Raw genomic sequence first — 57,671 nt, 5'->3', positions numbered from 1 at the left:
TCGTAGGTGTCGACCCGGGCCAGGCCGAGCGCGCCGCTCCAGAAATCGGCGGCGGCGTCGATCTCGCCGGTCTGACAATCGATGATGAAGCCGGCCAGGCGGCTGCGGTGGGCCATGTCGTCGCTCCGTTGTCTCAGGTCGAGCGACAGACTGCCGCGTCGACGGCGAATGCGGAAGTGTCGGGGTGTCGAAGCGGTCGCAGTTCGTTCGCGTCATGCGTTGACGCCGCGTCTGCTTTCGCGGCGAACGTGTTTCGTAGCCGAGCTGTCGCGGCAAGGCTCAGCGCGCCGGATATTCGCGCTCGTGGCCGTCGCCGTCGACGGCCTGCGCGGCGGCCTTGCGGTACAGCGCGTACTCGCCGCGGTTCATGGCGAAATTCTGCAACGCGAACACCGCCGAATTGCGCGTCTCGGCGTCGGTCTGCGGATCGGCGGCCAGGGCGAGCAGGCTGTCCTTGAGCCGGTCCGAGCGCGTGCTGGAGGCGTTGATGCCGGCGATGGCGGCCTGGCGCACCGACAGATCGGGATCGAGCATCGCGCGTTGCAGGATCTCTTCGTTGCCGGCGTGCTTGTTCCACTGCACCGATTGCACCACCGCGCTCGCGCGCACCGCCGGATCGGGGTGTTGGCGCAGTTCGGCCAGGCGGTCGAGCAGGGGCGCGGCGTCTTCGCTGGCGACCACGGTCGGCGCGAGCATGTCGACCAGTTGCTTGAGCATGGCCGGGTCGCGCTCGGCCTGCAGCTGGCGCGACAGCAATTCGCGCACCTGCGGCTGGTCGAGCGGGAACGCCTTGAGCAGGTCCAGGCCGTTGCGGCGCGACTCGGGATCGCCGCTGTCGGCCAGTTGCCGCGCCGTCCGCAATACGTCGTCGTTGGCCACGGCCTGCAGCACCGCGAGCAGGGCGCCGCGCTTGTCGAGTTCGGTTTCGAAGCTGTAGCCGCGCAGCAGCTCGCGCAGATAGGCCGGGTCGCGGCGCGCGCGCTGGATCATGCGGTCGGAATCGTTGGGCTGCGTGCCGGCCGCGCCGAAGCCGCTGAAGGAATCGACGCCGCCGTTCGCGCGCGCCTGCGCCGCATGCACGTGGCTGCGCGCCGCGATCGGCGCGGAAGGCGTCGATGTCGGGTCCGATGGCGCGGCGATCGTCGCGCGCGTGATCAGGCTGCCGACGACGCCACCGAACAGCGAAGCGGCGAGCAGGGCGAGGCCGAGTGGGATGGGTTTCATGGGTCGTGGTCCGGTGATGCGGTGGCGTTGCAGGCGTGTGGTGGGCGAACGCAGCGGCGGCATCGGCGCCGCCGCCGCGTTCGCGATGGCGCGATCAGCAATCCGGCGCGACCCGGCCGTCGGAGCCGGTGTAGGTGTAGGCATCCGGGATGTACTGGTTGCTGCCGGCCGGTGCGATGTTGTTCCAGATGTTGCTGGTGCCGTAGGTGCCGCTGACCGATTCGCCGGTCTTCTGGCAACGGATGCTGACGCTGTCGCCGTTGGCGCGCGAGCCGACGATCGAATAGCTCGTGCCCGGCCCGGAGCGCACGTTGAGCGGCGAGCCCGCGGTCCTGACCGTGCCGGCTACGCCGCCGGGCGCGGTGCCGCAGCTGTTGCGGCTCTTGTAGGCGACTTCGTACTGGTCGTAGACGATGGTCGAGCCGTTCCAGACGATTTTCTGGTCGTCGTTGTTGAGCCGCTGTTCGTAGTGCAGGTGCGCGGAGATGCTGTTGCCCGGACGCGTGGTCTTGCCCAGGGTGCCGATCTTCTGGCCCTGGTTGACGGTCGCGCCGTTGGCGATGGCGATGCTGTCCAGGTGCGCGTACCAGGTGGTCCAGCCGCCGCCGTGGTCGATCACCACCAGCTTGCCGTAACCGGTGCCCGGATGCGGGTTGTAGGTCGTCGCCTTGCCGCCGGCCGAGGCGACCACGGGCGAGCCCAGGTCGCCGTCGCTGAGCGGGCGCGGCTTGTGGTTGAGGTCGACGGCGTAACGCAGGCCGTGGCCGGGATAGGTGTCGCCGTACCAGGTCTGGTTGCAGGCGAACGGCATCTGGAAATTCGGTTTGGCCGCGCTGGCGTTGCCGGCGAGCAGGCCGAGCGCGGCGGCGGCGAAACCGGCGAGCAGGCTGCGCGGGGTCGGTGTGCGGCGCGCGCTGATGGGACGATGCATGTCGGAAACCTCTTGAGCGATGGATGGGGTGACTCGGAGAGGCCCCGGGTACGTGGGTGCCGAGGCGGTGGGTACGGGTGTGCCTGTGTTTCGCAATCGCGTGTTGCCTGTTGCATGTCGTCGCGGTGTGCGGATCGGCGCGCTGATCGCTACGCGTCTTGTCGATGCCGCGGCCGCGCTTGCCGATCAGCAGTCGGGCGCGACCCGGCCGTCGGAACCGGTCTTGGTGTAGGCGTCGGGGATGTAGCGGTTGCTGCCGCTGGCGCCGATGTTGTTCCACAGCGTGCTGGTGCCGTAGGTGCCGCTGATCGATTCGCCGTTCTTCTGGCAACGGATGTTGACGCTGCTGCCGTTGGCCACGGTGTCGACGACGCTGAAGTTAGTGCCCGCGCCGGAACGCACGTTCAAGGCCGCGCCGCTGGTGCCGACCACGCCGGTGGCGCCGCCGCTGCTGGCGCCGCAGCTGTTCTTGCTCTTGTAGTTCTTCTTTTCGAAGTAGCGCAGCGCGACGCCGTCCCACTTGGCCTTCTGCACGCTGCCGTTGTAGACCTGTTCGTAATGCAGGTGCGGTGCGAGCTCGTACTTGGCGCTGGTGTTGCCGACCAGGCCGATCTTCTGGCCCTGCTTGACCTTGGCGCCGACCGACACCGCGCGCGATTGCAGATGCGCGTGCAGGGTCTTCCAGCCGCCGCCGTGGTCGATGACGACGTAATTGCCGTAACCGGTGGTGGTCGAATAGGTCGACACGGTGACCTCGCCCGCGGCCGAGGCGACCACGGTCGAACCGGCGGTGGAGCCGCCGCCGGCCGGACGGTTCATGTCGACTGAATTGGCCGGGCTGTGGCCGTTCCAGGTGTTGGCGACCCAGGTGTCGCCGCAGGCGAACGGCATCTGGAAATTCGGCGCGGCCTGGGCGCCGGTCGCGGCCAGGCCGAGAACGGCGAACGACGCCAGCGCGAGCGCGCGGCGCAATGGATGAGTCATGGTGATTCCTCGCTAGATGGATGAAGGCGATCGCTGCGCGCGCGGCCGGCCGGGTAGGGCGGACGCGTCGCGGGCGATCGCCTTGCGACGCTAGCGGTATTAATCACTGGTTTGTTATGGGAATTTTTTATTCCTAGACCGGCGACAAGCGGCCACCGTGAACGCAGTCGCGGTTGCGGATCGGCGGGTTTGACAGGTTGGCGACAGCAAGGCTAGGCGGCCGTCGCGAGGCGGGCGCCGGTCGCAAAGACCGGCGCCGCGCGGGTCGATCAGTTGGCGCGGGCCAGGTCGTCGATCATGGCCTTGAGGAAGCGCGCGGCTTCGCCGCCGGTGCAGGCGCGGTGGTCGAAGGTCAGCGACAGCGGAATGACCTTGTGCGATTCGAACCCGCCCATCACCGGGGTCATCTGGTGACGGCCCTTGCCGGCGGCGACGATCGCGACCGTCGGCGGCACCACCACCGGGGTGGCGTAGCGGCCGGCGAACATGCCGAAGTTCGATAGCGAGATCGTGTAGCCGGTCAGCTCCGAGGCCGGGATGCTGCGGTCTTCGACCTGCACGCGCAGGCGGTTGATCGCTTCGCGCACGCCGCGGGTGTCGAGCACGTCGGCGTTGCGCAGCGCTGGCACGAACAGGCCGTCGTCGGTGTCCACGGCGATGCCGATGTCGACGTGCGGGTGCAGGGTGCGGGTGAGCTTGTCGCCGTCGAACCAGGCATTGAGCGCCGGCACCGCCTTGCACGCGGTGACGATCGCGCGGACCAGGCGGCCGGTGATGTCGTTGCCCGGCGCCCAGGCGTGGATGTCGGCGTCGTCGGCCAGGGTGGTCGGCACGACCTTGCTGTGCGCGTCGGCCATCACCCGCGCCATGTTGCGGCGCACGCCCTTGAGCTGCTCAGGTTGGCCGGTCGCGGCCACGCCCGGCGGCTGGGTGCGCATCGGTCGGCCGGCCTGCGACAGGGTGCTGCGCGAGGCGGCCGGCGCTTCGGCGACCGGTGCGCGCGCAGCGGCCGGTGCGGCCACCGCGGCGGGCGGCGCCGAACCGACCTTGGCCGAACCGTCGGCGGCGGCGCGCTTGACGTCGTCGTTGCTGACCACGCCGTCGGCGCCGGTGGCGCGCACGCGGCTCAGGTCGACGCCGAGCTTGCGCGCGAGCGCGCGCACCGCCGGCATCGCCTTGACCCCGCCGACCGCGACGGCCTGTTCGCTGCGCACCGCGTCGGAGGACTGCATCGCTCCGACCACGGTGCCGCTGTCGGCGCGTTCGGCCGCTTCGGCGGGCTTGGTGTCGGCGGCCTTGGCCGGCGCGGCTTCGGCGACGGGCGCCGGTGCCGCGGGCGCGGCATGACCGTGGTTATGGCCGGTGTCCTGACCATCGGCGCGCTGCGGCTGGCTGAGGTCGAGTTCGAACTCGGCCAGCATGGTGCCGGTGACGACGATATCGCCGGCCGCGCCGGCCAGCTTGAGCACCTTGCCCGATACGGGCGAGGGCACTTCGACCACGGCCTTGGCGGTCTCCATCGACACCAGGGTGTCGTCGAGGCGGATCGTGTCGCCGACCTTGACCGCCCATTCGACGATGGTCGCGTCCGGCAGGCCTTCGCCGAGGTCGGGAAGCAGGAAGGTCTTGGTATCGCTCATAAAGGGGTTCGTCTTTGAAAGAGGGAATTGGGACGCGGCGTCACGACGCATCGCCCTGGATGATTTGCAGATGGCGCGCGGGCACCCAGCCCTGCGCGCCGTCCTCGCGTTGCGCCCACCACCAGCCGCCGAGTTCGTCGTGCAGCCGCAGCGATTGGCCGACCGACACGTCGAGTTCGCGCGCGTCGTAGCTGCTCAGCGTCTCGGCGCGTTCGGCGTCGAGCGGGCGCAGCAGATCGCACGGCGCCCAGCCGGCGCGGTCGTCGGCCAGGCGGGTCCACACGTAAGCGGGCCACTCGTGGTCGCGTTCGCCCAGATGCACGATCTCACCCGCCTCGAAGCGGATGGGATCGTGGTACCTAGTGCGGTAATCGGCGACTACGAGCGCGCGCATCTCAGCCATGGCCGAGCGCGCGCTTGGCCGCTGCGACGATCTTGTCGACGCTGGGCAGGTACTTCATTTCCAGGCGGAACAGCGGGATGTGGGTGTCGTAGCCGGTGACCCGTTCGACCGGCGCGAGCAGGTCGTACATCGACTCCTCGGCCAGGCGCGCGGCGATCTCGGCGCCGAAGCCGGCGGTCTTGGGCGCTTCGTGCACGATCACGCAGCGGCCGGTCTTGGCGACCGACTCGGCGATGGTGGCGAAGTCCAGCGGCTTGAGCGTGGCCACGTCGATCACTTCGCAGCTGATGCCTTCGCCGGCCAGTTTCTCGGCCGCTTCCAGGGTTTCCTTGACCTGCGCGCCCCAGCTGACCAGGGTGATGTCGGTGCCGTCGCGCAGCACATAACAAACGTCCAGCGGCAGCGCTTCGCCGTCGTCGGCGACCACTTCCTTGTACTGGCGGTAGATGCGCTTGGGTTCGTAGAAGATCACCGGATCGGGGTCGCGGATCGCCGCCAGCAACAGACCGTAGGCGCGCGCCGGCGAGGACGGCAGCACCACGCGCAGACCCGGCACGTTGGTGAACAACGATTCGTTGGCTTCGCTGTGATGCTCGGGCGCGCGGATACCGCCGCCCCACGGCACCCGCAGCACCATCGGGCAGGTCAGGCGGCCGCGGGTGCGGTGCCGGAAACGCGCGGCGTGGCAGATGATGTGATCGAGCATCGGATAGACGAAGCCGTCGAACTGCGCTTCGGCCACCGGCTTCATGCCCTGCGCGGCCAGGCCGACGGTGAGGCCGGCGATGGTGGTTTCGTCCAGCGGCGTGTCGAGCACGCGCTCGCTGCCGAAGATCTGCTGCAGGCCGGCGGTGGCGCGGAACACGCCGCCGTTGACGCCGACGTCTTCGCCGAGCACCAGCACGGTGCTGTCGTGACGCATCTCGTAAGCGAGTGCTTGAGTAATCGCTTCGATCAGGGTGATCGCGGCGGGCGTGGCGACCGGCTGACTCGTATCCACGTTGGCTTTCGTCGCGACGTTCATCGACGACCCTCCAGAGCAAGTACTTCGGCGCGCTGCGCCTGCAGATCCGCGGGCATGTCGCCGTACAGGTAATCGAACATGGCTTCCACCGGCTGCACCGGCGTTTCCAGGTAGGCGTTGATCTCGATGTCGACCTTCTTGCCGCATTCCTGCGCCCAGGCTTTTTCGAGTTCTTCGTTCCACACGCCCTGATCGGTGAGATAGGTGCGCAGGCGCGGCATCGGATCGCGCGTCCACGCGTCCTTGACCTCGGCGTCGTCGCGGTAGCGGCGCGCGTCGTCGGCGGTGGTGTGGTCGTGCAGGCGGTAGGTCAGGAACTCGATCACGCTGCCGCCGCCGCCGCTGCGCGCCAGTTCGGCGGCGCGCCGCATGCCTTCGAGCACCGCGATCAGATCGTTGCCGTCGACCTGCAGGCAATGCAGACCGCCGGCCAGGCCCTTCTGCGCGAGCGTCTTGGCGCCGGTCTGCGCCTTGCGCGGCACCGAGATCGCCCAGCCGTTGTTGATCACGCACAGGATCAGCGGCAGTTCGTACGCGCCGGCGGAATTGAGCGCGGCGTAGAAGTCGGTCTTGGACGAACCGCCGTCGCCGCAGCAGGCGACCGCGAGGTTTTGTTCCTTGCGCAGCTTGAACGCCAGCGCGGCGCCGGCGGCGTGCAGGCACTGGGTGGAGATCGGCACCGACCAGGCGAAGTCCTTGCGCGGACCGGCGAAGTCGTTGCCGCGTTCGTCGCCGCCCCAGTACATCAGCACTTCGCGCGGTTGCACGCCGCGCATGAACTGGGCGCCGTACTCGCGATAGCTCGGCGCGAACACGTCGTCGGGTTGCATCGATGCGCCGATGCCGACATGGGTGGCTTCGTGGCCCAGGCAGGCGGCGTAGGTGCCGAGCTTGCCGGTGCGTTGCAGCGCGATGGCTTTTGTATCGAAGGTGCGCACGAACAGCATCTGCTTGAACAGCGGCAGCAGCGTGTTCGCGTCCTTGAACGCGGTCGGGATCTCGGCGACGGGCTTACCGTCGGCACCGAGGTATTGCAGGTATTCGATTTCGAACGTCGCGGCGACGGTCATCGGGGAGGGTCCTCACGGGTGGGGATGAGGTCCGAATCGTTCCGGTCCCGGATCCAGTGCCGGGCGCGCTGGTCAGCTTCAGACGGCTGGGTCCGGTTTCTCCGTTCCAGTGCGGAGTCAGCCGGGCCGGGCTAAAGCCGCAGCGCCCGCGGCCTTCGATCCGGGCCTGGGGCGCTGCGTCATGGCGCGGATGATACCCAAACGCGTGTTAAGCGCCGTTGCGCGCTGCGGCATGCATTGCGCACGGAAAACCGCTAGGCGCCCGGGCGGGGAGCGGTGAAACCACCGATTCCGTGAACTCGCCCGAAATTCAAACGCGGCGCGCGGGCGATGGCGGATCGGAATTTCGTTATGCGTTCGCGACTTGCGTTGGCGACGCGGGTTTGCGCGCCGGCCTGGATTGCGCTAGTCGCGTGCCATGTCCGCGCTGCGTGCAAGTGTCGCGACGCGTCGCGAATCGTCTTGCTGAATGTGACTTGGTTTCGATCCTGCGCGAATGGGTACAGGACGGCGCGGTATGGATATCGATGACAGTTGCGTGCGCGGCGACGGTTGCGCAGCGGCCTGTTGCGGCAAAGCGGTCAGGCATCGCGGCGGGCCGTCGGGTTGAGCCAACGAAGCGGACTAACGAAGCGGGCGGGCCGCCGGCGTAGGCGAGGGTTGGCGAGCGACGCGATCAACAGCGCGATCCGATCGGATGGTTGGAACACCGGTTCAGGAACGCACCGGTCGCGACAGCGCATCGCCACGACACCGCTGCGATCGAGGCCATCGCCGATCGCAAAAAAAAAGACCCCGGCGCGAGGCCGGGGTCGAAGGTGTCGCGTGCAATGGGGTTCAGTCGATGACGCTCAGGGCAGGAAGCTCGGACGCAGCGACACGTTGGCGAAGGCGTTGGCGCCGCCGAGCACGGTGATGTACCAGGCGCCGGCCTGCGGCGCGCCGATCAGGATCACTTCGCTGTTGCCGCTGCGGATCGAACGCTGGTCGTAGTCGCTCACGCTCGCCGCGCCGGCGCGCTTGGCGTACAGGCCGATGTCGCCGCTGCCGCCGACCGTGACGATGCGCAGATTGCGTGCGCCGGCCGGCACATCGATGCGATACACGCGCGCTTCGTTGGCCGCGCCGGACACCAGCAGGCTCTGGCCGTTGCCGATCGGCGTGGCGTCGGGTCCGGGCGGCGGCAGGATCGCGACCGAGGCCATGGCGGTGTCGTTGCCGCTGCGCACGTCCAGCGATTGCGAGTCGGCGACGACCGCGAGCTTGACCGTCTTGCCGGCCAGCTCGGCGCCGGCCGAAGCGCTCACGCCGAAGCCCGCGCTGGCGGTGGCGTCGAGACGCGCGATCGCGCAGGCGATCGAGGTCTTGCCGTCGGCGATCTGCGCCGCATCGCAGCTCCAGTCGGCGCTCGGCGCGCTCACGCTCAGCGACGGCACCGCCGCATCGACCGCGAAGCCCACGCCGACCGCGTCGGCGCGTCCGGGGCCGTGGTTGGTCGTCACCACCGAATACCCGAAGTTCTGCCCGACCTGCGCGTTGGCCGCGGTGGCGTTGACGCTCACGCCCAGGTCGGCGAGTTCGCGCGGGACGAAGAAGGCCACGATCGGATCATGGTCCGACTGGCCAATATCCATCGGCGGCAAGGGCCAGCGATTGAATGGGAAGTCGGCATTGATGCGCGCGTACGCCAGCTTCACTTCGTTGGTGGCGACGATCAATTCTTCGTTGACCAGGATGTGATCGGTGCTTTGCGCACTGCCGTCGACGACGGACGAATAGCGCTCGCTCGGATCGATCAGCTCGTTGAGATTGATCAGGTTGGGATCGATCAGATCGGCGCCGTCGTCGGCGACAGCGGTCGCTTCGTTCGGGCTCGGGGTGCCCGCGATCACGTGCATCGCGTCGACGTAGCCGTCGTTGAACGCATAGGCGTTGAAATCGCCGAGCACCGCCAGGCGCGTACGCGGCTCATCGTGCTGCCGCTGGTTGAGATAGGTGGCGAGGAACTCCGCCTGACGTTGGCGCTTGCGCCTGACGAGGTCGCCGTGCGCGTCGTCGCCCTGCGATCCGTCCATTGCGAGTGGATGCACCAGCACCGAGCTCAACGGGAAACTGCGACCGTCGGCGTAATGCACCATGGCATCGAGTGCGAGCGGCGGGCGATCGTTGAGCAGGGCGCTGGCGCCACTGGGTTCGAGCCAACGCGCGTCCTTGCCGATCTGGGCCAGACTGCGTACCTCGACCCGCGGCACGCCCGGCAACACTTCCGCGGTCTTGACCAAGTACCCGATGTTCATGCCGGACGCATCGTTACCCGGCAGCAGATGCGCGGTGTAGTTGGGATTGGGCTTGTTGTAGCGCACCGCATCGGTGTTGGCGCGGTTGGCGAGGGCTTGCAGTACGGCGAGATTTTCGATTTCGATCAGGCCCACGATGTCGGGCATGCGCATGTACTGGATGATGCCCATCGCGAGCTTGCCCAGGCGCTGGTCGTAGACCGCCGTGGCGACGAGCGTGTCGTCGACGCCGGGGTCGTCGATATCGTCGTACAGGCTCTGCAGGTTGTAGCTGCCGATCGAGATCGCATTGGGATCGACCCGTTCGACCGCTTCGCGTGGATTCATGCCGCCGCCGACGTTGCTGGGGTACGTCGTGTTCGGCCACAGCACGTAGCGGTGAGCGCGGTAATCGAGCACGCCCGTCAGATTGACCAGGCGGGTGCCGGTGATCACCGTGCGGGGGGAGTGGATGCTGCTTGCCGAGCTGTCGACGGCGATCACTTCGGGGTTGCCGTCCCAGCGCGGAATCGGCGGGATCGCGCCGCCGGCCGGAGCGGGAAGCGGCGCCTGGATGCCGGGCTCGCGGAACGGCCGCGGGGTGTCGCCGAGCACGATGTTGAACTGGGTCGGCGTATTGACCGGCGCGCCGAAATGGACCGCGGCGCGGGTCGGGCCGACCACGGTCACGGGGCCGAAGGCGACCCGCATGCCTTCGTAGCGTTCCAGGGTTTCGGCCGGGTCCGGGCCGAGCGCGGTGATGGCTTGCGGTACCGGGATCGGCACTTGCGGCGGGATCGGCCCGGGACCGGGCATCCACAGCGGGGTCACCGAGGGCGATCCGCCGATCTGGGTGCGCGGGCTTTGGTGCGGATCGTCCAGTGGAACGTATTCGGCCACGGTCCCGGTCACGCGCGCGTAGCGATTGGCCCAGTTCGGGTCGGGCGCGGCGCCGGTGTGGACGAAAATGCCCTCGGATGTGCGCGGATCGGCGTCGGCCTGGCTGTCGAGGCTTTGCAGGAAAAAACCGTCGGCGCGCAACGAGGTGATCACGGCCTTGGTGGTGACGAGGCGACCGACCATCGGCGAGACCGCGCCGGAACCCTGGATGTCGTGGATAGGCGTCAGGACGAAATCGTCGTTGAGGATGGTGCCTTTCGCCTCGACGTTGGCCGGCACGGCGCCGGTGAGCTCGCTCAGGGTCAGGTAGAACGTCTTGTCCGGTTCGATTTCGGTGTTGGGTATCAACCCCACTTGCACGTTGAAGCCGGCCGAGGAGCCGTACGGTAGCGAAACGATGTAATCCAGCGGGGTGTAGTCGCGGCCGGCGATCGCGGTGCCGTCGCGTGTCTTGACCCGCAGCCGCACACCGTTGTATCCGGCGGGGCGATCCAGGCGGATCGGCAGGGTGACGGCGAAGTTATGCGCCTCGTCGCCTTCTTCCAACGCACCGTTTTCGATCCGCAGCACCGGCGTGCTGCCGCCGTCCGCGCACACTTGCGCGTTGCTGGCGCGGTTGCGCGGCGCAGCCGGCAGGGCCTGGAAATTGCCGCTGTCGTCGCTGTCCAGGCAGCCGCCGTCCTTGCGGATGGCGGCGGTGACGCGATCGAGCATGATCGGCGTGCTGACGCTTTCGGCGCAGTTGTCGGCGCGGCCGAGGATCACCGAGTCGATGCGCCAACTCGGACAAAAGCCGTTGAGCGGGCCAAGCTGGTTGGCGATAGCGACATAGCCTTCGTTGGCCGAAAAGCTTAGCGATCCGGTCGCATCGGCCGCCGGGAGATCTTGCAGCCCACCGGCGATTGGCGCGCCCTGGACAAGGTAGTAGGCACCGGGTGCGAGCAGGCCGGTCAGTGGCGTCGCCTGCCAGTCGCCGGTATCCAGGCGCTTGCGGTATTGCACGCTCCAACTGCTCAGGTCGACGGTCGTGCTGCCGTTGTTGTGCAGTTCGACGAAGCTGTTGCGGTAACTCGCGCCGGCGCTGGCGCCGTTGCTGTCCGTGCCGCTGTAGACCTGACTGATCACCACTTGCGCCTGCGCCGTGCCGGCCGCGGCGAAGACCATTGCCGCCGCCAGCAGGCGGCCCCCTGACTTGTTCATGCTGCTCCCTGAGTGCGCCCGCCGGACCACCCCTGCGTGCCGTGTAATTGTGACCGAAGTCGCTAGATTTGTACGTTCCATCGCGTCCGAAACCCAGGGCAGGACATCGTTCGTCGTGACCTGCATCGGCACCGCCGCCACCGCGTCGAGCGCCGCGTTTCGCGCCGGCCCGACCGCCGCTTGCACGCCGGCATGCGCGCAAAAAAAGACCCCGGCGCAAGGCCGGGGTCGAGGTGTTGCATGCAGCGATAGATCAGTCGATCCCGATCAGGGCACGAAGCTCGGACGCAGCGACACGTTGGCGAAGGCGCCCGAACCGCCGAGGACGGTGATGAACCAGCTGCCGGCCTGCGGCGCGCCGATCAGGATCACTTCGTTGTTGCCGGTGCGGATCGAGCGCTGGTCGTAGTCGCTCGCGGTCGGCGCACTGCCGCGCTTGGCGTACAGGGCGATGTCGCCGCTGCCGCCGACGGTGACGATGCGCAGGTTGCGCGCACCGGCCGGCACGTCGATGCGGTACACGCGCGCTTCGTTGGCCGCGCCGGACACCAGCACGCTCTGGCCGTTGCCGATCGGCGTGGCCGGCGGACCGGCGGCCACGATGGCGACGGAGGCTTCGGCGCTGTCGTTGGTCGCGACCGGGTCCTGCGAGGTGGTGCTGCCGGCGACCGCGAGCTTGACCGTCTTGCCGGCCAGATCGGCGGTGGCCGTGGCCGAGACCGCGAAGGTCGCGCTGGCATTGAGCGCCAGCCCGGTCGCGCTGCAGGCGACGGAGGTCTTGCCGTTGGCGATCTGCGCGGTATCGCAGGTCCAGTCGGCATTCGGCGCGGTCACGTTCAGCGACGGCACTTCGGCGTCGAGCGCGATGCCCACGCCGACCGAGTCGGCGCGGCCCGGGCCGAGGTTGCTGGCAACCACCGAGTAACCGTAGCTCTGGCCGACCTGGACGCTGGCGGCGTTGGCGGTGGCAGCGACGCTGACATCGGCGACTTCGCGCGGGAACAGGTAGGTCACCACCGGGTCATGGTCGGACAGGCGCGAAGGCGAGTCGGCCAGGTTGCGGTTGACCTCCGGGAAGTCGGCGTTGATGCGCGCATGGGCCGGCACGATGCGGCTGGTGCTGACCACCATCTCTTCGTTGACCAGCACGTGGTCCAGGCTCTGCGCCATGCCGTCGAACACGAACGAATAACGCTCGCTCGGCTCGGTGATGCTGGCCAGGTTGATCAGGTCGGGATTGACCAGATCGGCGCCGTCGCCGGGCACCACGGTGGCGTTGTCCGGGCTCGGTGTGCCGGTGACCACGTTCATCGCATCGACGTAGCCGTCGTTGAATTCGAACGCGTTGAAGTCGCCGAGCACGATCAGGCGGGTGGACGGGTTGTCGGTCTGGCGCTGGTTGAGGTAGGTCGCCAGGAACTCGGCCTGACGCTGACGCTTGGCGCGGATGCGCTGGCCGTCGGCATCGTCGGTTTCCGCGCCGTTGAGCGAACGCTGATGCACCACCACCACGCTGAGCGGGAAGTCGCGGCCGTCGGCGTAATGCACGATCGCATCGAGCGCGAGCGGCGGACGATCGTTGAGCAGGCTGCTGCCGCCCGCCGGCTCGGTCCACAGGGTGTCCTTGCCGATCTGGGTGACCGACACGACCTGCACGCGCGGCTTGCCCGGCAGCACGTCGGCGGTCTTGATCAGGTAACCCACGTCGATGCCGCCGACGTCGTTGCCTTCCATCAGGTATGCGACGTAGTTCGGGTTCGGCTGGCCGGCCGCGACCGCGTCGCTATTGATGCGCGCGGCGAGGTCCTGCAGCACGGTCAGGTTTTCCACTTCCACCGTACCCAGGATGTCCGGAGTCTTGAGGTAGTCGCGGATGCCCAGCGAGGCTTTCTTCTTGCGCAGTTCGTACGCGGCCGCGGTCAGGATCGGTTCGCCGATCGCCGGGTCGTTGACGGTGTCGAAGAAGCGCTCGAGGTTGTAGCCGGCGACCGACACCGCGTTGGGGTCGACCGTTTCCACCGCCGCGTGCGGCGCCGGACCCGGGGTGACGTTGACCGTCGCGGTCGGATCGACCAGCAGGGTGTAGCGGCGGAAGCCGTAGTCCAGCGGGCCGGTCATGCCGGTGATCACCGCGCCGTTGGCCACTTCCAGCTTCGGCGCGCCGAGCGCGTCGCTGTCGACGGTCATCAGTTCGGCGTTGCCGTCCCAGCGAGGGATCGGCGGCGAGGTGCCGCCGCCCGGGATCGCCGTGCCCGGCTGGATGCCCGGCTCACGGAACGGACGCGGCACGTTGCCGATCACGCCGTGGAAGATGCCGTTGCTGGTGCCGGTCGCGTTGGGCTCGTTGGTGCTGCCCTTGGTCGGCGCGGTCACGGTGAAGCTGTCGATCGCCACGCGCATGGATTCGAAGCGTTCCAGCGCGTCCAGCGGCGAGGTCGGCAGCACCTGCGGCAGCACCACCGGCACCGGCAGGGTGTCGGTGCCGGTCTGGGTGTAGGTGGCGAAGCTGATCTCGGTCAGCGGCAGCTGGCCCAGGTCGGCGGTCGGGATGAACTCGACCACGGTGCCGCTCACGCGCACCCGGTTGCCCACCGTGGCCGCCGCGGTCGGCGCGGTGCTGGTGAACACGTAGATGCCTTCGGAGGTGGCGGGGTCCGCGTCGGCCTCGGCGTCGCTGGCCTGGACGAAGAAGCCGTTGCTCTTGCGGCCGGTGACCACGCCCTGGAAGGTCACGGTCTGGCCGGTCAGCGGCGAGGTCGCGCCATTGCCCTGGATGTCGTGGATCGGCACCAGGGTGACGTCGTCGTTGGCGATGGTCGCGGTGGCCTGGGCGAACGCCGGCGGGGCCGGCAGGCCGCCGCTGGTCACCTGGACCCGCAACTGGAAGGTCTCGTTGGGCTCCTGGACGGTGTCGCCGTTGACGGTGACCGCCACCGTGGCCGAACTCTGGCCCGCGGCGATGGTGCCGGTGACGCCCGACAGGGCGACGTAGTCGCTGCCCGCGGTGGCGGTGCCGTCGACGGTCGAGGCCGACCAGGCCACGCCGCCCGCGCCGGCCGGCTGGCTCAGGCTCAGGGTGAAAACGAACGAGACAGTGCCGGAGTTGCCTTCGTCGAGCGAGATGTCGGCGACCGACAACACCGGCTGGTTGCCGCCGGCGCAGGCGAACACCGGCGAGGCGCTGTTGCGCGGGGTCGGTTCGACGATGTCGAAGTCGGCGCTGTTGTTGTCGGTGTCGGTGCAGCCGTTGTTCTTGCGCAGCGCGCCGGTGGCGTTGGCGGTGTTCGCGGTCGGCGTGCCTTCCGAGCAGGTCGCCGCGCCGCCGAAGCCGAGGGTGTCGACGCGACCGGCCGGGCAGGCGCCGCTGAGCGCGGTGGCGTTGTTGACCAGCGCCACCTTGCCGGAGGTGCCGGACATCGAAATCGTGCCGACCACATCGGGCGTGGGCAGCACATCGGTGCCGCCGGTGCCGTCGGCCTGCTTGACCAGGTAGTAGCCGCCGGGCGCGATCGAGCCGGTCAGCGTGGTGCGCTGCCAGGCGCCGGTGCCGGCGGAGGAGTTGTACTGCACGCTCCAGCCGTTCAGATCGACGGCGCTGGTGCCGTTGTTGTGCAGCTCGATGAAATCGCTCTTGTAGCGGGCGCCGTTGTTGCCGCCGCCGCCGTAGGCCTGACTGATCACGACCTGCGCCTGCGCCGAACCGGCCGCCGCTAAGGTCAATACCGCCGCCGCCAAAAGGCGGCTCGTGCGCTTGTCCATGTGGTTCCCCATGTGAGCGTCTGCCCGACCTCCCCGGTCGCAGACGGCTGGATTGTGCATCAATACTCACTTTTTGGCGTTGCAGCACGATGACTTGGGGACGTATCCGAGGTCGATCGTGTGCACGGGTCGTTTCGTGCCCGCTATTCAGCGAGCATGAGCCGGCCTCTGCGCCGGCCCGGCGAACGTGCGTGTGCAGCCCGGCGGCAGGCGATTGCTGCGGTGCAATAGAACGTTCCGCGTCCGTCGCGCGAAAGCGCCGCCGCGCCCGAGGACGCGGCGGCGCGGCTGGCGATCAGGGCAGCGGCGCGGTCAGTTGCGTCGTGGCCTGGGCGGCGTTGTCGCCGGGTTCGCGCTCGGCGGCCTGCGAAGTCGCCGAAACCGCCAGGCTCAGCGCGCTTCCGGCCTGCGTGGCGAGGGTCGGCACGAACACCCGGAAGTGCTCGTTCTGGCCGTGGTACTCCGGCGCCAGCGCGGCGAGCGAGCAGGCCGTGCTGGTGCGGTCGGTTTCGACCCGCGGCGGTTCGCAGGTCCAGTTCGGCGGGGTTTCCAACCGCACGCCGTCGACCGCCTGCGACCAGGCCAGGCCGAGGCCGACGCCGCGGGCGATGTCAGGACCGCGGTTGTAGAGCACGACCTGGTATTCCAGTTCCTGCCCGGCGGCGATCGTTTCCGGCGCGCTCGCCCCCACGTTGAGATCGGCCCACGAACGCGGCACCAGCCGCAGATGCAGCGGATCGGTGTCGGAACCGCGCACCGGCGTGTTGTCCAGGTTGCGTGCGATGCCGGGGAAACCGGCGTTGATGCGCGCGTGCTGCACGCGCACCGAGTCGGTCGCCAGCACCATGCGTTCGTCGATCAGCGCGTGCTGCAGTTGCTGGCGCGAGCCTTCGACGATCGAGGAGTAACGTTCGCTCGCGACGCCCAACGCGGCCGGATCGATCAGGTTCGGTTCGACCAGATCCACGCCGTCGCCCGGCACCAGCGTCCACAGCGGATCGCCGGGTTGGCCGAGCATCGTGCCGTAGGGATCGGTGAACGCATCGCTGAAGGCATGCGCCTGCAGATCGCCGAGCAACAACAGCGGCAGCGCGTTCTCGTCGAGTTGATGCTGCTGCGTCCATTGCGCGATGAACTCGGCCTGGGCGTGGCGACGCAGGCGCAGACGTTCGCCGTCGCGGCTGTCGGCTTCGCTGCCGGCGATCGGCGCGAGCTTGATCAACACCACGCGTGCATCGAAACGGCCGCGGTTGCCGTACACCGACACGTCCATCGCCAGCGGCGGCTGTTCGAACAGCCGCAGCGATTCGCCCCACGGCAGAGAGATCAACGAATCGCGGCCCAACTGCTGGCTGCGTTCCACCACCACCCGCGGCGCGAGCAGGCGCTGATCGCTGCGCACCAGGAAACCGATCTGGGTCTGCAGCGGATCGGGCGTGTCGATCGACACCGGCCGATACAGCGGATCGCCGCGGCCGTCGGCGACCGCGCGCTGGTTGCTCAGATCGGCCAGGCGTTGCAGCAAGGCGGCGTTCTCGAAGCCGCTGAAGGCGACGATGTCGGGCAAGCGCAGCGAACCGGCCACGCCCGCGGCGATCTTGCCCAGGCGCAGCTCCAAGGCTTGCGGCGACACCGCCGGCTGGCCCGAGTTGGGCGGGCTGATCGCGTCGTACAGGCCGCCCAGGTCGTAATGCGCCACGTCGATCGGCGTCATCGCTTCGTCGCCGGCGTCGATGCTCGTCGGCGCCGGCGCAGGCGCGGACACGTGGATCTGCGCGCTGCCTTGCTGGATCACCGTGTAGCGGCCGCTGCGCTGATCGATCGGCCCGACGATACCGATGACGCGCGCACCGATGCCGATATCGACGGTCTGCGATCCGGCCGCGTCGCTGTCCACGCCGAGTACTTCCGGATTGCCGTCCCAATACGGCAGCCAGCCGATCGGCTGACCGTTCTGCATCGCCGGCAGATGCGTGCCCATCTCGCGCATCGGCGGCGACTGCGTGGCCGGACCGTCGGCGACGTAGAACAGGCCGTCGCTGGCGCTGGATTCGGCGCCATAGTTGAAGTCGCCGGTCGCGCCGACGACGAGCGATTCGCCCAGCATGACGCGCATGCCTTCGATCGCTTCGTAACCGGTCACGCCGCGCCAGTACTCCGGCAACAGTTGCGGGCCGATGGTCGGCGGCAGTTGCGCCGGCGCGATCGCGGCGACCGCGGGCGAGCCGGAGATCGCGGTCATCGAACCGCGCAGCGGATGATCGCCCGGCGCGTACAACTCATCGACCGTGCCGGACACGCGCACGCGCCAACCGACGAGAGTCTCGCTCGGTCGCGTCGCGGTGCGCACGAACACGGCCTGCGAGGTCTGCGGATCGGCGTCGGCTTCGGCCGGCGGCGACTGCAGGAAGAAACCCTGCGGCACCACCGCGGTGGCGATGCCTTCGACATGCACGAAACGGCCGAGCATCGGCGAGCGTTCGCCGCTGCCCTGGATGGCGTGGATCGGCGTCAGTGCGGGATCGTCGTCGACGATCAAGGCCTCGGTGTCGAGCTGGCTGCTGGCGCCGTCATCGGCGATCGCGCCGCTGAGGATGTCGACACGCAACTTCACCGTTTCGTCCGATTCGCTGCGGGTGTCGCCGCGCACCATCAGCGAGAACTTCGCCTGGCTCTGGCCTTCGGCGATCTGTCCGCTCAGGTCGAGCGGCTGGTAATCCTCGACCGCGGTGGCGTTGCCGCCGTCGATCATGGTCGCGCGCCATTTCACGCCGCCCGGACCGGCCGGACGATCCAGGCTGAGCTGGAATTCGAACGCGCTGTAGTCGCTGTGGCCTTCGGCGCGCGTCACCCGGGTCACGCTCATGCGTGGCGGCGGTGCGCCGGTGTCGTCGTCGAGGATCGTCGCCTGGGTGTTGAGGTAATCGCCGTTGGCGGTGACCGCGCCTTGCATTACCTTGACCTGGATCGACACGGTCTCGTCGGGTTCGGCGAGTCCGTCGCCTTTCACCGGCAAGGTGAAGTTCGCGCGGGTCTGGCCCGGTTCGATCCGGCCGCGCAGGTTGATCGCTTGGTAGTCCACGCCGGACGTGGCGCTGCCGCCGTTGCTGAAGGCGCTCCAGTCGACGCCGCTGGCGCCGGCCGGACGGTCCAGGCGCAGTTCGAACACGAACGGCGTGGTGCCCAGATGGCCTTCGGGCTGGCTCACCGCGTCGACCGACAGCAGCGGCGGCGGAGGCGGGCAGACGTAGCGCGTCGAACTCGCGTTGCGCGCGACGGTCGTGCCCAGCACGAAGTCGGCGGCGTTGGATTGCGTATCGGCGCAACCGTTTTGCTTGCGCAATTGCGATTGCAGCAGGTTTGCGGTCGCCGCCACCGGCGTACCGCCTTCGGCGCAATCGGTACTGCCGTAACCGACCAGATCGATCACGCCGCTGGGGCACGCGGCGGTGAGCGGCAGCGTGTTGGCGACCAGCGCCACTTTGCCGGCGCTGCTCGACATCGAGACCGAACCGGTGGCGTTGGCCGCGGGCAGGGCGCGACCGCCGCTGCCGCTGCGTTGGCGGATCAGATAGAAGCCGCCGGCCGGAATGCTGCCGGCGAGCGACGTGCGCTGCCAGGCGCCGCCGCTCTCGGCGTAATGCACGCTCCAGCCGTTGAGGCTGACCGCGGCGTCGGTGTTGTTGTGCAGTTCGATGAAGTCGGCGATGTAGCCGCCGTTGCCGGTGCCGGCGCCGGAATAGACCTGGGACACGACGACCTGGGCGGCGGCGTTGCCGGACAAGGCCAAAGCGATAGCGGCCGCGAGTGCGCGGCTTGCGAGTGCTTGCATGGATTCCCCTTGATTGCGCCTGCGGACTGGAAGACACAGCGTTGCGCTGTACTGTGCAGGCGCGGCTATTTTAGCGATCGGGTGTCGCACCGGTCGCGACGGCGTGCCCGCGGCGCACGGCCCGATCACGTAATGGCGCAGGCGTTGCGGCCCCGCGCCCGGCCCGATGCGCTACGCTTTGCGCCCCTGCCGCGAGCCCCGCCGATGTCCGTCGAGAAGAACCAGCGCGAACTGGAAAGCGGTATCCATACCGACCTGCACGGACGCATCACCTACAGCGGCTATCTGCAGCTGGACAGACTGCTGTCGGCCCAGCGCGGCCAGGCCGATCCGCCGCACCACGACGAGATGCTCTTCATCATCCAGCACCAGGTCTCGGAGCTGTGGATGAAGCTGATCATCCACGAGCTCAGCGCCGCGCTGATCCACCTGCGCCGCGATCAGGTCTGGCAGAGCCAGAAGGTGATCGCGCGCTGCAAGCAGGTGCTGCGCCAGCTGACCGAGCAGTGGTCGGTGCTGGAAACGCTGACGCCGTCGGAGTACATGGGCTTCCGCGAGACCTTGGGGCCGTCCTCGGGCTTCCAGTCGCTGCAGTACCGCACCATCGAATTCATGCTCGGCAACAAGAACGAGGCGATGCTGCGGGTGTTCGCGCACGATCCCGAGGGCCAGGTCGAACTCGAACGCGCGCTGGCCGCGCCGAGCCTGTACGACGAATTCCTGATGTACCTGTCGCGCTTCGGTCACGACATCCCGGCCAGCCACTTGCAACGCGACTGGCGCCGCCCGCACGTCAGCGACCCGGCGCTGCAGCCGGTGTTCGAGCGCATCTACGAGAACACCGACATCTATTGGCGCGAATACGCGCTGTGCGAGGACCTGGTCGACCTGGAGACCCAGTTCCAGCTGTGGCGGTTCCGCCACATGCGCACGGTGATGCGGATCATCGGCTTCAAGCGCGGCACCGGCGGGTCCAGCGGCGTGGGCTTTCTCAAGCAGGCGCTGGAGCTGACGTTCTTTCCGGAGCTGTTCGAGGTGCGCACCAGCATCGGCGTGGCCGGCGGTTACGGTGCCGGTGAGGCGGGGCAGGGTTGCCCGGTCGGCGGTGGAGCCGGCCCGGCCTGAGGTTTGCGATTTCGCTCCTTCCCCCGCTTGCGGAGGAAGGCCGGGATGGGGGCACGCCGGCCGGCGCACCCTCACCCGCCGCGCCAGGCGCGGCGACCTCTCCCGCAGGCGGGAGAGGTGCTTTCGCACTGTCGTAGTGCGTCACCGACGCCCGTGGTCTCCAGGATCGCGATCGCCGCGCCCCTCATGGCCTACCTGTAGGAGCGGCGCAAGCCGCGACCGCGAATCACCACCCACCGCGCCCGCATCGGCCGCCCGGGCCGCCCCAGCCGCTCTCCCCGCCAATGTGACAGTTGTCACCCGATCGCCGCACGTACACGACTCAAACCCCGAACTTCGCCCGCCGAGCCGTGCAAAATCCACCCCCATTCAGGCACTTGTAGGCGCAAATGTTGCGCCGCAGCACATCACGACAGGCTTCACAAAGGTTTGACGTGGCCGGCCCGCACCGGTAAATCTCCCCGACCCGTGCCGTCGGCGTGGGATTTTCATTCAGTTTCCACACGACAGGGGACACCGCATGAGCGGAGCCGCACCAGCCACCCAGGGCCCCGCGCCCATCCCGGATTTCTCGCAGCGACTCGGGCATCCCAAGCCCTTGTGGATGCTGTTCATGACCGAGTTCTGGGAGCGCTTCGCCTTCTACGGCATCCGCTGGGCGCTCGTGCTGTACATCGTGCATCAGTTCCACGGCGGCGACGCCTCCGGCGAAGCCTCGGCCAACCGCGTCTACGGCGCCTACCTGGCCCTGGTCTACGCCGCGGCGATCTTCGGCGGCTACGTCGCCGACCGCATCCTGGGCTATCAACGCTCGATCCTGCTCGGCGCGGTGATCATGGCGGCCGGCTTGTTCATGATCGCCTTGCCCAACGAGCAGATCTTCAAGCTCGGCCTGGCCACGATCATCTGCGGCAACGGCCTGTTCAAGCCGAACATCTCGACCATGGTCGGCAAGCTCTACAGCGTCGGCGACGAACGCCGCGACTCGGGCTTCACCATCTTCTACATGGGCATCAACCTCGGTGCGATGGTCGCGCCGCTGCTGACCCAGTGGCTGGCGAAGAAGATCTTCGGCAGCGAGACCCTGCCCGACTACAAGATGGTGTTCCTGTCGGCCGGCGTGGGCATGCTGATCAGCCTGGTGTGGTTCTGGTTCGGTCGCCAGCAGTTGCAGGGCATCGGCCGTCCGCCGGAAGGCAAGGCCGAAAAGGCCAAGGTGCTGTACGTGTTCATCGGCGCGCTGGTCGCGATCCCGATCGTGTACTTCCTGCTCGCCATGGGCGCGAACGCGCTGCAGGGCGTGCTGACCGCGATGTTCCTGGGCCTGTGCGGCCTGCTGCTGGTCGAGGGCTTCCGCGAAGGTTCGGTGCAGCGCGACAAGGTGATCGCGATGCTGATCATCTTCACCTTCAACATCCTGTTCTGGATGTTCTTCGAGCAGGCCGGCAGCTCGTTCACCTTCCTCGCCGACAAGATCGTCAACCGCGACATCTTCGGCACCTCGATGGCCGACTTCGTTTTCAGCATCAGCGGCGAACGGGTGTTCCCGACCGCGTGGTTCCAGTCGGTCAACTCGGTCGCGATCATCACCCTGGCGCCGCTGATCGCCTGGATCTGGGTGGCGATGGGCCGCGCCAATCCGTCCATCCCGCGCAAGTTCGGCCTGGGCCTGATCTTCAACGGCCTGGCCTTCCTGCTGCTGATGTTCGCGCTGACCAAGCTGGTCGGCGAAGCCGGCAAGATCCCGTTCTGGACCTTGTTCGCGGTGTACTGGATCCAGTCGATCGGCGAGCTGTGCCTGTCGCCGATCGGCCTGTCGATGGTGACCAAGCTGGCGCCGGTGCGCCTGGTCGGTTTCGGCATGGGCGGTTGGTTCCTGTCGACCGGTATCGGCAACAACCTGTCGGGCATCTTCGCCGGCGTGGTCAGCGGCGAGGGCGGCATGACCACGGCCTCGGCGCTGAGCGGCTACACCTTCGGTTTCTGGGCGTTGGTGGGCGCCGGTGGTTTGTTGTTCCTGGTCGCGCCGCTGGTGCAGAAGTTGATGCACGGGGTGAAGTGATCGGGGTGTGCTGATCGCTTGATCGTCTTATCGAAAACGGCAGCTCAGGCTGCCGTTTTTGTTTCTGGAGATTGGAGGCGTCGACCATGGGCGGTATCAGTATTTTTCATCTGATCGTGCTTTTGGGGTTGTTGGGTGCGGTGGTGGGGGTGGTGGGATTGGTGGTGTTTGCGATCGTTCGCGGTCGCAAGAAATAGTCGTGTCTGCGGGTGCGCCTGCGTCAGCTGCCGCGATTGCATCAACATGGCCCCGCTGCTTCACTCGTGCTCGTGCTCGTGCTCGTGCTCGTGCTTGAGCGGGAAGTCGAGCAGTTCATCCAGCGCTGCGAGGCGATTCACTCGCGAGAACAACAGCACACCCGGAGGGCGGCGCACATGGATGTGCGCCGTGCGCCACCGAGACAGGATGTCTCGTGTGGCGCATGCCTGCGTAGGCATCGCGCTTGCGGGCCTTTGATTCAAAGAAAAGCGTTTTTCTTTGGTTACCTTTCTTTTGTCGCTTTTGACAAAAGAAAGTAACTCGGCCGCTTGCGGACGAAAGCTGTTGATCCTGCCTTTGGCTTGAAGGCTTCAAAGCTTGAAGCTTGAAGCAACATCAAGAGCTTCCGCCACTAAAGCGGCGGGTAACTTTCTTTTGTCCAGAGCCACAAAAGAAAGTCACCAAAGAAAAAGGCGTTCCTGTTTCGAATCAAGAGCCCGCGAGCGCGGGGCATACGCGGGGGTAGGCCACACAGGACATCCATGTCCTGGGTGGCCTACGGCACGCATCCATGCGTGCCGCCCTTCGGGCCTGCTTTTGCATCGCGAGTTACAAGCCTCGCTGGGCAAGAGCAAAAGCATTGCCAAAGCTAAGCTTGAACGGCAACGGCAACGGCAACGGCAACGGCAACGGCAATGGCAATGGCAATGGCAATGGCAATGGCAACGATGTTTCGTTGCTGATGCAACCTCCCGCGTAAACGAAACCGTTCCCCCCTTTGAAAAAGGGGGGCTAGGGGGGATTTGCTTTTGTTCTTACGCCAACGACGAACTTAGCCGTCGTCGATCTGCTGAAGCCGATGCACGCGCCGTCGAAATCTTCAGCGTGAAAACTTCAACGCAAAAAGCCTCAACGCGTATCCGCCGCCATCTCCGCCTCGGCCTGCATCTCCAACTCGTCCAGCCGATCCAGCAACCGGAACAGCGCCTCGCGCTCGGCCGGTTCGATGCCGACCAGCAACCGCTGCTCGAACGCCAACGCCATCGGCGCGACCTCGTCGTAGATCTTGTAGCCGTCCGGCGACAACTGCAGCACCGAACGGCGGCGGTCGTCGTCGTGGGTCTCGCGCTCCAGGCGGCCGGCCTCGGTCAGGCGGGCGACCGCGCGGCTGACCGCGACCTTGTCCATCGCGGTGCGCTGGGCGACCTCGTTGGCCGAGAGGCCCGGGTAGCGGCCCAGCACGGCCATGACCCGCCACTCGGTCACGCTCAGCGCGTACCGCTGCGAGTACACCCGCGCGATCGCGCCGCTGACGCGGTTCGACAGCACCGACAGGCGATACGGCAGGAAGTGCTCTAGGTCGAGCTCGGCATGGCGGGCGCCGCCCACGGCCTTGCCGGGGCCGGCGGCCGGGCTCGGCGGGACGGGTGATTCAGGATCCGGATTCGGTCGATTCATGTTGCACTGTGCCTTGCTTATGGTTTCATGTGAAACTATAACGACCCTTTCCCCGAGGCCGTCCGCAGCGGACCTGGCCGCCACCCGAGAACAATGCCATGAATGCACAGCCCAACCTCGGCATGCAGGTCACCACCTTCGAAAATCCGCTCGGCATCGACGGCTTCGAGTTCGTCGAATTCGCAGCGCCCGCCGACCAGGCCGAGCAGCTCCACGCCTATTTCCGCGGCATGGGCTTCACCGCCGTGCTGCGCCACAAGTCGCGGCCGATCACCGTGTACCGCCAGGGCGGGGTGAACTTCCTGATCAACGAGTCGCCCGACAGCTTCGCCTCGGCCTTCGCCCAGGCCCACGGCCCGTGCGCCTGCGGCTTCGCGATCCGCTTCAAGAAGCCGGCCGGCGAAGTGTTCGACGCCGTGCTCGCCAACGGCGGCGAAGCGATCGGCGAGGGCGCCGACACCCGCGCGATCGACGCGCCGGTGGTCAAGGGCATCGGCGACTGCATGCTGTACCTGGTCGACCAGTACGGCGACAAGGGCAGCGCCTACGGCGACTACGAGCCGATCCCGGGCGCCGACCAGAACCCGACCGGATTCGGCCTGACCTTCATCGACCACCTGACCCACAACCTGTACTTCGGCAACATGCAGAAGTGGTCGGACTACTACGAGCGTCTGTTCAACTTCCGCGAGATCCGCTACTTCGACATCAAGGGCGTCAAGACCGGCCTGGTGTCCAAGGCGATGACCGCGCCCGACGGCGTGGTGCGCATCCCGCTCAACGAGTCCAACGATCCGAAGTCGCAGATCAACGAATACCTCGACGCCTACAAGGGCGAGGGCATCCAGCACATCGCCTGCTTCACCGACAACATCTACGAGACCGTCGAGGCGATGCGCGCGCAGAACATCGACTTCCTGGATACGCCCGACACCTATTTCGACGTGATCGACCTGCGCGTGCCGAACCACGGCGAGGATGTGCCGCGTCTGGCCAAGAACAAGATCCTGATCGACGCCGACCCGGAAACCCATCAGCGCAAGCTGTTGCAGATCTTCACCAAGAACGCGATCGGCCCGATCTTCTTCGAGATCATCCAGCGCAAGGGCAACGAAGGCTTCGGCGAAGGCAATTTCCAGGCGCTGTTCGAAAGCATCGAGCGCGATCAGATCCAGCGCGGCGTGCTGTAATAGGCGCCCTGCAACAGGCCCTGGCCGCGAAGGAATCGCCATGCTGAAGGAGCTCGTCGATCTGCTCACCTGCCGGCAGCTCGAGCCGGAGGAGCTGGAATCGACAGTCGCCGCCATCCAAGGCGCGGCGGACGATCCGCAGCTGCACTGGGTGGAGGATCGCGCGCCCGAACGGCTCATGCAGAGTGCGATCATTTCCCATCTCAGCGATTTCATCGCCGGCGGCGGCAAGATCGACAAAGTGCATGAGCAGATCAGCGATTTCTTCGCCGATCCGCTGCCGGTCTACCCCTTGCACGTAGACGGCCGCCCCTTTCAGCCGGACGAATATTTCGTCTGGCTGGATCGGCAGTTCGTGCAGCTGATCGGCGAGAAGGGTGGCTACGAGTTGCTGCTGCTCGGCCAGAATCACAGCGAAGACCTGCACGCCATGACCGTGCTGCGCCCGGATACGGCGCGGATACTGCAACTCGCGGCCGAGTCGGGGCTGATCGTCGAGCGGGCGACCGAGCGCAAGCGGATTGGCGTGCCGGAAGTTCCGATGGGTGAAGCGCGGCATGGACCCGGCGCGGTTCGAAATCATGAGGGTGGGGACATGCTGAAGGAACTGGTTGATCTGCTGACCTGCCGCGAGCTCGATGCGGAGGAACTGGCGTCGTTGGCCGAGGCGATCGAAGGCGCGGCGGACGATCCGGAATTCGAATGGATGGACGATCCCGAGCCCGACGAGCTCAGGCAGACCGCGCTGGTGTTCAAGCTGATGGAGCACTTCGCGGTCGGCGACAAGATCGACGAGGTACATGAGCTCATCAGCGAATGGTTCAGCGATCCGCTGCCGGATTTTCCGGACAAGCCCGACGGTTCCAAGTTGCTGGTGAGCGAGTATTTCGCCTGGCTCGATCCGTTGCTGGCCGAACGCCAGGACAACGGCGGTTACGAGGCCTTGGTGATCGACGACCGCGTCAGCGACAACTTGAACGTCATCCTGGCGTGGCGCGCCGATACGCCGTGGATCCTGGAGCTGGCGACGCAGCTGGCGCTGGTGATCGACCGGTCGCATCCGTATGTGCTCAGTCGCGCCCTGATGGGCGTGTGAGCGGCGCCGGCTCCCGAGGGCGCGGGCCGGTTCGTATCGATTCATCGCGCCACCGAATGCAAAGCGTCACTTGAACCTGCGTCACGCACCGATCGCGCGCCACCCACGGCGCGCCGTCCAACAGCCCAGCGAGCCCGTATGAGCACCGCAGCCAACGACATCGACAACGTCATCCCGATGCCCAGCACCGACAGCGTCAGCCAGCGTCCGCGCGGCTACATGAGCGGTTTCGGCAACGAATTCGCCACCGAGGCGGTCGCCGGCACCTTGCCGGAAGGACAGAATTCGCCGCAGCGCGCGCCGCACGGCCTGTACGCCGAGCAGCTCAGCGGCACCGCGTTCACCGCGCCGCGCAAGGAAAACCGCCGCAGCTGGCTGTACCGGATCCGTCCGGCGGCGATGCACGGCACCTTCGCGCAATACCACCAGCCGCGCCTGCACAACGATTTCGGCGACGGTCCGGTTTCGCCCGATCAGCTGCGCTGGGACCCGCTGCCGTTGCCGGAAACCGCGGTCGATTTCGTCGATGGCCTTTACACGATGGCCGGCAACGGTTCGGCCGCCGGCCAGCACGGCTGCGGCATCCATCTGTATGCGGCCAATCGCTCGATGCAGGGGCGTTACTTCTACGACGCCGACGGCGAGTTGCTGATCGTGCCGCAGCAGGGCCGGCTGTTGCTGGCGACCGAACTGGGCGCGATCGAGGTCGAGCCGCAGGAAATGGCGGTGATCCCGCGCGGCATCCGCTTCCGCGTCGAGCTGCTCGACGGCGCCTCGCGCGGCTACGTGTGCGAGAACTTCGGTGCGCTGCTGCGCTTGCCTGACCTCGGCCCGATCGGCTCCAACGGCCTGGCCAATCCGCGCGACTTCCTGACCCCGCATGCCTCCTACGAGGACATCGAGGGCGAGTTCGAACTGATCGCCAAGTTCCAGGGCCATCTGTGGCGCGCCGAGATCGGCCACTCGCCGCTGGACGTGGTCGGCTGGCATGGCAACTACGCGCCGTACAAGTTCGACATGCGCCGCTTCAACACCATCGGTTCGATCAGTTTCGATCATCCCGATCCGTCGATCTTCACCGTGCTGACCTCGCCGAGCGATACGCCCGGCACGGCCAATATCGACTTCGTGATCTTCCCGCCGCGCTGGCTGGTCGCGCAGCACACGTTCCGGCCGCCGTGGTTCCACCGCAACGTCGCCAGCGAGTTCATGGGGCTGGTGCATGGCGCCTACGACGCCAAGGCCGACGGGTTCGCGCCGGGCGGTGCGTCGCTGCACAACTGCATGACCGGGCACGGTCCGGATGCGCAGACTTTCGAGAAGGCCTCGCACGCCGATCTGAGCCAGGCGCATGTGATCGTCGATACGCTGGCCTTCATGTTCGAGACGCGCGCGGTGATCCGTCCGACCGCGCAGGCCTTCGATGCGCCGCACCGGCAGCGCGACTATCAGGCGTGCTGGGCGGGGTTGCGCAAGCACTTCGATCCGAATTCTCGGGAGTGAGCGAGGCGGTTCGAGGCGATCGCTTCGAATCGGCATGGATTGGAAAACGCGCGGCTTCGGTCGCGCGTTTTCGTTCGAGCGCCGATATCGCCGCGAGGTTTTTTGTGGGAGGGGCTTTCAGCCCCGATGCTCTTGGCTCGGATCGAATCGAATCTATGCTTCCATCTGATCGAAAGGCATCGGGACTGAAAGCCCCTCCCACAAAAGACCTCGCGGATTCGACCAGGGGCGGGTGCAGTTACTGGCATTCAAATGCCGCGCTGCGCGGGCGCAACCGAAAGTCCATTGCTTCTCGCTGCGTTCACGCAAAACCGCTAGGCTGATTCGGCCATTCGAATCGCGCCTCGTGCGCCGGAGTTCCGCCGATGAAACTTGCGCCGATGACGATCGCGCCACGCCGCGCCGCGCTGTTCGCCGCTGTGTTGTTGAGCCTGGGCCTGGCCGCCTGCCAGCGTGAGGCCGCGCCGGCCGACGCGCCGGCGCCGGCCGCGAACGCCGCGCCGGAGGCCAACCCGGCGCCGATCACCGACCAGCCGGCCGAAAGCGTTCCGCCTGCGACCGCGCCGGTATCCAACCCGCCGCTGGCCGCCAGCGACACCCAGGCGCGCTTCGACGGCTACGGCGACATGCGTTTCGGCATGAGCGCCGAGCAGGCCAAGCAGGCCTGGGGCGGCGAACTCAAGGGCAAGCCGCCGGCCGACGGCGGCTGCTATTACCTGCAGCCGATCTGGGTGACCAACCCGCGCGATTTCGCCTTCATGGTCGAGGACGGCAAGTTCGTCCGCGTCGATGTCGGCAACGACAAGGAGACCGCGCCGGGCGGCGGCAAGCGCGGCATGAGCGCCGATGAAATCGGCAAGCTCTACGCCGGCCGGGTCGAGCAGCAGAACCACAAGTACGTGCAGGGCGGCCATTACCTGCGCGTGAGCGATGCCGGCGGCGGCGTGGGTACGCTGGTGTTCGAGACCGATGCCACCGGAAAAGTGACGTCGTGGCATATCGGCGTGCCGCCGCAGGTGGACTACGTCGAAGGTTGCGGTTGAGCCGCCGCGGGCCGGCGAATCGCCGGTAGTCCGTTGCCGGCGACGAGCAACCGCTGATTCATGACCGGCCGGCGACAGCCGGCCCGGCCACAACGCTAGAATCGGGACCGACGCACCCGCTCGCCGGACCGCGCCGTCCACCGCACGCGGTTCACTGCCACGTCGTTCACTGCAAGGGGAAGATCGCCATGTTCGAAGCCGTCGGCTTGTTCGTATTGGGCCTGTTCCTGCTGGCCCTGGGCGGCGATTCGATCGTCAAGGGTGCCTCTGGCCTGGCCCAGCGCTTCGGCGCCTCGCCGTTCGCCGCCGGGCTGGTGCTGGTCGCCTTCGCCACCTCGCTGCCGGAGCTGGCGGTCAACCTGCAGGCGGTGGTGCGCGGCCAGCAGGCGCTGGCGCTCGGCAACGCGGTCGGCAGCAACATCGTCAATTTCGGCCTGACCCTGGGCCTGGCGGCGCTGGCCGCGCCGCTGGTGGTGCGCTGGCGCGCGCTGGCGCCGCTGCTGGTGCTGCTGCTGGTGGGCACGCTGGTGGTGATCGGATTGGGCCTGGACGGCGCGCTCAGCCGCTGGGAAGGCGTGGCGATGCTGGTGGCGTTCGTGGTCGTGGTCGCCTATGCCACCTCGCGCACCCGCCACGAGGCGCCCGAGCTGCAGGAGGCCATCGCCGCGTTCGCCCAGACCCAGACCAATCTGGGCCTGAATCTGGTGCGGGTGCTGATCGCCGTGCTGCTGCTGCACCTGGGCGCGTATCTGATCGTCGGCGGCAACGGCCTGTGGAGTTTCGGCAGCGCCGCGCCCGCGCTGGCCGGCGGGTTCGGTTCGCCGAACGCGGCCATCATCGGCGCCGGCCTGGGCCTGTCGCCGCTGCTGACCGGCCTGCTGCCGGTCGCGATCGGCACCGCGCTGCCCGAAGTCGCCGCCGCGGTCGCCGCGGCGCGGCGCGGGCAGGGCGACATCGTGGTCGGCCATGTGATCGGTTCGAGCCTGTTCAATCTGCTGATCGTGCTCGGCGGCATGGCCGCGCTGCACACCGTGCCGCTGCCGGCATCGTTCGTGCGCTTCGAACTGCCGGCCGCGGCGGTGTTCGCCTTGATGCTGTACCCGATGCTCAAGGGCGACCTGCGCGTCAGCAAGCGCGAAGGCGCGATCCTGCTGGTGGCGTTGCTGGCCTGGGTGGGGTTCGAGCTGCTGATGCTGCATCAGTAACGCTGGCTCCTGCTCCCTCTCCCGCTTGCGGGAGAGGGCCGGAGTGAGGGCGCGCATCGCGCCGATGACCTCGCCGACGCTCGTGCCCTCATCCGCCCTTCGGGCACCTTCTCCCGCAAGCGGGAGAAGGATTCGCAAAGCTTACGCAGTGCGCATTGATCGCTGCTCCCTCTCCCGGTTGCGGGAGAGGGCTGGGGTGAGGGCGCGTGTCGCGCCGATGATCTCGCCGACGCTCGTGCCCTCATCCGCCCTTCGGGCACCTTCTCCCGCAAGCGGGAGAAGGGAATGCAGGCATCCGCAAATCCCGTGCAATTGGCCTGAATCGTCGCTCCCTCTCCCGTTTGACGGGAGAGGGTTGGGGTGAGGGCGCGCGTCGCGCCGATTAGCTCGCCGAAGCTCGTACCCTCATCCGCCCTGCGGGCACCTTCTCCCGCAAGCGGGAGAAGGACAGCAGGCATCCACAAAACCCATGCAATTGCCCCGCCTATAATGGGCAATGAGCAAAATCATCCCCACGCCGCGGCTGACGCGGCGCGCATTGCGCGCACTGAGCGAATTCTTCCGCCTGGAAGCGGCCGGCGGCATCGTCCTGATCGCCGCGGCGGTGCTGGCGCTGATCGCGGCCAATTCGCCGCTGCAATCGGCCTACGAAGCGTTCCGCGAGATCCCGGTGCAGGTGCGCATCGGCGCGCTCGACATCAGCAAACCGCTGCTGTTGTGGATCAACGACGGGCTGATGGCGATCTTCTTCCTGGTGGTCGCGCTGGAGATCAAGCGCGAGGCGCTCAGCGGCCAGCTGGCCGAGCGCTCGCAGCTGGTGCTGCCGATGGTGTGCGCCGCCGCCGGCGTGATCGTGCCGGCGTTGCTGTTCGCCGCGCTCAATCACAACGACGCCGCCTCGATGCGCGGCTGGGCGGTGCCGACCGCGACCGACATCGCCTTCGCCCTGGGCGTGCTGGCGCTGCTGGGGTCGCGCGTGCCGGTGGCGATGAAGCTGCTGCTGTCGACGATCGCGGTGGTCGACGACCTGATGGCGATCCTGATCATCGCGTTCTTCTATTCGCACGGCCTGTCGGTGACCGCGTTGATGTGGGCCGCGCTCGCATTGGCGGCGATGTGGGTGCTCAACCGGCGCGGGGTCAAATCGCTGGGGCCGTACCTCGCGCTGGGCGTGGTGCTGTGGGTGTGCGTGCTCAAGTCCGGCGTCCACGCGACCCTGGCCGGCGTCGCCACCGGCCTGATGATTCCGCACGTCGACAAGCGCAATAACATCGACGACGAAACCGAACATTCGCCGCTGGAAACCCTGGAGCACGCGCTGCATCCGTGGGTGGCCTACGCGATCCTGCCGTTGTTCGCCTTCGTCAACGCGGGCCTGTCGCTGAGCGGGGTCAAGCTCGAAGACGCGACCGCGGCCTTGCCGATGGGCATCGTGCTGGGCCTGGTGGTCGGCAAGCCGGTCGGCATCGTCGGCGCGGCGATGCTGATGCGCGCGCTGGGCTGGGCGCGTTTCCCCAACGGCATGGACCTGCGCGCGATGGTCGGCCTGGGCCTGATGTGCGGCATCGGTTTTACGATGAGCCTGTTTATCGCGTCGCTGGCGTATCACGACGCGCGGCTTTACGAGGAAGCGGTTCTGGGTATTCTGGGCGCCTCGCTATTGTCGGCCGTTATCGGCTTCGGTTGGCTGCGCGCGGTATTGCCGGTGCGCAGCGCCCAGGATTGAACAACCCATGAAACACGCTTTGGTTTTCGGCGGCAGCGGCCAGATCGGCGTGCCGCTGCTGCAGCGCCTGTACCACGCCGGTTGGCGGGTTTCGGCGGTTTCGCGCAAGCAGCGCCACGACCACCCGGGCCTGGAGTGGTTGCAAGGCGATCTGGACGACATGCCGGCGCTGCCCGCGCGGGTCGACGCGATCTTCAGCTGCGGCCCGTTGCTGAAGTTCGCGCGCTGGTACGAGCAATCCGGGATCGAGGCCACGCGCGTGGTCGCGTTCGGTTCGACCAGCGCGCAGACTAAGCGCGGTTCGGCCGACGCCGAGGAACGCCGGGTCGCCGCCGAACTGCGCGAAGGCGAGCAAGCCTTGTTCGCCGCCGCGCAGCCGCGCAGCGATGCCGCCACGATCCTGCGCCCGACCCTGATCTACGGCGCGGGCCGCGATGCGACCCTGACCCGGATCGCGCAACTGGCCAAGCGGCTGAAGTATTTTCCGCTGCCGCGCGGCGCCGATGGCCTGCGCCAGCCGGTGCATGTCGAGGACCTCGCCGATGCCGCGTTCGCCGCGCTGGGCGCGCCGGCGAGTTTCGGCAACACCTATGCGGTGCCCGGTGGCGAAACCCTGAGTTATCGCGACATGGTCGAACGCACCCTGGCCTGCCTGCGTCCGCCGGTGCGATTGATCGAACTGCCGTCGCCGCTGTTCAACCTGGCCTTGCTCGCCGCGCAGGCGGCCGGCCGCGCGACCGGCCTGGGCGAAGCCGCGGTGCGGCGCATGCGCAACGACATGACCTTCGACGCCGGCCCGGCGCAACGCGATTTCGGCTACGCGCCGCGCAGCTTCCAGCCGAGCGCCGAAATGTTCGAAACCCCCCGCGATTGATCGACCGCCCCCTGTAGGAGCGGCGCGAGCCGCGACCGCGATACCTCACACACGACGAAACTGCGATATCGCGGTGAAAAGGCGTCGCTCTAAAGCTCAGCCGCCAACGCCCGCTGCGCCCGTGCCTTCGCCAGATTCCGCAACGCGATCAGCAGCACCCCGCCGAGCACCATCGCCCCGCCGATCCACAGGCTCGGCCCCGGCCGGTCGCCCCAGAACACGATGCCCAGCGCGATCGCGATCACCGGCACCAACAACAGCCACGGCGTGACCTGCGCGACCGGATGGCGCTGCACCAGCAGGTAGTACAGACCGTGACCGAGCAGCGAGGACACGAACGCCGCATAAGCCACGCCCATCCAGCCGACCCAGCTCACCGCGCCTAGAGTCGACAGGCCACCCGGCTCGACGACCAAGCTGATCGCCAGCAGCGGCGGCACCGCGATCAGCGCGGTCCAGCCTTGCTGGCTGTAGACGTCCAGCCCGCGCAGCCCCTTCATCAGCACCGTGCCCAGGGCCAGGAACGCGGCCGAGATCAGCATCAGCACCACCGCCATCGGCTTGTCCAACACCAGCGGATCGAAGCCGAGCACCAGCACGCCGCCGAAACTGATCGCGATCGCCACCCCGGTGCGCCAGGCGAAACGCTCGCCGAGCAGCCACCACGCCAGCAGCGCGGTCATCGGCACATAGCTTTGCAGCACGATCGCCGGCGAGGACAGATCGCCGGCCGCCTTGAGCGCGCTGAAGCTCAGGCCGAAATGCAGCACGCCGATGCACAGGCACACCGCGATCAGGCGCGGCCACTGGCCCGGCGCGGGCCGCTTGACCACGAACACCAGCGGCACGGCGAGCAGAGCGAAGCGCAGCGCGGTGAACAGGAACGGCGGAATCTCGCGCAGCGACAGCGCCGAGGTCAGGAAGTTGATCGCCCAGGCCACGACCACGAGCAACAACAAGGCGATATCGCGAGCGGGCATGTCGGTCCGGCTTGGGCTATCGTGGCCGCCGAATCAGCGGCCGCGAATGGCGGTGGGGGACCCATTGTGAAGCACGCCGTGCAATCTGCGGGTATCTGGGAGTGGGGCCTGCTGTTGCTGGTCGTGGTGTTGCTGTGGCTGGCGCCGGGCGCGTGGCTGCTGCGCGCGCTGGTGGCGCGCGAGTTCGGCGCGCGGCCGGCGTTCGGCGCGGCGCTGTGGTCGGTGATCTACGCGCTGGTGCTGTGGGCGATGCTGACCATCGTCGCGTTGATCGCGATGCAGAGCGCCGGCGCCGGCAGCGGCTGGCCGTTCACCGTGGTCGCCGTCGTCCTGTCCTGCCTGGCCCTGGGGACGGGCGTGCGCATGTTCTTGCCCGGACCCGACGGCAGCAAGCTGCGCTGGCCGCGTGCGTTGTGGGTGGCGTGGCCGGCGGCGTTGCTGCTGTGGGCCTGGGGATGGTTCGCCATCGCCGGCCTGATTCGCGCGATCCTGCATTGAGCCTGCCGACAATGGCGCCGCTCGGCGCCGGTTGAGCTAGGACATCGACGCCTCGGAGACGGGCCATGTCGCAGATCGGATTCGCAATGGGCGCGTTGTTCAGCGCGGCGTGGCTGGCGGTGAAGGTCATGGCCTTGCTGCTCGGGGTGCTGGGCTTGTGGCTGGTGCCCGTGGCCGGTGTGCTCAACCTGATGTCTCGCCGGACGCTGGGCTCGCGTGGCGGTTACGCGCCGGCGATGACCGCGGTGCAGATCGCCGCGGTGATCTTGATCGCGATCAGCCCGTTGACGATGTGGATGCTCAGCGCGCTGCCGCGCAGCGCCGTGCTGCCGGTGGGCTTTCTGGTGCTACTGGCGGCCCTGGCGTTCGCCATCCATCAAACGATGCGCGACGAAGGCCGGCGGCCGCCGAAGTATTGGCGTGTCGCTGGCTGGTCGGTGGCCTGCGCGATGGCGTGGTGTCTGACCACCGAGTTGATCGTGGTGGCGGCGCAGACCTATGTGGTGAGCCGCGAGCCGGGGATGATTTTCTTCTGACCTGAATCCCGGCCTCTCAGTACGACCACCCCAGCTTGCGATACAGCTTCGCCAGCACCCAGGCCGGGCCGATCAGCAGATAGGTCAGGTCGGTGAGGAAGCTCGGCTTCTTGCCTTCGATCTTGTGGCCGATGAACTGCGCGATCCAGGCGATCACGAACACGCCGACCGCCGACCACAGCAACACCGTCAGCCCGAACGACAGCGCGATCCAGTGCGTGATCCAGGCGAACACGCCGAACTGCACGAACATGCCCAGGCCGAGTTTGCGCGAGGCGCGGTAGTAGAACAGCATCGCCGCGAACATCGCCATGGCCGCCCAGATGCCGGGCTTGAACCAAGTGCCCGGCGCGGGGATGCACCACAGCAGCGCGATCACGCTCCACAGGATCGCCGGCACCGCGAACACGTGGATGCGCTGGTTGGTGGCGTTGCGGTGATCGCTGGAATAACTGGCGAACCAGCGGTCGATCGGACGGGTTTCGAACGAGGTTTGCGCGACGGTGCTCATGGGCGGCTCCCGGTGGTGCGTGGCGGGCGCGAAGCCCGCGCGGCGGTGGCTGGCGTGTGCGCGATCGGCGCGCGTGAATCGGTATTCGCGCGCAAGGACGGCGCGCGCGGCGCGGCTAGTGCGCCGCGGATTTCGAGAATAGCTGGATCACGATCACCCCGGCGACGATCAGCGAAATACCGGCGATCGCGCCCGCGTCGAGGCTCTGTTTCATGAACAGCCAGCCGATGGCGGCGATCAGGACGATGCCGACCCCGGACCAGATCGCATAGGCGACCCCGACCGGCACGCTCTTGAGCACCAGCGACAGGAAGTAGAAGGCGACGCCGTAGCCGGCCGCGACGATCAGGGTCGGCCCGGCCTTGGTAAACCCCTCCGAGGCCTTGAGCGCGCTGGTCGCGACGACTTCCGCGGCGATGGCGATGGCGAGGTACAGGTAGCCGATGTTCATGCCGGGGGCGATCCGCGTGAGGCGAGGTCGGCAGGGTAGCGCGCATGGCGTCGGCGGGCGGCGAAGGCGGCGCGGGATGGCGCCTTGCGGGCAGTGTTGCGGGTTTGTGGGGTGGGGTCTGTAAAGCAGGTGACAGTTGGGGAGTGGATGCGGGAAGGTGGTGGGCGTGGGGCGGGGGAAGCAAACGCAAAGCAAAGCAAAGCAGAAGCAAATCCCCCCTGCCCCCCTTTTTCAAAGGGGGGGAACAGCAACAGCAAAGGCAACAGAGAGGCGGCAGAAAAAACAGCAGAAACAGCAAAGGCAAAAGCAACAGCAAAGGCAAAGGCAAAGGCAAAAGCAACAGAAATAGCTTCAGAAATAGCTTCAGAAACAGCAACGGCGTTGGTAACGGCGGCGGCAATTGCATCGCGGCGGGAGTTGCTGCGCGAATCAGTCCGCAGCGCCCACTCGACCTCGTGCGCAACCGCTTTTCCCCGTTTGAAAAAGGGGGGTAGGGGGGCTCTTGCTCTGAGCTTAGTCGTAGCCGCAGCCAAGTCCCCTCAAGCAACCTTCACCCCACAAACAAAAAGGGCCGCTTTCGCGGCCCCCTTCGTTCAATCAATCCACCGATATCCCCGCCAACTTCTGCAAGGCCTCGGCATACTTCGCCCGAGTGCGCTCGATCACCTCGGCCGGCAGATTCGGCCCCGGCGGGGTCTTGTCCCAGCCCAGCGTTTCCAGGTAGTCGCGCACGAACTGCTTGTCGTAGCTCGGCGGGCTGGTGCCGACCTGGTATTCGTCGGCCGGCCAGTAGCGCGAGGAGTCCGGCGTCAGCATCTCGTCCATCACGTACAGACGGCCGTCGGCGTCGGTGCCGAACTCGAACTTGGTGTCGGCCAGCAGGATGCCGCGCTCGGCCGCGAAATCGGCGGCGTAGCGGTACAAGCGCAAGGTCGCGTCGCGCACCGCTTCGGCCAGTTCGGCGCCGACCGTGCGCACCGCGGTGTCGAAGTCGATGTTCTCGTCGTGATCGCCGACCGCGGCCTTGGTCGAGGGGGTGAAGATCGGCTCGGCCAGTTTTTCGGCCTGACGCAGGCCGCTGGGCAGGGCGATGCCGCTGATGCGGCCGGTGCGCTGGTAGTCCTTCCAGCCGCTGCCGATCACGTAGCCGCGCGCGATGCATTCGATCGCCACCGGTTTCAGCCGCTTGGTCACCACCGTGCGCCGGGCGTACAGCGCGGGGTCGACACCGGGCGGCAGGACCGCGGCGACGTCGATGCCGGTCAGGTGGTTGGGAATGATGTGCGCGGTCTTGCCGAACCAGAAATTACTGATCTGGCACAGCATCTCGCCCTTGCCCGGGATCGGGTCCGGCAGGACCACGTCGAAGGCGCTGAGGCGGTCGGTGGCGACCATCAGCAGGCAGTCGCCGCCGGGCGCGGCGCCCGCGGGCAGGCGGTCGGCGGGCAGATCGTAGACATCGCGGACCTTGCCGCGGTGGCGCAAGGGCAGGCCGGGCAGTTCGGATTGCAGCAGTGTGGTCGTCAACGTGGGACCCCTGATGGCGGTACAGAAACCCTCCATCGCCCTGCGCCCGGAGCCGTTCGGCTCGCGCGCCTGCGCGACGGGGCCGGGCAGTGTACGCCGGCTGGCCGGCCGCGTGCAGGTCCGGGCGGGTAAACTGCGACGCTTCGGCCCTCGCGGGCCCGGCTGGACGGCGCGAGGCGGCTGGATGAATCGCTGGTACGGCAAATTGCTGGGGGTCGTGGCCGGGATCGCGCTGATGCGCGGCAGCCCCCTGTTCGGCGCGATCGTCGGCCTGCTGATCGGCCACGCCTTCGACACCGACTGGTTCAAGCTGCGCGGCGACAACCCGTACCTGGCGCTGGGCCTGACCGCGGACGCCAGCGACGGCGAGGTCGAACAGGCCTACCGGCGGCTGATTTCGCAATACCACCCCGACCGGGTCGCCAACGCCGCCCCCGAGGTCCGCCAGCAGGCTGAGATCAAGGCGCGCGAGATCAATCGCGCCTACGACCGGATCAAGGCCTTGCGCCGACGTTGAGGCGAAAAACGAGTTCACAGGAGCGACGAGTGAGTAAGGGCGGCTCACCTGGCGCTCTTCCTCACTCCTGTGCACTCGTTCCTGGCTTTTTTGCCTGCGGTGCCAAGCAAGGCGACAATACCCGCATCTCCCGCCGGCAGCGCCCATGACCACGCAATCCACCGTCATCGCCCCCTCGATCCTCTCGGCCAATTTCGCCAAGCTCGGCGAAGAAGTCGACAACGTGCTCAAGGCCGGCGCCGACTGGGTCCATTTCGACGTCATGGACAACCACTACGTGCCCAACCTGACCATCGGCCCGCTGGTCTGCGAAGCCTTGCGCAAGCACGGCGTGACCGCGCCGATCGACGTGCATCTGATGGTCGACCCGGTCGATCGCATCGTCCCGGACTTCGCCAAGGCCGGCGCGAGCACGATCAGCTTCCATCCCGAAGCCAGCCAGCACGTCCACCGCACCATCCAGCTGATCAAGTCGCACGGCTGCGGCGCGGGCCTGGTGCTGAACCCGGCGACGCCGATCGAAGTGCTCGACTGGGTGCTCGACGATCTCGACCTGGTGCTGCTGATGTCGGTCAACCCCGGCTTCGGCGGCCAGAGCTTCATCCCGTCCGCGCTCGACAAGCTGCGCAAGGTGCGCGAGCGCATCGACAACAGCGGTCGCGCGATCCGCCTGGAGATCGATGGCGGGGTCAAGACCGACAACATCGCCGAGATCGCTGCGGCCGGCGCGGATACCTTCGTTGCGGGTTCGGCGATCTTCAATGCGCCGGGCGCGCAGCAGCACGGCTACGGCGAGGTGATCGCGAGCATGAAGGACGCGGTCGCCGCCGTGCGTCGTTGAGCACACTGCGAATAAGGGCGTAACCATGAACACCTGCGACCTGTGCGATCACCATGACGCGCAGGTGCGCGTGCTCGAGTTGCCGCTGCGCGATTACGGCGGCCGCATCGGCTTCGACGGCATCGTCAGCACGATCAAGGCCTACGAAGACAACTCGCGGGTGCGCGATGCCGTTGCCGAACCCGGCAATGGCCGGGTGCTGGTGATCGACGGCGGCGGTTCGATGCGCCGGTCGATGCTCGGCGATCTGCTCGCGGCCAAGGCGCTGGAGAACGGTTGGGCGGGCGTGGTGGTGTTCGGCGCGATCCGTGACAGCGCGGCGATCGGGGCGATGGCGCTCGGCGTCAAGGCGCTGGGGACGTGTCCGCGCAAGACCGACAAGCTGGGGCAAGGGTTGCGCGATGTGCCTGTGGAGTTCGGTGGGTTGGTGATTCGTCCGGGGGAGTGGTTGTGCGCGGATGCCGATGGGGTGGTATTGGCGGACGGTGTCTTGGGTTGAGTTCGCAGTGCGGTGTTGTCGCGTACGCGTGGGTTGGCCGCGGCGGACCCGGCTGAGCATTTTGCGATGCGTGATGTCGCATGGGCCGCAGTGACAATTGCTTCGCGCATGTTGCGTTCCTCGCTGTAGGAGCTGCGCAAGCTGCGACTGCGGGAATGCAGCTACGACGCAGGTTGCGACGTTGCCGTGATGGCGCGGTCGCAGCTTGCGCAGCTCCTACAGGTAGGCCATGTGGCTTTCGCTTGGGCATGAAGTCGCGCAGTCCATCTAGCGCTGCGACGCTTGTAACTCGCGAGAACAAAAGCACACCCGGAGGGCGACGCGCAGGGATGCGCGTCGCGCGCCACCGGGACATGGATGTCCCGTGTGGCGCGTGCCCGCGAAAGCTCCGCACTTGCGGGCACTTGATTCAAGAAAAAGCGTTTTTCTTTGGTTACCTTTCTTTTGTCGCTTTTGACAAAAGAAAGTAACTCGGCCGCTTGCGGACGAAAGCTGTTGATCTTGCCTTCGGCTTCAAAAGCTCTAAAGCCTTTAAAGCTTCCAGCAGGATCAAAAGCTTCCGCCACTAAAGCGGCGGGTAACTTTCTTTTGTCCAGAGCCACAAAAGTCCGTCTGGATTCCCTTCGGTCAAAAGTCACCAAAGAAAAAGGCGTTCCTGTTTCGAATCAAAAGCCGCACGATCGCTGCCGACGCAGGCATGCGCCACACGAGACATCCTGTCTCGGTGGCGCACGGCGCACATCCATGTGCGCCGCCCTCCGGGTGTGCTTTTGCTAACGCGAGTTACAAGCCTCGCAGCGCTGGATGAATTGCGTGGCTTCAGGTTCAAGGCAAAGGCCAAAGGCCAAAGGCAAAGAAGGCCAAGTCAACGCTAGAGTGGATGCCAGGGCCGTGTGCTTGCCGACCATTCAATCGTTCGTGGCCAAACAGCCGAACACGCGTCCGGTGCCGGACAAGGAGCCGCACGCGGACCTCAGCGAGGTCGGTTCCCCAAAACGAAAAACGCGGGCCTCTCGGCCCGCGTCTGGAATATTTGGAGGCAATCCAGCCTCCGCCCGTCGTCCCTGATATGGCCTCCTATATTCCGGATGGATGATGACAGGTGTGTGACACACTTCGCGTATCCGCAATTCACTTGCCTTGCGCGCGGCGCTGCTAGCCTCGCGACTCCTCCACGGACCCCGAACCCCATGCCCAAACCCCGCTGGCGATTGATCCTCAACGGCAAGTCCGCCGGCGATGAAGCCCTGCGCGAAGCCGTCGCCGCCATCCGCGATCGCGGCATCGGCCTCGACGTGCGGGTCACCTGGGAAAGCGGCGACGCCGAACGCTACGTGTCCGAAGCGATCGCCGACGGTGTTGCCACCATCGTCGCCGCCGGCGGCGACGGCACCCTCAGCGAAGTGGCGACCACGCTCGCCCATCGCGACGAATCGGCCGATGCGCTGCCCTCGCTGGGCTTGGTCCCGCTCGGCACCGCCAACGATTTCGCCAGCGCCGCGCTGATTCCAACCGACCCGGCGCAGGCCCTGGACCTGATCGATCGACAGCCGCCGCGGCCGATCGACCTGATCCGGCTGGAGGCGCCCGACGGGCTGCACTGGGCCGCCAATCTGGCCAGCGGCGGGTTCGGCACCCAGGTGACGATCGAGACCGATGCGGGATTGAAGAAAATGCTGGGCGGACTGGCCTACTTGGTCACCGGCATCTCCAAGCTCGGCAAGATCGAGCCGATGCGCGCGCGCCTGCACGGCGACGGCTTCGAATGGGAAGGCGACTTCATCGCCCTGGGCATCGGCAACGGCAAGCAGGCCGGCGGCGGCCAGGCGCTGTGCCCGGATGCGCTGATCGACGACGGCCTGCTCGACGTGACCGTGGTCCCGGAGCTGTCGGGCGAAGTCGGCGCGACCGTGCGCACCCTGCTGACCGAAGGCAAGCACGCCGCGCTCGACCGCGTCGCCGCGCGCGCGCAACTGAAATACGTCGAAATCGATTCGCCGCAGGGGCTCACCCTCAACCTCGACGGCGAACCGGTGCACTCGCATCATTTCCGCATCGATTGCGTACCGGCGCGGTTGCGCATGCACCTGCCCGCGGACTGCCCGTTGCTGTCGGCCACCGCGGCGCAGGCGCTGCCGGGCGCGCTCGCGACCGAGTCCGGCCGCTAGCCGCCGGACCGTCGCGCACGGTCGGCGAAGCAGTTACAGTGAGCGCCATGAAAGCCTGGGCGAACCCGCATTCCTTTTGCGCCGACGTGGGTTGGCGATGGTGGCCGCAAGCCATCCTCGCTCCTGCCCACTCGTCCATGAAGGAACCGCCGCGTGATCTCGCACGAACTTTTCCAGCAACAGGCCGCTAACGGCTATACCCGTATTCCCGTCGTGCGCGAGGTGCTGTCCGACCTCGACACGCCGCTGTCGGTCTATCTCAAGCTCGCCGACGGCCCGCACACCTACCTGTTCGAATCGGTCGAAGGCGGCGAACGCTTCGGCCGCTACTCGATCATCGGCCTGCCCGCGCAGCGCGTGTACGCGTTCGCCGGCCACACCTTGTTCGTGTCCGAACACGGCGAACTGGTCGACAGCCGTCAGGTCGAAGACCCTTTCGCCGAAGTCGAACGCCTGCGCACCGAGTACCGCGTGCCCAAGATCGACGGCCTGCCGGGTTTCGCCGGCGGCTTGGTCGGCTGGTTCGGCTTCGAATGCATCCAGTACATCGAGCCGCGCCTGGCCGGTCCGCAGCCCGACGGCAGCTACAAGCCCGACGAACTGGGCACGCCCGACATCCTGCTGATGCAGAGCGAAGAACTGGCGGTGTTCGACAACCTCAAGGGCCGGCTGTACCTGATCGTGCATGCCGACCCGCGCGAGCCGCAGGCGTTCGCACGCGCCAATCGCCGGCTCGATCAGCTGGTCCATCGGCTGCGCATCGGCGGCGCGGGCTATCCGGAAACGCTCGACCCGGCCGGTCTGGACGAAGGCGATTTCGTTTCCGGTTTCACCCGCGAAGGCTTCATCGACGCGGTCGAGAAGGCCAAGGAACTGATCCGCGCCGGCGATATTTTCCAGGTGGTGCTGTCGCAGCGGCTCAGCGTGCCGTTCAAGGCGCGCCCGGTCGACGTGTATCGCGCGCTGCGCGCGTTGAACCCGTCGCCGTACATGTATTTCCTCGATGTCGGCGGCACCCAGGTGGTCGGTTCGTCGCCTGAAATCCTGGTGCGCCTGCAGGACGGCGAAGTCACCGTGCGTCCGATCGCCGGCACCCGTCCGCGCGGCAAGACGGTGGAAGAAGACAACGCGCTGGAAATCGAATTGCTGGCCGATCCGAAGGAGCGCGCCGAGCACCTGATGCTGATCGACCTGGGCCGCAACGACGTCGGCCGGGTGTCGTTGCCGGGCACGGTCGAAGTCGGCGAGCAGTTCGGCATCGAGCGCTACAGCCACGTGATGCACATCGTCAGCGAAGTCACCGGTCAGCTGAAGCCGGACATGAGCTACGCCGACGTGCTGCGCGCGACGTTTCCGGCCGGCACCGTCAGCGGCGCGCCGAAGATCCGCGCGCTGGAAGTCATCCGCGAATTCGAACCGGTCAAGCGCAACGTGTATTCCGGCGCGGTCGGCTACATCGGCTGGCATGGCGACGCCGACACCGCGATCGCGATCCGCACCGCCGTGATCCAGGACGGCCGCCTGCACGTGCAGGCCGGCGCCGGCATCGTCTACGACTCCGATCCGCAGAAGGAGTGGGAAGAGACGATGAGCAAGGGTCGCGCTTTGTTCCGGGCGGTGGCCGAGGCGGCGCGCGGGCTTTAAGCGCGTTAGGCGACGGCGGCGTTTGCACCGTCGTGAGTTGCGATGCCTGTCGGAATGGCGACTGTAGGAGCGGCGTGAGCCGCGATCGCGCCATTGCGACTACGACGTTGGTCAGGCATCACGATGGTCGCTCACGTCGTGTTGCGCCGGTCATCGGCAATTCGTGGTCGCAGCTCACGCAGCTCCTACAGCAGGCTGCCGTGAGTTGCGACGAGTTTCGGGTGGCGACTGTAGGAGCGGCGCAAGCCGCGACCGCGCCATTGCGATTACGGCGTTGGTTGAACGTGGCAATGGTCGCTCGCGTCGTGTTGCGCCGGTTATCGACAATTCGCGGTCGCAGCTTGCGCAACTCCTACAGGGGGTTGCCGTGAGTTGCGACGAGTTTCGGGTGGCGACTGTAGGAGCGGCGCAAGCCGCGACCGCGCCATTGCGACTACGACGTTGGTTAGACATCACGATAGTCGCTCACGTCGTGTTGCGCCGGTTATCGGCAATTCGCGGTCGCAGCTTGCGCAGCTCCTACAGGAGGCTGCCGTGAGTCGCGACGGATGTCGGGGTGACGACTATAGGAGCGGCGCAAGCCGCGACCGCGCCAATCAAGATGTGACGTCGGTCCGAAGTCGCGGCGATCGCCCGGACGCAATCGCCGCGCCACATTAAAAATAGTTCATCCAGCGGAAAGCTCGAGGCGAAGGCCCGGGGCGCAATCTGGCTTCGCGATGGGGCCCACCCCACCGGCCAAACCTCCCACCCCCTCGAATCCCCTGGAGCCTCACATGAACGTTCGCAACGCCCTGATTGCCGTCGCCCTGACCGCGTTCGCCGGTTCCGCGTTCGCCGCCGCGCCGGCGACCACCGCCGGTACCGCCGCGCCGGCCGCCAAGACCGTCAAGCACAAGCATCACAAGGCCAAGAAGTCGGCCAAGGCCGCGCCGGCCGCCGAAGCGGCGGCGCCTGCCTCGAACTGATCCTTCGCGAGCCTGCTCCCCCGAGCCCCACGCATCGTCGGCGTGGGTCCCCGACACCCCGCCGGCGCGAGCCGGCGGGGTGTCCTTTATTGAAGCGACCGCGACGACGGTCGAACGATCGTGTGATCCCGTGTTCCGCTTTCGCTAGTGTGTTCGGCTTGCCCCGCCGGTCCGTCCGGCGGGCGATTTTTCCCCGGCGCGACGACCGCCGCGGCCCGGCGCCGGCCATCGCCGTGGTTCCCGGCCAGCGCGGTATCCTGTCGGCGTCCTTTCCTTCATGCACCGTCGCGATCGCGGAGTCGGCATGCGCGTCCTGCTCGTCGAAGACGATCCCCACACCGCCAGCTTCATCGCCAAGGGCCTGCGCGAAGACGGCCATACCGTCGATCACGCCGACAACGGCCGCGACGGCTTGTTCCTGGCCACCACCGAAAGCTTCGATGCGATCGTGCTCGACCGCATGCTGCCCGCGCTCGACGGCCTGGTGCTGCTGCAGACCTTGCGCGGCGCCGGCAACCGCACGCCGGTGCTGCTGCTGACCGCGCTGGGCGAAGTCGACCACCGGGTCGAAGGCCTGCGCGCCGGCGCCGACGATTACCTGGTCAAGCCGTTCGCCTACGCCGAACTGAGCGCGCGCCTGGACAGCATCCTGCGCCGCGGCAGCGCCGGCGGCAGCGAACCGACCCGCCTGCGCGTGGCAGATCTCGAACTCGACTTGCTCAGCCGCGAAGCGCGCCGCGGCGACAAGCGCATCGAGCTGCAGCCGCGCGAGTTCCGCCTGCTCGAATACCTGATGCGCCAGGCCGAACGCGTGGTCACCCGGACCATGTTGCTCGAAGCGGTCTGGGACTATCACTTCGACCCGCAGACCAACGTCATCGACGTGCACATCAGCCGCCTGCGGCAGAAGATCGACCAGGGCTATCCGCGGCCGTTGCTGCACACCGTGCGCGGCGCCGGTTACCGGTTGGGCGCATGAGCCGCCCGCGCATCACCGCAGGCGAGCGCCGCGCATGCGCCTGATGCCGCGCTCGACCAGCGCGCGCCTGGCCCTGGCGGTTACCGCGTCGTTCCTGTTCGCGTTCGTGTTGCTCGGCATCGGCGTGCATTACGCGGTGTCGGCGATGCTGATCCAGGACGCGCGCGAACTGGTCAAGGTCGACGCGGCCGGACTGGTCGAGATGTACCAGGACGACGGCGGCGCGGCATTGCTGGCCGAGCTGCGCGACCGCATCGCCTCCGACGACGATCCCGATGCGGTCTACGCGCTGACCGCGCCCGACGGCCGCGTGGTCGCCGGCAACACGCCGGTGCCAAACCATCGTCGCGGCGCGCATTGGATCGAGTTCACCGAACACAGCGGCGACGGCGATCTGCGCGTGGTCGCGCAACTGCTGCGCCTGCCCGACGGCACCACCTTGTTGACCGGCACCCGCACCCGCAGCCAGGACCGCTTCCTGGGCTTGATGCTGCGCACGGCGTTGGCGGCGCTGCTGGTCGCGGCCAGCCTGGGCGCGTTGATCGGCTGGATGACCTCGCGCTGGGTCTCGCGCCGGCTGCGGCATCTGGACAACACCGCCGAGCGCGTCGGCGGCGGCGAGCTGGACCTGCGCGCGCGCCTGGACGGCAGCGACGATGCCTTCGACCGGCTCGCGCGACGCTTCAACGCCATGCTCGACCGGATCGAGGAATTGCTCGGCGGTGTGCGTCACGCCACCGACCACATCGCCCACGACCTGCGCACGCCGCTGACCCGGCTGCGCAATCGCCTGGAGGAGGCGCGTCAGCGCGAACAGGACGCCGACGCCGCCGCGCGTCTGGACGCGGCGATCGGCGAGACCGATCAACTGCTGCATTCGTTCGGCGCGCTGCTGCGCCTGGCGCGGATCGAGGCGCAGCCGCCGGTGCACGACGAACCCGAACTCGACCTGGCCGACCTGGTCCGCGATGCGGCCGAGTTGTACACGCCGATCGCCGCCGAACGCGGCATCGCCCTGACCACCGAGCTGCCTTCGCCGGGCGGCGCGCGGGTGCGCGGCGATGCCGACCAGTTGTTCCAGATGCTGGTCAATCTGCTCGACAACGCGGTCAAGTACGCGCCGGCCGACACCGAGGTGCGGCTGGGCCTGCAGCGCGAGCGGCAGGCGATCGTGCTGCAGATCGACGATCGCGGCCCGGGCATTCCGGCCGAGGACCGGGCGCGGGTGTTCGATCGCTTCCAGCGCCTGGAGACCCATCGCGGTTCGCCCGGCACCGGCCTGGGCATGAGCCTGGTGCGGGCGATCCTGCATCGTCATGGCGGGCATATCGCCTTGCTCGACAACCATCCGGGGCTGCGGGTGCGGGTGACGTTGGGGGCGGTGGAGGATTGAGTCCGTCCGGGCCTGGGATTGCGACTGTAGGAGCGGCGCGAGCCGCGACCGCGCCAATGCAACTACTGCGCCACGGCGGGCCTTGCGCCGTAATTGAATTGGCGTGGTCGCAGCTTGCGCCGCTCCTACAGTCGGATACGGGACGGCGCCGGTCGTTGAGGCGATGACGGGTAACCGCCCGCGGTCGCACAAACCCCGATCCAGCCGTTACAGTAGGCCCATGAAGCTCCGCGCGATTCCGCACAATTCCCCGAAGGCCGGCCAGGGCTGGCGATGGTGGCGTGCCGCCTCCGTCCCCGTGCCGTCGTCTTTCGAGGAATGCCTGCGTGACCCCGCCCAATCGTTCCACCCCTGCGGCCGCTGAGCGCCGCCGGCGCGTCCCCGTCGCGGCAGCGCCCGATCCGATCGCAACCACGCTGCTCCGGCCGGACCGGGTTTCACCCGATCCGACGCCGTCCGATCTCATCTCATCCGATTCGGCCCTGGCGGCCGGACCCGGCGATTCCCGTCCCCAGTCACTGCCCCGGCCCGTTCGCAATCGCGATAATGGCGGGCTGGCGGCCGCGTCCGGCAGGCGAGGGCAGGGGCCGGTTCGCCGCGCCGCGGCGGCGTCGCAATCGGCGCAATCCTTCGCAGGCACGATGCCGGGACCGGCCTCACGGTCGTCCCCCGGCGACGTGTGTCGTCCAGGCACTCCACGCACCACCCGCATTCGAGGCGCGTCATGTCCGTTTTGATGATCGACAACTACGACAGCTTTACCTACAACATCGTGCAGTACCTGCAGTCGTTGGGCGCGCAAGTGAAGGTGATCCGCAACGACGAGTTGTCGGTGGACGAGATCGAACGACTCGCGCCCGAACGCATCGTGATTTCGCCCGGCCCGAGCACGCCCGACAACGCCGGCGTATCGCTCGAAGTGATCCGCCGGCTCGGGCCGAACACGCCGATCTTCGGCGTCTGCCTCGGCCATCAGAGCCTGGGCCAGGCCTACGGCGGCGAGGTGATCCGCGCCAAGCACATCATGCACGGCAAGACTTCGCACATCCGCCACGAAGGCCGCGGCGTGTTCGCCGGTTTGCCCGACGCCTACGAGGCCACGCGCTATCACTCGCTGGTGGTGTCGCGCGACAGCCTGCCCGAGAGCCTGGAGATCACCGCCTGGACCGAGTACGAGGACGGCCGTTTCGAGGAGATCATGGGACTGCGCCATCGCGAGCATCCGGTCGAAGGCGTGCAGTTCCATCCCGAGTCGATCAAGACCGAGCACGGGCATGCGTTGCTGCGCAATTTCCTGCAGCGCTGAAGCGGGCGATAGCCGGATCGAACGCGATTGCGCAGCAAGCGTCGATTCGAAAAGCCTCTTCGATTCTCGATTCTCGATTCTCGATTCTCGATTCCCGATTCCCGATTCCCGATCCACAGCCGCAGGCGACCGCATGCCCATGACCCCTCAAGAAGCCCTGCAACGCACCATCGAGCACCGCGAAATCTTCCACGACGAAATGGTCGAGTTGATGCGCACGATCATGCGCGGCGAAGTGTCGCCGACCATGACCGCGGCGATCCTCACCGGCTTGCGGGTCAAGAAGGAAACCATCGGCGAGATCGCGGGCGCGGCGACGGTGCTGCGCGAATTCGCGCGGCCGGTGCAGGTCGCCGATCGCACCCATCTGGTCGACATCGTCGGCACCGGCGGCGACGGCGCGCATACCTTCAATATTTCCACCGCGAGCATGTTCGTGGTCGCTGCGGCCGGGGCCAAGGTCGCCAAGCACGGCAACCGCAGCGTGTCGTCGAAGTCCGGCAGCGCCGACGTGCTCGAAGCGCTGGGCGCGGCGATCGAGCTGCAACCCGAGCAGGTCGGCCAGTGCATCGAGCAGGCCGGGATCGGTTTCATGTTCGCGCCGGTGCATCACCCGGCGATGAAGGTGGTCGCGCCGGTGCGGCGCGAGATGGGCGTGCGCACCTTGTTCAACATCCTCGGCCCGCTGACCAATCCGGCCGATGCGCCGAGCATCCTGATGGGCGTGTTCCATCCCGATCTGGTCGGCATCCAGGTGCGCGTGCTGCAGGAGCTCGGCGCGCAGCGTGCGCTGGTGGTGTGGGGCCGCGACGGCATGGACGAGCTCTCGCTCGGCGCCGGTTCGCTGGTCGGCGAATTGCGCGACGGCGTGGTGCGCGAGTACGAAGTGCATCCGGAGGATTTCGGCATCGCGATGGCGGCCAGCCGCAATCTGCGGGTCAACGACGCCGATGAATCGAAGGTGCTGTTGCTGCAGGCGCTGGAAAATCGCGAAGGCTTGCCGCGTGAGATCGTGGCCTTGAATTCGGGCGCGGCGCTGTATGCGGCGGGCGTGGTCGAGAGCATCGCCGAGGGCATCGAGCGTGCGCGCGCGGCGTTGGCCTCGGGCGCGGCGCGGGCGAAGCTCGATGAATTCGTTGCGCTGACGCGGCGGTTGGCGGCGGGGTGATTGTGGTTGCGTCGCGGCTGGGAGGAAAAGCAAATCCCCCCTAGCCCCCCTTTTTCAAAGGGGGGGAATGCCGGCGAGGCGATCGGTGGGTGTCGCTTGTTGTGTGTGCGATTCAAAGCGATGTCTGTGAGCTTGCGATTCGGCTCGACTCGATGCGATGCGCCAAGTCTGTTCACGCCACGCTGCACGGATGTTCCCTAGACCCGTGCTGTTCCCCCCTTTGTAAAAGGGGGGCAGGGGGGATTTGCTTTTAGCTCTTAAGTCTTTCGCTCTACCCGACCCCAAACCCCGAGCCAGCCATGCCAGCCATGCCAGCCAGCTTCGCCACCCTCCCCAAGCCCCCGTACTACGCGGTGATCTTCAGCTCCCAGCGCACCGACGAAGGCGACGCCGCCTACTACGAAGCCGCCGATCGCATGGTCGAACTGGCCGCGCAGCAGCCCGGTTACCTCGGCGTGGAGTCGACCCGCGGCAGCGACGGCTTCGGCATTACCGTGAGCTACTGGGCCGACGAAGCCTCGATCCTGGCCTGGAAGCGCAACCTGGAACACACCGCGATCCGCGAGCGCGGCCGCAAGGAGTGGTACGCGCAGTTCGAATTGCGCGTCGCCCGGGTCGAACGCGCCTACGGCTGGAGCCGCGACGCGGCTCGCGCCGACACGGCACAATCCAGCGATGCCCAGCCCAGTGGCCGCCATGAGTGATCCGACGATGTCCGCAGCCCCGACCGACGAACCCGCGCTGCGCCTGATCCTCAACGCCGATGTCTACGCGCCGCAGGCGCTGGGCCGGCAGAATCTGCTGCTCGGCGGCGGCAAGATCCTGTGGATGGGCATCGACCCGCCGCAGCTGCCGGCCTCGCTGCCGGTCGAGACCCTCGACCTGCAGGGCCGGCGGCTGATCCCGGGCCTGATCGACGGCCATGTCCACGTCACCGGCGGCGGCGGCGAAGCCGGTTTCCGCACCCGCGTGCCGGCGCCGATGCTGTCGCGCTACACCCGCGCCGGCGTGACCAGCGTGGTCGGTCTGCTCGGCACCGACGACCTCGCGCGTGGCACCCGCGAGCTGGTCGCCAATATCTACGGCCTGCGCGAAGAAGGCCTCAACGCCTGGGGGTATTGCGGCGGCTACCACCTGCCGCCCACCACCCTGACCGGCAGCGTGCGCGGCGATGTGGTGTTCATCGAGCCGCTGATCGGCGTGGGCGAGGTCGCGATCAGCGACCACCGCTCCAGCCAGCCGACCCTGGACGAACTGTTGAAGCTCGCGTCCGAGGCGCATGTCGCCGGGCTGATGACCGGCAAGGCCGGCATCGTCCACCTGCACCTGGGCGACGGCCCGCGCGGGCTGGAACTGGTGCGCCAGGCGCTCGATACCAGCGAACTGCCGGCGCGGGTGTTCAACCCGACCCACGTCAACCGGCGCAAGGCCTTGTTCGCCGAAGCCCTGGACCTGGCGCGGCGCGGTTGCCACATCGACCTGACCGCGTTCCCGGTCGAAGAAGGCGAGGACGCCTGGACCGCGCAGGATGCGCTGATCCAGTACCTCGACAGCGGCGCGCCGGCCGAGCGGGTCAGCGTCAGTTCCGATGCCGGCGGCTGCCTGGCCTGTTTCGACGAGCACGGGCGAATGTGCGGCATGGGCGTGGGCGAATCGGGCGCCCTGCTCGAATGCCTGAACGCGGTGTTGGCGCGCGGGGTCGAACTCGAACGCGCGCTGCCGGCCTTCACCCTCAATCCGGCCCGTCTGCTGCGCCTACCCGGCAAGGGCGTGATCGCCGCCGGCGCCGACGCCGACCTGGTCGCGCTGGACGAAAACGGCGCCGCGCATGATGTGTTCATCGCCGGCCGCGCGCATCTGCGCGACGGCGCGGTGCTGCGGCGTGGTAATTTTGAGACCTGATACCCGATCCGTTCGCGACCGCTCCCGGTCGCATAGGCCCGGCCCACCGCTGAATTCCCGATCGCCGCCGCCAATACGCGGCGGCCAGCCGCTTTCGCTGCGCCTCGCGCGCAGCCAGCCCGACCAAGAGTGAGTACGTACGGATGTCGCCAAGCAGAATCCCCGACGGTGAAGAGCGGGGCTGGATCGTTCCGATAGGTGGGGCGGAAGACAAGGAACACGGAGCGAAGATTCTGCAGCGGTTCCTGGATCTGTGCGGCGGCGACGGCGCCGACATCGTGGTGATTCCCACCGCCAGCCGCATGCCCGACACCGGCGATCGCTACGAAAAACTGTTCTCCGACCTCGGCGCCAGCCGGGTCGAGTCGATGGATTTCGATACCCGCCGCGATTGTTTCGAGCCCAACCGGATCCAGCGGATCGAACAGGCCAGCGGCATTTTCTTCACCGGCGGCAACCAATTGCGCATCTCCACCATGCTCGGTGGCACGCCGATTGCGCAGGCGATCCGCGCGCAGAACGCGCGCGGCGTGGCCGTCGGCGGCACCAGCGCGGGCGCGAGCATCCTCAGCGAGCACATGATCGCGTTCGGCACCGAGGGCTCCTCGCCGCGCGCCGACAGCGTGCGGCTGGCGCCGGGCCTGGGCCTGACCAACCGGGTGGTGATCGACCAGCACTTCCGCCAGCGCGACCGCCTCGGCCGCCTGGTCGCGGCGCTGGCCTACAACCCGTTCGCGATCGGCATCGGCCTGGACGAGGACACCGCGGCCTTCATCAGCCCGGACAACACCATCGAGGTCGAAGGCAGCGGCTCGGTCACCGTGGTCGACGCCGACGGCCTGCAGTTCTCGTCCATGCACATGGTCGGCGAGGACGAACCGGTCTGCCTGCTCGGCCTGGGCGTGCACATCCTGACCAAAGGCGCTACGTTCAATCTCAATACCCGCAAGGCATCGGCGGGTTCGCTGGCGGTGTCCAAGTCGGGATGACGCCATCGGCGTGAATGAGTGCGTGCCGCTTGAGCCTGGCCGTCTTCGATACGTTGCGCTTACATCCGTCCCGCTAAATCTGTTCCGCCCCAATCCGTCCCATTCAATTCCCGCGACTTAAACCCACTCGACCCAAATCACCATGAACTGAGGTTCTGCATGCGCATTCTCGATCGCTCCGTTTATGTCGGCCCTTCGTTGTATGCGCACTTTCCGGTCATACGCCTGGAGTTGGACCTGCAGGCACTGGAAGCCTGGCCGACCGCGCGTCTCGGACCGGCCTTCATCGACGGGCTGGTCGAAGCGCTGCCCGGATTGGCCGAACACGGCTGCTCCTACCGCGAACCCGGCGGTTTCGTCCGCCGCATGCGCGAGGACGAAGGCACCTGGCTCGGCCACGTGCTCGAACACGTCGCGATCGAATTGCAGAACGTCGCCGGCGAGAACGTCACCTTCGGCAAGACCCGCAGCGTCAGCGACGACCGCCCCGGCGTGTACTCGGTGGTGTACGAATACGCGCAGCGCGAGGAAGGCATCGCCGCGGGCGAACTCGGCATCAAGCTGCTGTGTTCGCTGCTGCCCGAGGAGATCCGCCCGGCCGGCAGCGTGCCGGCGGATTTCGAATGGGAAAGCGCGCGCGACGGCTTCATCCGCTACGCCCAGCGCCGCGCGCTCGGGCCGTCGACCGCTTCGCTGGTGCGGGCGGCCGAGGAGCGCAATATTCCGTGGCTGCGGCTCAACACCCAGTCGTTGATCCAGTTCGGCCATGGCAAATATCAGCAGCGGATTCAGGCCACGGTGACGGGGCGGACTTCGCATATCGCGGTGGAACTGGCCAGCGACAAGGAGGAGACCAACAAGATTCTGGCCTCGCTCGGGTTGCCGGTGCCGCGGCAGGAGTTGGTCAGCGATTCCAGCGGCGCGATCCGCGCGGCGAAGAAGCTCGGCGGCTCGGTCGTGACCAAGCCGTACAACGGCAACCACGGCCGCGGCATCACCATCGACATTTCCAGCGACGAAGACGTGCGCGCCGGTTTCGAGGCCGCGCGCGAGCATTCGCGCTCGGTGATCGTCGAGACCTTCGTCGGCGGCGACGACCATCGCCTGCTGGTGATCAACGGCGAACTGATCGCCGCCACCAAGCGCACGCCCGGCCACGTGGTCGGCGACGGCCTGCGCAGCATCGCCGAACTGGTCGAACTGGTGAACCAGGACCCGCGCCGCGGCGTCGGTCACGAGAAGGTGCTCACGCGCCTGGAGCTGGATTCGCAGGCCGAATTGATGATGGAGCGGGTCGGCTACACCGCCGCGTCGATCCCCAAGCCCGGCGAAATCGTCTACCTGCGTTCCACCGCCAACCTGTCCACCGGCGGCACCGCGACCGACGTCACCGACATCATCCATCCCGACAACCGCGACATGGCGGTGCGCGCGGTGCTCGCGATCGGCCTGGACGTGGGCGGCGTGGATTTCATCTCGCCCAACATCGCTGAGAGCTACAAGAACATCGGCGGCGGCATCTGCGAGATCAACGCCGCGCCCGGCTTCCGCATGCACGTCGCGCCGAGCGAAGGCACGCCGCGCGATGCCGCCGGTCCGGTCATCGACATGCTGTTCGCGCCGGGCGCGCCCACGCGCGTGCCGATCGCCGCGATCACCGGCACCAACGGCAAGACCACCACCGCGCGCATGCTCGCCCACATCACCAAGATGGGCGGCTACACCCCGGGCCTGACCACCACCGACGGCGTCTACATCGACGGCCAGCGCACGGTCGAAGGCGATATGACCGGCCCGGTGTCCGCGCGCATGGTGCTGTCGGACCCGCACGTCGACATGGCGGTGCTGGAAACCGCGCGCGGCGGCCTGCTGCGCGCCGGCATGGGCGTGTCCGAGGTCAACGTCGGCGCGGTGCTCAACATCCAGTCCGATCACCTCGGCCTCAAGGGCATCGACACGCTCGAACAGCTCGCCGAGATCAAGCGGGTGGTGGTCGAAGTGGCCACCGATTGCGCGGTGCTCAACGCCGACGATCCGCACGTGTTGAAGATGTCGGCCTACACCGACGCCAAGGTGATCTGCTACGTCACCATGAACCCCTCGCACGCGCTGGTGCGCGAGCACATCCGCGCTGGCGGCCGCGCCTGCGCGCTGGAGGCCGGCATCAACGGCCACATGATCACGCTCTACGACAAGGGCAGCCACATCCCGTTGCTGTGGACGCATCTGATCCCGGCGACGATGGAAGGCCGCGCGCTGCACAACGTGCAGAACGCGATGGTCGCCGCGGCGATGGCGTTCTCGCTGGGGATCAAGCTCGACGCGATCCGCCACGGCCTGCGCACGTTCGACACGACCTTCTTCCAGGCCCCGGGCCGGATGAACGTCTACAACGAACATCCGTTCAAGGTGGTGATGGACTACGGCCACAATGCCCACGCGGTCAGCGTGATGTCGGACCTGGCCCAGCGCCTGGACGTGCCGGGCCGCCGCATCGTGGTCCTGGCCGGCCCCGGCGATCGCCGCGACGAAGACCTGCATGCGATCGCCGAAGCGGTCGCCGGCCGGTTCGATCACTACATCTGCCGCCGCGACGATTCGCTGCGCGGCCGCGACGGCGACGAAGTGCCGCGGATCATCGCCAAGAAGCTGCTGGCGCTCGGCGTGGCCGAAGCGTCGGTCTCGATCATTCCCGACGAGCAGCAGGCGGTCGACGCCGCGCTGCGCATGGGCCAGGCCGGCGATCTGGTGCTGGTGTTCGCCGACGCGCTGGCGCGCTCGTGGAAGCAGATCATCCACTTCCAGCCCGAGGGCGTGGTCGCCGCGGTGGCGCAGCGCGCCGAACTGCCGCCGCTGGAACCGGCGCTGGACGAAGCCGCGTTCGCGGCGATGGAAGGCGTGGTGCGCGACGAGCGCGGCTTGCGCTTCGAACGCGAAGAGAGCGACTGAGCACGTGTCCATACCTGAGCAAGAGGCGCCCGAGCAGGCGGCATCCGAGCCAACCATCGCGGCTTCGCAACCGGCGCCCGAGTACGCGTTCGCGTTCGAAGACTCGCGCCGGCTGACCGGCAGCAACCTGTACTTCGACGGCCCCGGCGCCGCGCTGGAGACGCGCGGCGACGCGCGCCTGGACGCAGACGCGCTGGCGGCGTGGCGGCGCAACATCGCCGACCTGCGCGATGGGCTGGATTGGCCGGAAGGCCCGATCGTGGTGCGCGTGCATGCCAGCGGCGCTTCGCTGGCGTTCGTCGCGCCGATCGACCAGCTGTACGCCGCGACCGAAGTCGCCGAATGGGCCTGGACCGCCGCGGCCGGGCCGATCGCCCAGGACGTGTTGCCGCCGCACGCGCCCGGCCACGCCGCGTACTGGGATCGCGCCAGCGCGCTCGGCACATTGCGCGCGCTGGCCGGCGCCGAGGCGAATCCGGCCTTGATCGAATTGCTCGAACAAGCGCGCGCGCATGGCTTGCCGGCGCACAGCGACGACGAGGCATTGTCGATCGGCGAAGGCGTCGGCAGCCGGGTCTGGCCGATCGACGCGCTGCCGCCGCCATCGGAAGTGCCGTGGCCGCAGCTGCACGCGATCCCGACCGCGGTCGTCACCGGTTCCAACGGCAAGACCACCAGCGTGCGCCTGCTCGCGGCGATGGCGCGGCGGCACGGCTGGTCGACCGCCTACAGCAGCACCGACGGCCTGTTCGTCGATAGCGAGCGGGTCGACAGCGGCGATTACTCCGGACCGGTCGGCGCGCGCACCTTGCTGCGTCAGCCGAGCGTGCAGGCGGCGATCCTGGAAACCGCGCGCGGCGGCATCCTGCGCCGCGGCGTCACCCCGCGCGACGCGCGCGTCGCCCTGGTCACCAACATCAGCCCGGATCATTTCGGCGAATACGGCATCCATTCGCTCGAAGACCTGGCCCAGGTCAAGCTGACCGTCGCCCGCGCCCTGGGCGACGACGGCCTGCTGGTGCTCAACGCCGACGACGCGCTGTTGGCCCGGCAAGGCCCGTCGCTGACGCGGCGGATCGGCTGGTTCGCGCTGGACGACAGCCATCCGCTGCTGGCGATGCACCGCGCCGACGGCGGCGCGACCTGCGGCGTCGACGACGCCGGCCGTCTGCAACTGGATTACGCCGGTCAGCGCCACGACCTCGGCGCGGTCGCGGACATGCCGCTGAGCTTCGCCGGCCGCGCCCGCTACAACGTCGCCAATCTGGCCGGCGCGGCCCTGGCCGCGGTCGGCCTGGGCGTCGCTCCGGCACAGATCGCCGAAGTCCTGGCCAGTTTCGGATCCCACCCCGGCGACAACCCCGGCCGCCTGCAGCGCTGGCGCCTGGGCGACAGCGAGGTCTACCTGGACTACGCCCACAACCCCGACGGCCTGCGCGGCCTGCTCGAGGTCGCCGCGCGCGGCCACGGCCGGCTGGGCCTGGTGCTGGGCCAGGCCGGCAACCGCGAAGACGCCGACATCCGCGCGCTGGCCGCGGTCGCGGCCTCGTTCCGGCCGGATCGGGTCGTGCTCAAGGACATCGAAAGCTTCCTGCGCGGGCGCGCGCCGGGCGAGGTCGCGGCGATCCTGCGCGGCGAGCTGCTCGAACGCGGCGTGCCCGAAGCGGCGATCCAGGTCTGCCTGGACGAGGTCCGCGCGGCCGCGCAATTGCTGGAATGGGCCGCCCCCGGCGATGTGCTGGTGATGCCGATTCACAATTCCGACGCCCGCGACGCCGTCGTCGCCTTGCTCGATCGGCTGCAACTGGGACAATGGCGCCCCGGCCTGCCCCTCGCAGGCGAACCGACCCGCGAAGTGGAGTAACCGATGACGGATGTCTTGCGCACGATCCTGGCCCGCAAGGTCGAGGAAATCGAACAACGCAGCCGCGTGCGCTCCCTGGCCGACCTGCGCGCGCGCGCCGCCTCGCAGCCGCGCGCGCGCGGTTTCGTCGATGCGATCAAGCGCAAGCACGCCGCCGGCGAGGCGGCGGTGATCGCCGAGGTCAAGAAAGCCAGCCCGTCCAAGGGCCTGATCCGCGCCGACTTCAAGCCCGGCGAGATCGCGCGCAGCTACCAGGCCGGCGGCGCGGCCTGCCTGTCGGTGCTGACCGACGTGGATTTCTTCCAGGGCAGCAACGCCTACCTGGCCGAAGCGCGCGAGGCCTGCTCGCTGCCGGTGCTGCGCAAGGATTTCACCATCGACCCGTACCAGATCTACGAGGCGCGCACGATCGGCGCCGACGCGATCTTGCTGATCGTCGCCGCGCTGGAAGACGGCGCGATGATCGAGATGGCCGGGCTGGCGATGGAGCTGGGCATGGACGTGCTGGTCGAGGTCCACGACATCGACGAACTCGAACGCGCGCTGCAGACCGACTGCGAGCTGATCGGGGTCAACAACCGCAATCTGCGCACGTTCGAAGTGTCGCTGGACACCTCGATCGCGCTGCGCGAAGCGGTGCCGCGCGACCGCACCCTGGTGACCGAGAGCGGCATCGCCACGGCCGGCGACGTCGCGCGCATGCGCGGGGCCGGGATCGAAACCTTCCTCGTTGGCGAGAGCTTCATGCGCGAACGCGACCCAGGCGCGGCGCTGCAGCGCCTGTTCGCGGCGTGAGCGAGGTACGCCCGGCCGAGGTCGCCGCGCCGCGTTTTCGCGCGGTGCGCGCCGATGCGCCGCTGATCGTGTTCGACTTCGACCACACCTTGTACGACGGCGATTCGGGCAGCCATCTGTTCGCCTGGCTGATCAAGCGCTCGTGGTGGCGGATGGCGCTGGCGCTGCTGATCGCGCCGGTGGCCGGGCCGATGGTGGCGTGGCTGAAGACCCGCCGGGTCGGCATTTCGGCCTTCGTCTGGGTCGGTACGGTCGGCGTGCATCGCGCCGGCGCGCTCGACAGGATGATCGACCGCTACGTCAGCCTGCATACCGATCAGATCCGCGCGCGGCTGCTGCCGATCGCGCTGGACGTGCTGCATCACCACCGCCAGCAGGGCGACCGGGTGGTGGTCGCGACCGGCGCGCCGCCGGAACTGGCGCGCGCGATCCTGAGCTTCGTCGCGCACGAGGACGTGCCGGT

46 protein-coding genes (2 of these 46 cut by a window edge) are annotated in these 57,671 nt (G+C 67.7%); 29 read left to right on the top strand and 17 right to left on the bottom strand.

Features of this window, described 5'->3' with window-relative positions:
* From KME82_RS21025 to KME82_RS20975, 11 genes are all read right to left on the bottom strand, one after another.
* Positions 1-116, bottom strand: the 5' end (the start) of a protein-coding gene (locus KME82_RS21025) for a VOC family protein (protein ID WP_215495728.1). It extends 268 nt beyond the left edge of the window; 116 of the gene's 384 nt are visible here — the first part of the coding sequence; it begins with the start codon at positions 114-116; its stop codon lies beyond the left edge, outside the window.
* A gap of 163 nt (positions 117-279) precedes the next feature.
* Positions 280-1,224, bottom strand: coding sequence for a HEAT repeat domain-containing protein (locus KME82_RS21020; RefSeq protein WP_215495727.1), 945 nt, complete (start codon positions 1,222-1,224; stop codon positions 280-282).
* 94 nt (positions 1,225-1,318) lie between these two features.
* Positions 1,319-2,155, bottom strand: coding sequence for a M23 family metallopeptidase (locus tag KME82_RS21015; protein ID WP_215495726.1), 837 nt, complete (start codon positions 2,153-2,155; stop codon positions 1,319-1,321).
* 186 nt (positions 2,156-2,341) lie between these two features.
* Positions 2,342-3,139, bottom strand: a complete 798-nt coding sequence (locus tag KME82_RS21010) for a M23 family metallopeptidase (RefSeq protein ID WP_215495725.1) — start codon at positions 3,137-3,139, stop codon at positions 2,342-2,344.
* A 269-nt stretch (positions 3,140-3,408) separates the two neighbouring features.
* On the bottom strand, positions 3,409-4,779 hold the full coding sequence (locus KME82_RS21005) for a dihydrolipoamide acetyltransferase family protein (RefSeq protein ID WP_215495724.1): 1,371 nt from the start codon (positions 4,777-4,779) through the stop codon (positions 3,409-3,411).
* A 40-nt stretch (positions 4,780-4,819) separates the two neighbouring features.
* Positions 4,820-5,173 (bottom strand): SH3 domain-containing protein, encoded by a 354-nt coding sequence (locus tag KME82_RS21000; protein ID WP_215499162.1) that lies wholly within the window; start codon positions 5,171-5,173, stop codon positions 4,820-4,822.
* Position 5,174: 1 nt separating this feature from the next.
* A complete protein-coding gene (locus tag KME82_RS20995) occupies positions 5,175-6,206 on the bottom strand; it encodes an alpha-ketoacid dehydrogenase subunit beta (protein WP_215495723.1) in 1,032 nt (343 codons plus the stop codon).
* The gene (gene pdhA / locus KME82_RS20990; RefSeq protein WP_215495722.1) at positions 6,203-7,276 is read right to left on the bottom strand and encodes a pyruvate dehydrogenase (acetyl-transferring) E1 component subunit alpha; all 1,074 of its coding nucleotides are present in this window, start codon (positions 7,274-7,276) and stop codon (positions 6,203-6,205) included. The genes KME82_RS20995 and pdhA overlap by 4 nt, the downstream gene beginning before the upstream one ends.
* Before the next feature lie 851 nt (positions 7,277-8,127).
* Complete coding sequence (locus KME82_RS20985) at positions 8,128-11,652, bottom strand: pre-peptidase C-terminal domain-containing protein (protein ID WP_215495721.1); 3,525 nt, start codon at positions 11,650-11,652, stop codon at positions 8,128-8,130.
* Positions 11,653-11,919: 267 nt separating this feature from the next.
* Positions 11,920-15,411: a lamin tail domain-containing protein gene (locus KME82_RS20980; RefSeq protein WP_215495720.1), complete on the bottom strand. Its 3,492-nt coding sequence runs from the start codon at positions 15,409-15,411 to the stop codon at positions 11,920-11,922.
* 295 nt (positions 15,412-15,706) lie between these two features.
* Positions 15,707-19,243, bottom strand: coding sequence for a lamin tail domain-containing protein (locus KME82_RS20975; protein ID WP_215495719.1), 3,537 nt, complete (start codon positions 19,241-19,243; stop codon positions 15,707-15,709).
* A 204-nt stretch (positions 19,244-19,447) separates the two neighbouring features.
* Between KME82_RS20975 and KME82_RS20970 the strand changes: the two genes are divergently transcribed.
* The 3 genes from KME82_RS20970 (at position 19,448) to KME82_RS20960 (ending at position 23,388) form a co-directional block, all read left to right on the top strand.
* Positions 19,448-20,368, top strand: a complete 921-nt coding sequence (locus KME82_RS20970) for a tryptophan 2,3-dioxygenase (RefSeq protein ID WP_215495718.1) — start codon at positions 19,448-19,450, stop codon at positions 20,366-20,368.
* A gap of 520 nt (positions 20,369-20,888) precedes the next feature.
* A complete protein-coding gene (locus KME82_RS20965; protein ID WP_215495717.1) occupies positions 20,889-22,430 on the top strand; it encodes a peptide MFS transporter in 1,542 nt (513 codons plus the stop codon).
* A gap of 769 nt (positions 22,431-23,199) precedes the next feature.
* Positions 23,200-23,388, top strand: a complete 189-nt coding sequence (locus KME82_RS20960) for a hypothetical protein (RefSeq protein WP_215495716.1) — start codon at positions 23,200-23,202, stop codon at positions 23,386-23,388.
* Positions 23,389-23,537: 149 nt separating this feature from the next.
* Here KME82_RS20960 and KME82_RS20955 read toward each other — a convergent pair whose 3' ends face one another.
* A complete protein-coding gene (locus tag KME82_RS20955) occupies positions 23,538-24,086 on the bottom strand; it encodes a MarR family winged helix-turn-helix transcriptional regulator (RefSeq protein ID WP_215495715.1) in 549 nt (182 codons plus the stop codon).
* A 98-nt stretch (positions 24,087-24,184) separates the two neighbouring features.
* Between KME82_RS20955 and hppD the strand changes: the two genes are divergently transcribed.
* From hppD to KME82_RS20920, 7 genes are all read left to right on the top strand, one after another.
* On the top strand, positions 24,185-25,276 hold the full coding sequence (gene hppD / locus KME82_RS20950) for a 4-hydroxyphenylpyruvate dioxygenase (RefSeq protein ID WP_215495714.1): 1,092 nt from the start codon (positions 24,185-24,187) through the stop codon (positions 25,274-25,276).
* Positions 25,277-25,316: 40 nt separating this feature from the next.
* Positions 25,317-26,372, top strand: a complete 1,056-nt coding sequence (locus tag KME82_RS20945) for a hypothetical protein (RefSeq protein ID WP_215495713.1) — start codon at positions 25,317-25,319, stop codon at positions 26,370-26,372.
* 177 nt (positions 26,373-26,549) lie between these two features.
* The gene (gene hmgA, locus KME82_RS20940) at positions 26,550-27,875 is read left to right on the top strand and encodes a homogentisate 1,2-dioxygenase (RefSeq protein WP_252255854.1); all 1,326 of its coding nucleotides are present in this window, start codon (positions 26,550-26,552) and stop codon (positions 27,873-27,875) included.
* 380 nt (positions 27,876-28,255) lie between these two features.
* On the top strand, positions 28,256-28,918 hold the full coding sequence (locus KME82_RS20935; protein ID WP_215499160.1) for a lectin: 663 nt from the start codon (positions 28,256-28,258) through the stop codon (positions 28,916-28,918).
* Between the two features lie 188 nt (positions 28,919-29,106).
* Entirely contained in the window at positions 29,107-30,123 is a 1,017-nt protein-coding gene (locus KME82_RS20930; protein WP_215495712.1) for a sodium:calcium antiporter, read from the top strand.
* Between the two features lie 496 nt (positions 30,124-30,619).
* Positions 30,620-31,849 (top strand): Na+/H+ antiporter NhaA, encoded by a 1,230-nt coding sequence (gene nhaA, locus KME82_RS20925; RefSeq protein WP_215495711.1) that lies wholly within the window; start codon positions 30,620-30,622, stop codon positions 31,847-31,849.
* A 7-nt stretch (positions 31,850-31,856) separates the two neighbouring features.
* Positions 31,857-32,723 carry an NAD-dependent epimerase/dehydratase family protein gene (locus tag KME82_RS20920; RefSeq protein ID WP_215495710.1) on the top strand — a complete coding sequence of 289 codons (867 nt, stop codon included), beginning with the start codon at positions 31,857-31,859 and terminating at the stop codon, positions 32,721-32,723.
* 89 nt (positions 32,724-32,812) lie between these two features.
* Here the strand turns inward: KME82_RS20920 and KME82_RS20915 are convergent, their stop codons facing one another.
* Positions 32,813-33,703, bottom strand: a complete 891-nt coding sequence (locus KME82_RS20915; RefSeq protein ID WP_215495709.1) for a DMT family transporter — start codon at positions 33,701-33,703, stop codon at positions 32,813-32,815.
* A 78-nt stretch (positions 33,704-33,781) separates the two neighbouring features.
* Between KME82_RS20915 and KME82_RS20910 the strand changes: the two genes are divergently transcribed.
* Both KME82_RS20910 and KME82_RS20905 read left to right on the top strand, forming a co-directional pair.
* Positions 33,782-34,201, top strand: coding sequence for a hypothetical protein (locus tag KME82_RS20910; protein WP_215495708.1), 420 nt, complete (start codon positions 33,782-33,784; stop codon positions 34,199-34,201).
* Between the two features lie 65 nt (positions 34,202-34,266).
* Positions 34,267-34,737, top strand: a complete 471-nt coding sequence (locus KME82_RS20905) for a hypothetical protein (protein ID WP_215495707.1) — start codon at positions 34,267-34,269, stop codon at positions 34,735-34,737.
* Between the two features lie 16 nt (positions 34,738-34,753).
* Here the strand turns inward: KME82_RS20905 and KME82_RS20900 are convergent, their stop codons facing one another.
* The 4 genes from KME82_RS20900 to KME82_RS20885 all read right to left on the bottom strand — a co-directional run bounded on the left by KME82_RS20900 (position 34,754) and on the right by KME82_RS20885 (position 37,226).
* On the bottom strand, positions 34,754-35,248 hold the full coding sequence (locus KME82_RS20900) for a DUF962 domain-containing protein (protein ID WP_215495706.1): 495 nt from the start codon (positions 35,246-35,248) through the stop codon (positions 34,754-34,756).
* A 115-nt stretch (positions 35,249-35,363) separates the two neighbouring features.
* Entirely contained in the window at positions 35,364-35,699 is a 336-nt protein-coding gene (locus tag KME82_RS20895; protein ID WP_036115472.1) for a DMT family transporter, read from the bottom strand.
* On the bottom strand, positions 35,696-36,232 hold the full coding sequence (locus KME82_RS20890; RefSeq protein WP_215495705.1) for a hypothetical protein: 537 nt from the start codon (positions 36,230-36,232) through the stop codon (positions 35,696-35,698). Before KME82_RS20890 ends, KME82_RS20895 begins: the two co-directional genes overlap by 4 nt.
* Before the next feature lie 64 nt (positions 36,233-36,296).
* Positions 36,297-37,226 carry a phosphoribosylaminoimidazolesuccinocarboxamide synthase gene (locus KME82_RS20885; protein ID WP_215495704.1) on the bottom strand — a complete coding sequence of 310 codons (930 nt, stop codon included), beginning with the start codon at positions 37,224-37,226 and terminating at the stop codon, positions 36,297-36,299.
* A gap of 184 nt (positions 37,227-37,410) precedes the next feature.
* On the opposite strand from KME82_RS20885, the gene KME82_RS20880 reads away from it, so the two are divergent.
* The 17 genes from KME82_RS20880 to KME82_RS20800 form a co-directional block, all read left to right on the top strand.
* The gene (locus tag KME82_RS20880; protein WP_215499159.1) at positions 37,411-37,743 is read left to right on the top strand and encodes a J domain-containing protein; all 333 of its coding nucleotides are present in this window, start codon (positions 37,411-37,413) and stop codon (positions 37,741-37,743) included.
* 145 nt (positions 37,744-37,888) lie between these two features.
* Positions 37,889-38,584: a ribulose-phosphate 3-epimerase gene (gene rpe / locus KME82_RS20875; protein WP_215495703.1), complete on the top strand. Its 696-nt coding sequence runs from the start codon at positions 37,889-37,891 to the stop codon at positions 38,582-38,584.
* Between the two features lie 25 nt (positions 38,585-38,609).
* Positions 38,610-39,083: a ribonuclease E activity regulator RraA gene (gene rraA, locus KME82_RS20870; RefSeq protein WP_215495702.1), complete on the top strand. Its 474-nt coding sequence runs from the start codon at positions 38,610-38,612 to the stop codon at positions 39,081-39,083.
* Between the two features lie 1,190 nt (positions 39,084-40,273).
* Positions 40,274-41,251 (top strand): lipid kinase YegS, encoded by a 978-nt coding sequence (yegS, locus tag KME82_RS20865; protein WP_215495701.1) that lies wholly within the window; start codon positions 40,274-40,276, stop codon positions 41,249-41,251.
* A 153-nt stretch (positions 41,252-41,404) separates the two neighbouring features.
* A complete protein-coding gene (gene trpE, locus KME82_RS20860; RefSeq protein ID WP_215495700.1) occupies positions 41,405-42,895 on the top strand; it encodes an anthranilate synthase component I in 1,491 nt (496 codons plus the stop codon).
* A 776-nt stretch (positions 42,896-43,671) separates the two neighbouring features.
* Entirely contained in the window at positions 43,672-43,863 is a 192-nt protein-coding gene (locus KME82_RS20855; protein ID WP_046657878.1) for a hypothetical protein, read from the top strand.
* 304 nt (positions 43,864-44,167) lie between these two features.
* A complete protein-coding gene (locus tag KME82_RS20850) occupies positions 44,168-44,842 on the top strand; it encodes a response regulator transcription factor (RefSeq protein ID WP_036104925.1) in 675 nt (224 codons plus the stop codon).
* Between the two features lie 34 nt (positions 44,843-44,876).
* Positions 44,877-46,235 carry a sensor histidine kinase gene (locus KME82_RS20845; RefSeq protein WP_215495699.1) on the top strand — a complete coding sequence of 453 codons (1,359 nt, stop codon included), beginning with the start codon at positions 44,877-44,879 and terminating at the stop codon, positions 46,233-46,235.
* Between the two features lie 724 nt (positions 46,236-46,959).
* On the top strand, positions 46,960-47,541 hold the full coding sequence (locus KME82_RS20840; protein ID WP_215495698.1) for an anthranilate synthase component II: 582 nt from the start codon (positions 46,960-46,962) through the stop codon (positions 47,539-47,541).
* Between the two features lie 133 nt (positions 47,542-47,674).
* On the top strand, positions 47,675-48,709 hold the full coding sequence (trpD, locus tag KME82_RS20835; protein ID WP_215495697.1) for an anthranilate phosphoribosyltransferase: 1,035 nt from the start codon (positions 47,675-47,677) through the stop codon (positions 48,707-48,709).
* Positions 48,710-49,008: 299 nt separating this feature from the next.
* On the top strand, positions 49,009-49,413 hold the full coding sequence (locus KME82_RS20830) for an antibiotic biosynthesis monooxygenase family protein (protein ID WP_252255453.1): 405 nt from the start codon (positions 49,009-49,011) through the stop codon (positions 49,411-49,413).
* Positions 49,414-49,420: 7 nt separating this feature from the next.
* A complete protein-coding gene (gene iadA / locus KME82_RS20825; RefSeq protein ID WP_215495696.1) occupies positions 49,421-50,611 on the top strand; it encodes a beta-aspartyl-peptidase in 1,191 nt (396 codons plus the stop codon).
* A gap of 143 nt (positions 50,612-50,754) precedes the next feature.
* The gene (locus tag KME82_RS20820) at positions 50,755-51,600 is read left to right on the top strand and encodes a cyanophycinase (RefSeq protein ID WP_215495695.1); all 846 of its coding nucleotides are present in this window, start codon (positions 50,755-50,757) and stop codon (positions 51,598-51,600) included.
* A gap of 159 nt (positions 51,601-51,759) precedes the next feature.
* The gene (cphA, locus tag KME82_RS20815) at positions 51,760-54,549 is read left to right on the top strand and encodes a cyanophycin synthetase (RefSeq protein ID WP_215495694.1); all 2,790 of its coding nucleotides are present in this window, start codon (positions 51,760-51,762) and stop codon (positions 54,547-54,549) included.
* A 4-nt stretch (positions 54,550-54,553) separates the two neighbouring features.
* Entirely contained in the window at positions 54,554-56,413 is a 1,860-nt protein-coding gene (locus KME82_RS20810) for a Mur ligase family protein (protein WP_252255451.1), read from the top strand.
* Positions 56,414-56,416: 3 nt separating this feature from the next.
* Positions 56,417-57,208 carry an indole-3-glycerol phosphate synthase TrpC gene (trpC, locus tag KME82_RS20805; protein WP_036104907.1) on the top strand — a complete coding sequence of 264 codons (792 nt, stop codon included), beginning with the start codon at positions 56,417-56,419 and terminating at the stop codon, positions 57,206-57,208.
* A protein-coding gene (locus KME82_RS20800) for a haloacid dehalogenase-like hydrolase (RefSeq protein ID WP_215495693.1) crosses the window boundary here: on the top strand, positions 57,205-57,671 show its 5' portion. It continues 292 nt past the right edge of the window; the window shows 467 of its 759 coding nt (coding positions 1-467); its start codon is at positions 57,205-57,207; its stop codon lies beyond the right edge, outside the window. Before trpC ends, KME82_RS20800 begins: the two co-directional genes overlap by 4 nt.

It is taken from the genome of Lysobacter capsici (genome assembly GCF_018732085.1).
Classification (GTDB): Bacteria; Pseudomonadota; Gammaproteobacteria; order Xanthomonadales; family Xanthomonadaceae; genus Lysobacter; species Lysobacter capsici_A.
The sequence above is the reverse complement of the archived record's forward strand: the minus strand, read 5'-3'. Positions and strand labels throughout refer to the sequence as shown.

Bases quoted from the DNA above. Each gene is read 5' to 3' on its own strand.
- KME82_RS20930 (WP_215495712.1), top strand. From the start codon at position 29,107: ATGTTCGAAGCCGTCGGCTTGTTCGTATTGGGCCTGTTCCTGCTGGCC.
- KME82_RS20900 (WP_215495706.1), bottom strand. From the start codon at position 35,248: ATGAGCACCGTCGCGCAAACCTCGTTCGAAACCCGTCCGATCGACCGC.
- trpC (WP_036104907.1), top strand. From the start codon at position 56,417: ATGACGGATGTCTTGCGCACGATCCTGGCCCGCAAGGTCGAGGAAATC.
- KME82_RS21000 (WP_215499162.1), bottom strand. From the start codon at position 5,173: ATGCGCGCGCTCGTAGTCGCCGATTACCGCACTAGGTACCACGATCCC.
- KME82_RS20995 (WP_215495723.1), bottom strand. From the start codon at position 6,206: ATGAACGTCGCGACGAAAGCCAACGTGGATACGAGTCAGCCGGTCGCC.
- KME82_RS20845 (WP_215495699.1), top strand. From the start codon at position 44,877: ATGCGCCTGATGCCGCGCTCGACCAGCGCGCGCCTGGCCCTGGCGGTT.
- trpD (WP_215495697.1), top strand. From the start codon at position 47,675: ATGCCCATGACCCCTCAAGAAGCCCTGCAACGCACCATCGAGCACCGC.
- KME82_RS20920 (WP_215495710.1), top strand. From the start codon at position 31,857: ATGAAACACGCTTTGGTTTTCGGCGGCAGCGGCCAGATCGGCGTGCCG.
- KME82_RS21005 (WP_215495724.1), bottom strand. From the start codon at position 4,779: ATGAGCGATACCAAGACCTTCCTGCTTCCCGACCTCGGCGAAGGCCTG.
- KME82_RS21020 (WP_215495727.1), bottom strand. From the start codon at position 1,224: ATGAAACCCATCCCACTCGGCCTCGCCCTGCTCGCCGCTTCGCTGTTC.
- KME82_RS20915 (WP_215495709.1), bottom strand. From the start codon at position 33,703: ATGCCCGCTCGCGATATCGCCTTGTTGTTGCTCGTGGTCGTGGCCTGG.
- hmgA (WP_252255854.1), top strand. From the start codon at position 26,550: ATGCCCAGCACCGACAGCGTCAGCCAGCGTCCGCGCGGCTACATGAGC.
- iadA (WP_215495696.1), top strand. From the start codon at position 49,421: ATGTCCGCAGCCCCGACCGACGAACCCGCGCTGCGCCTGATCCTCAAC.
- rpe (WP_215495703.1), top strand. From the start codon at position 37,889: ATGACCACGCAATCCACCGTCATCGCCCCCTCGATCCTCTCGGCCAAT.
- hppD (WP_215495714.1), top strand. From the start codon at position 24,185: ATGAATGCACAGCCCAACCTCGGCATGCAGGTCACCACCTTCGAAAAT.
- KME82_RS20840 (WP_215495698.1), top strand. From the start codon at position 46,960: ATGTCCGTTTTGATGATCGACAACTACGACAGCTTTACCTACAACATC.
- KME82_RS20960 (WP_215495716.1), top strand. From the start codon at position 23,200: ATGCGTGCCGCCCTTCGGGCCTGCTTTTGCATCGCGAGTTACAAGCCT.
- KME82_RS21010 (WP_215495725.1), bottom strand. From the start codon at position 3,139: ATGACTCATCCATTGCGCCGCGCGCTCGCGCTGGCGTCGTTCGCCGTT.
- KME82_RS20895 (WP_036115472.1), bottom strand. From the start codon at position 35,699: ATGAACATCGGCTACCTGTACCTCGCCATCGCCATCGCCGCGGAAGTC.
- KME82_RS20830 (WP_252255453.1), top strand. From the start codon at position 49,009: ATGCCAGCCATGCCAGCCAGCTTCGCCACCCTCCCCAAGCCCCCGTAC.
- KME82_RS20975 (WP_215495719.1), bottom strand. From the start codon at position 19,243: ATGCAAGCACTCGCAAGCCGCGCACTCGCGGCCGCTATCGCTTTGGCC.
- KME82_RS20980 (WP_215495720.1), bottom strand. From the start codon at position 15,411: ATGGACAAGCGCACGAGCCGCCTTTTGGCGGCGGCGGTATTGACCTTA.
- pdhA (WP_215495722.1), bottom strand. From the start codon at position 7,276: ATGACCGTCGCCGCGACGTTCGAAATCGAATACCTGCAATACCTCGGT.
- cphA (WP_215495694.1), top strand. From the start codon at position 51,760: ATGCGCATTCTCGATCGCTCCGTTTATGTCGGCCCTTCGTTGTATGCG.
- KME82_RS20945 (WP_215495713.1), top strand. From the start codon at position 25,317: ATGCTGAAGGAGCTCGTCGATCTGCTCACCTGCCGGCAGCTCGAGCCG.
- KME82_RS20970 (WP_215495718.1), top strand. From the start codon at position 19,448: ATGTCCGTCGAGAAGAACCAGCGCGAACTGGAAAGCGGTATCCATACC.
- KME82_RS20855 (WP_046657878.1), top strand. From the start codon at position 43,672: ATGAACGTTCGCAACGCCCTGATTGCCGTCGCCCTGACCGCGTTCGCC.
- KME82_RS20820 (WP_215495695.1), top strand. From the start codon at position 50,755: ATGTCGCCAAGCAGAATCCCCGACGGTGAAGAGCGGGGCTGGATCGTT.
- KME82_RS20905 (WP_215495707.1), top strand. From the start codon at position 34,267: ATGTCGCAGATCGGATTCGCAATGGGCGCGTTGTTCAGCGCGGCGTGG.
- KME82_RS20985 (WP_215495721.1), bottom strand. From the start codon at position 11,652: ATGAACAAGTCAGGGGGCCGCCTGCTGGCGGCGGCAATGGTCTTCGCC.
- rraA (WP_215495702.1), top strand. From the start codon at position 38,610: ATGAACACCTGCGACCTGTGCGATCACCATGACGCGCAGGTGCGCGTG.
- KME82_RS20965 (WP_215495717.1), top strand. From the start codon at position 20,889: ATGAGCGGAGCCGCACCAGCCACCCAGGGCCCCGCGCCCATCCCGGAT.
- KME82_RS20880 (WP_215499159.1), top strand. From the start codon at position 37,411: ATGAATCGCTGGTACGGCAAATTGCTGGGGGTCGTGGCCGGGATCGCG.
- yegS (WP_215495701.1), top strand. From the start codon at position 40,274: ATGCCCAAACCCCGCTGGCGATTGATCCTCAACGGCAAGTCCGCCGGC.
- KME82_RS20955 (WP_215495715.1), bottom strand. From the start codon at position 24,086: ATGAATCGACCGAATCCGGATCCTGAATCACCCGTCCCGCCGAGCCCG.
- KME82_RS20850 (WP_036104925.1), top strand. From the start codon at position 44,168: ATGCGCGTCCTGCTCGTCGAAGACGATCCCCACACCGCCAGCTTCATC.
- nhaA (WP_215495711.1), top strand. From the start codon at position 30,620: ATGAGCAAAATCATCCCCACGCCGCGGCTGACGCGGCGCGCATTGCGC.
- KME82_RS20935 (WP_215499160.1), top strand. From the start codon at position 28,256: ATGACGATCGCGCCACGCCGCGCCGCGCTGTTCGCCGCTGTGTTGTTG.
- KME82_RS21015 (WP_215495726.1), bottom strand. From the start codon at position 2,155: ATGCATCGTCCCATCAGCGCGCGCCGCACACCGACCCCGCGCAGCCTG.